The sequence below is a fragment of the Streptomyces sp. NRRL S-31 genome, assembly GCF_000718775.1.
In the GTDB taxonomy this organism is placed as follows: Bacteria; Actinomycetota; Actinomycetes; order Streptomycetales; family Streptomycetaceae; genus Streptomyces.
Window position 1 is genome coordinate 57,672 of the sequence record NZ_JOCB01000004.1, and the last position, 57,671, is coordinate 115,342.

The 57,671-nt window shown below is 73.2% G+C and carries 43 protein-coding genes, 3 tRNA genes and 1 pseudogene (1 of these 47 only partly in view); 20 read left to right on the forward strand and 27 right to left on the reverse strand.

Annotated features, from left to right (window positions below):
* Positions 1–200: the beginning of an ABC transporter substrate-binding protein gene (locus IF37_RS0103105; protein ID WP_030735657.1), read on the reverse strand. 1,423 nt of this gene lie to the left of the window's left edge; 200 of the gene's 1,623 nt are visible here — the first part of the coding sequence; the start codon lies at positions 198–200; its stop codon lies off the left edge, out of view.
* 185 nt (positions 201–385) lie between these two features.
* Between IF37_RS0103105 and recO the strand changes: the two genes are divergently transcribed.
* Complete coding sequence (recO, locus tag IF37_RS0103110) at positions 386–1,132, forward strand: DNA repair protein RecO (protein WP_030735659.1); 747 nt, start codon at positions 386–388, stop codon at positions 1,130–1,132.
* Positions 1,133–1,159: 27 nt separating this feature from the next.
* On the forward strand, positions 1,160–2,008 hold the full coding sequence (locus IF37_RS0103115) for an isoprenyl transferase (RefSeq protein WP_030735661.1): 849 nt from the start codon (positions 1,160–1,162) through the stop codon (positions 2,006–2,008).
* A gap of 272 nt (positions 2,009–2,280) precedes the next feature.
* On the opposite strand, the gene IF37_RS0103120 is transcribed toward IF37_RS0103115, so the two are convergent.
* The 4 genes from IF37_RS0103120 to IF37_RS0103135 all read right to left on the reverse strand — a co-directional run bounded on the left by IF37_RS0103120 (position 2,281) and on the right by IF37_RS0103135 (position 5,435).
* A complete protein-coding gene (locus tag IF37_RS0103120; protein WP_030735663.1) occupies positions 2,281–2,700 on the reverse strand; it encodes a Fur family transcriptional regulator in 420 nt (139 codons plus the stop codon).
* Positions 2,701–2,764: 64 nt separating this feature from the next.
* Positions 2,765–3,667: a metal ABC transporter permease gene (locus tag IF37_RS0103125; RefSeq protein ID WP_030735665.1), complete on the reverse strand. Its 903-nt coding sequence runs from the start codon at positions 3,665–3,667 to the stop codon at positions 2,765–2,767.
* Positions 3,667–4,437, reverse strand: a complete 771-nt coding sequence (locus IF37_RS0103130; protein ID WP_030735668.1) for a metal ABC transporter ATP-binding protein — start codon at positions 4,435–4,437, stop codon at positions 3,667–3,669. Before IF37_RS0103130 ends, IF37_RS0103125 begins: the two co-directional genes overlap by 1 nt.
* Before the next feature lie 17 nt (positions 4,438–4,454).
* Positions 4,455–5,435, reverse strand: a complete 981-nt coding sequence (locus IF37_RS0103135) for a metal ABC transporter substrate-binding protein (RefSeq protein WP_030735675.1) — start codon at positions 5,433–5,435, stop codon at positions 4,455–4,457.
* Between the two features lie 160 nt (positions 5,436–5,595).
* Between IF37_RS0103135 and IF37_RS0103140 the strand changes: the two genes are divergently transcribed.
* The gene (locus IF37_RS0103140; RefSeq protein ID WP_030735678.1) at positions 5,596–6,978 is read left to right on the forward strand and encodes a glycine--tRNA ligase; all 1,383 of its coding nucleotides are present in this window, start codon (positions 5,596–5,598) and stop codon (positions 6,976–6,978) included.
* 64 nt (positions 6,979–7,042) lie between these two features.
* Here the strand turns inward: IF37_RS0103140 and IF37_RS0103145 are convergent, their stop codons facing one another.
* Positions 7,043–8,095 (reverse strand): chitinase, encoded by a 1,053-nt coding sequence (locus IF37_RS0103145; protein ID WP_030735681.1) that lies wholly within the window; start codon positions 8,093–8,095, stop codon positions 7,043–7,045.
* 177 nt (positions 8,096–8,272) lie between these two features.
* On the opposite strand from IF37_RS0103145, the gene IF37_RS0103150 reads away from it, so the two are divergent.
* Together IF37_RS0103150 and IF37_RS0103155 are read left to right on the forward strand one after the other, a co-directional pair.
* Complete coding sequence (locus IF37_RS0103150) at positions 8,273–9,283, forward strand: aldo/keto reductase (protein ID WP_030735683.1); 1,011 nt, start codon at positions 8,273–8,275, stop codon at positions 9,281–9,283.
* 25 nt (positions 9,284–9,308) lie between these two features.
* Positions 9,309–9,899: a TetR family transcriptional regulator gene (locus tag IF37_RS0103155; RefSeq protein ID WP_030735686.1), complete on the forward strand. Its 591-nt coding sequence runs from the start codon at positions 9,309–9,311 to the stop codon at positions 9,897–9,899.
* Here the strand turns inward: IF37_RS0103155 and IF37_RS0103160 are convergent.
* Both IF37_RS0103160 and IF37_RS0103165 read right to left on the reverse strand, forming a co-directional pair.
* Positions 9,886–10,338 (reverse strand): hypothetical protein, encoded by a 453-nt coding sequence (locus tag IF37_RS0103160; RefSeq protein WP_030735689.1) that lies wholly within the window; start codon positions 10,336–10,338, stop codon positions 9,886–9,888. The two genes, IF37_RS0103155 and IF37_RS0103160, sit on opposite strands and share 14 nt — an antisense overlap.
* 753 nt (positions 10,339–11,091) lie before the next feature.
* Entirely contained in the window at positions 11,092–12,546 is a 1,455-nt protein-coding gene (locus tag IF37_RS0103165) for an MFS transporter (RefSeq protein WP_030735692.1), read from the reverse strand.
* 171 nt (positions 12,547–12,717) lie between these two features.
* Between IF37_RS0103165 and dusB the strand changes: the two genes are divergently transcribed.
* The gene (gene dusB / locus IF37_RS0103170) at positions 12,718–13,851 is read left to right on the forward strand and encodes a tRNA dihydrouridine synthase DusB (RefSeq protein WP_030735695.1); all 1,134 of its coding nucleotides are present in this window, start codon (positions 12,718–12,720) and stop codon (positions 13,849–13,851) included.
* On the opposite strand, the gene IF37_RS0103175 is transcribed toward dusB, so the two are convergent.
* The 3 genes from IF37_RS0103175 to IF37_RS0103190 all read right to left on the reverse strand — a co-directional run bounded on the left by IF37_RS0103175 (position 13,852) and on the right by IF37_RS0103190 (position 19,124).
* Positions 13,852–15,420, reverse strand: coding sequence for a hypothetical protein (locus IF37_RS0103175; protein ID WP_052844958.1), 1,569 nt, complete (start codon positions 15,418–15,420; stop codon positions 13,852–13,854).
* A gap of 303 nt (positions 15,421–15,723) precedes the next feature.
* The gene (locus tag IF37_RS0103185; protein ID WP_030735700.1) at positions 15,724–17,658 is read right to left on the reverse strand and encodes a glycogen debranching N-terminal domain-containing protein; all 1,935 of its coding nucleotides are present in this window, start codon (positions 17,656–17,658) and stop codon (positions 15,724–15,726) included.
* Positions 17,655–19,124 (reverse strand): hypothetical protein, encoded by a 1,470-nt coding sequence (locus IF37_RS0103190; protein ID WP_030735703.1) that lies wholly within the window; start codon positions 19,122–19,124, stop codon positions 17,655–17,657. Before IF37_RS0103190 ends, IF37_RS0103185 begins: the two co-directional genes overlap by 4 nt.
* Before the next feature lie 120 nt (positions 19,125–19,244).
* On the opposite strand from IF37_RS0103190, the gene IF37_RS0103195 reads away from it, so the two are divergent.
* Positions 19,245–20,465, forward strand: a complete 1,221-nt coding sequence (locus tag IF37_RS0103195; protein ID WP_030735707.1) for an ROK family protein — start codon at positions 19,245–19,247, stop codon at positions 20,463–20,465.
* A gap of 524 nt (positions 20,466–20,989) precedes the next feature.
* Positions 20,990–23,710, forward strand: a complete 2,721-nt coding sequence (gene ppdK / locus IF37_RS0103200) for a pyruvate, phosphate dikinase (RefSeq protein WP_030735710.1) — start codon at positions 20,990–20,992, stop codon at positions 23,708–23,710.
* Between the two features lie 165 nt (positions 23,711–23,875).
* Here ppdK and IF37_RS38980 read toward each other — a convergent pair whose 3' ends face one another.
* Positions 23,876–24,427, reverse strand: coding sequence for a DUF4232 domain-containing protein (locus tag IF37_RS38980; RefSeq protein WP_052844953.1), 552 nt, complete (start codon positions 24,425–24,427; stop codon positions 23,876–23,878).
* A 232-nt stretch (positions 24,428–24,659) separates the two neighbouring features.
* Between IF37_RS38980 and IF37_RS0103210 the strand changes: the two genes are divergently transcribed.
* The 3 genes from IF37_RS0103210 to IF37_RS0103220 are packed head-to-tail and all read left to right on the forward strand — an operon-like array spanning position 24,660 to position 27,647.
* A complete protein-coding gene (locus tag IF37_RS0103210) occupies positions 24,660–25,922 on the forward strand; it encodes an ABC transporter substrate-binding protein (protein WP_030735716.1) in 1,263 nt (420 codons plus the stop codon).
* Positions 25,919–26,821 (forward strand): carbohydrate ABC transporter permease, encoded by a 903-nt coding sequence (locus tag IF37_RS0103215; RefSeq protein WP_030735719.1) that lies wholly within the window; start codon positions 25,919–25,921, stop codon positions 26,819–26,821. Before IF37_RS0103210 ends, IF37_RS0103215 begins: the two co-directional genes overlap by 4 nt.
* A complete protein-coding gene (locus tag IF37_RS0103220; RefSeq protein ID WP_030735722.1) occupies positions 26,814–27,647 on the forward strand; it encodes a carbohydrate ABC transporter permease in 834 nt (277 codons plus the stop codon). Before IF37_RS0103215 ends, IF37_RS0103220 begins: the two co-directional genes overlap by 8 nt.
* Before the next feature lie 63 nt (positions 27,648–27,710).
* On the opposite strand, the gene nirD is transcribed toward IF37_RS0103220, so the two are convergent.
* The 11 genes from nirD to IF37_RS0103275 form a co-directional block, all read right to left on the reverse strand.
* Positions 27,711–28,070: a nitrite reductase small subunit NirD gene (gene nirD / locus IF37_RS0103225; RefSeq protein ID WP_030735725.1), complete on the reverse strand. Its 360-nt coding sequence runs from the start codon at positions 28,068–28,070 to the stop codon at positions 27,711–27,713.
* Positions 28,070–30,676, reverse strand: a complete 2,607-nt coding sequence (gene nirB, locus IF37_RS0103230) for a nitrite reductase large subunit NirB (protein ID WP_030735736.1) — start codon at positions 30,674–30,676, stop codon at positions 28,070–28,072. Before nirB ends, nirD begins: the two co-directional genes overlap by 1 nt.
* Positions 30,673–31,890: an NAD(P)/FAD-dependent oxidoreductase gene (locus IF37_RS0103235; RefSeq protein WP_030735739.1), complete on the reverse strand. Its 1,218-nt coding sequence runs from the start codon at positions 31,888–31,890 to the stop codon at positions 30,673–30,675. Before IF37_RS0103235 ends, nirB begins: the two co-directional genes overlap by 4 nt.
* 123 nt (positions 31,891–32,013) lie before the next feature.
* On the reverse strand, positions 32,014–32,466 hold the full coding sequence (locus IF37_RS0103240) for an iron chaperone (protein WP_030735743.1): 453 nt from the start codon (positions 32,464–32,466) through the stop codon (positions 32,014–32,016).
* Positions 32,467–32,638: 172 nt separating this feature from the next.
* Entirely contained in the window at positions 32,639–33,214 is a 576-nt protein-coding gene (locus IF37_RS0103245) for a class F sortase (RefSeq protein WP_253915629.1), read from the reverse strand.
* 275 nt (positions 33,215–33,489) lie between these two features.
* Positions 33,490–34,035 (reverse strand): hypothetical protein, encoded by a 546-nt coding sequence (locus tag IF37_RS0103250; protein ID WP_030735748.1) that lies wholly within the window; start codon positions 34,033–34,035, stop codon positions 33,490–33,492.
* A gap of 312 nt (positions 34,036–34,347) precedes the next feature.
* Positions 34,348–35,997: a M4 family metallopeptidase gene (locus IF37_RS0103255; protein ID WP_030735751.1), complete on the reverse strand. Its 1,650-nt coding sequence runs from the start codon at positions 35,995–35,997 to the stop codon at positions 34,348–34,350.
* 171 nt (positions 35,998–36,168) lie between these two features.
* Positions 36,169–36,999, reverse strand: a complete 831-nt coding sequence (locus IF37_RS0103260; protein WP_030735754.1) for an arylamine N-acetyltransferase — start codon at positions 36,997–36,999, stop codon at positions 36,169–36,171.
* Between the two features lie 10 nt (positions 37,000–37,009).
* Positions 37,010–39,193 carry a molybdopterin oxidoreductase family protein gene (locus tag IF37_RS0103265; RefSeq protein WP_052844954.1) on the reverse strand — a complete coding sequence of 728 codons (2,184 nt, stop codon included), beginning with the start codon at positions 39,191–39,193 and terminating at the stop codon, positions 37,010–37,012.
* Between the two features lie 150 nt (positions 39,194–39,343).
* Entirely contained in the window at positions 39,344–40,810 is a 1,467-nt protein-coding gene (locus tag IF37_RS0103270; RefSeq protein WP_030735758.1) for a hypothetical protein, read from the reverse strand.
* A gap of 2 nt (positions 40,811–40,812) precedes the next feature.
* Positions 40,813–41,493, reverse strand: a complete 681-nt coding sequence (locus tag IF37_RS0103275) for a vancomycin high temperature exclusion protein (protein ID WP_030735760.1) — start codon at positions 41,491–41,493, stop codon at positions 40,813–40,815.
* A gap of 152 nt (positions 41,494–41,645) precedes the next feature.
* Between IF37_RS0103275 and IF37_RS0103280 the strand changes: the two genes are divergently transcribed.
* The 5 genes and pseudogenes from IF37_RS0103280 (at position 41,646) to IF37_RS0103300 (ending at position 48,631) form a co-directional block, all read left to right on the forward strand.
* The gene (locus IF37_RS0103280) at positions 41,646–42,434 is read left to right on the forward strand and encodes a sirohydrochlorin chelatase (protein ID WP_052844955.1); all 789 of its coding nucleotides are present in this window, start codon (positions 41,646–41,648) and stop codon (positions 42,432–42,434) included.
* A 185-nt stretch (positions 42,435–42,619) separates the two neighbouring features.
* Positions 42,620–43,915 (forward strand): deoxyguanosinetriphosphate triphosphohydrolase, encoded by a 1,296-nt coding sequence (locus IF37_RS0103285; RefSeq protein WP_030735764.1) that lies wholly within the window; start codon positions 42,620–42,622, stop codon positions 43,913–43,915.
* Positions 43,916–44,018: 103 nt separating this feature from the next.
* Positions 44,019–45,284 carry an NAD(P)/FAD-dependent oxidoreductase gene (locus IF37_RS0103290; protein ID WP_030735766.1) on the forward strand — a complete coding sequence of 422 codons (1,266 nt, stop codon included), beginning with the start codon at positions 44,019–44,021 and terminating at the stop codon, positions 45,282–45,284.
* Positions 45,285–45,331: 47 nt separating this feature from the next.
* Positions 45,332–47,242 carry a DNA primase gene (gene dnaG, locus IF37_RS0103295; protein WP_030735768.1) on the forward strand — a complete coding sequence of 637 codons (1,911 nt, stop codon included), beginning with the start codon at positions 45,332–45,334 and terminating at the stop codon, positions 47,240–47,242.
* 109 nt (positions 47,243–47,351) lie between these two features.
* Positions 47,352–48,631 (forward strand): annotated as a pseudogene (locus IF37_RS0103300) (RNA polymerase sigma factor).
* 33 nt (positions 48,632–48,664) lie between these two features.
* Here the strand turns inward: IF37_RS0103300 and IF37_RS0103305 are convergent.
* The 4 genes from IF37_RS0103305 to IF37_RS0103320 form a co-directional block, all read right to left on the reverse strand.
* Complete coding sequence (locus tag IF37_RS0103305) at positions 48,665–50,590, reverse strand: ABC transporter ATP-binding protein (protein WP_030735772.1); 1,926 nt, start codon at positions 50,588–50,590, stop codon at positions 48,665–48,667.
* Positions 50,590–52,323 (reverse strand): ABC transporter ATP-binding protein, encoded by a 1,734-nt coding sequence (locus tag IF37_RS0103310; RefSeq protein ID WP_030735773.1) that lies wholly within the window; start codon positions 52,321–52,323, stop codon positions 50,590–50,592. The genes IF37_RS0103305 and IF37_RS0103310 overlap by 1 nt, the downstream gene beginning before the upstream one ends.
* Before the next feature lie 153 nt (positions 52,324–52,476).
* On the reverse strand, positions 52,477–53,916 hold the full coding sequence (locus tag IF37_RS0103315; RefSeq protein WP_030735776.1) for an FGGY-family carbohydrate kinase: 1,440 nt from the start codon (positions 53,914–53,916) through the stop codon (positions 52,477–52,479).
* 96 nt (positions 53,917–54,012) lie between these two features.
* Complete coding sequence (locus IF37_RS0103320) at positions 54,013–54,318, reverse strand: hypothetical protein (protein WP_030735778.1); 306 nt, start codon at positions 54,316–54,318, stop codon at positions 54,013–54,015.
* Between the two features lie 159 nt (positions 54,319–54,477).
* On the opposite strand from IF37_RS0103320, the gene IF37_RS0103325 reads away from it, so the two are divergent.
* From IF37_RS0103325 to IF37_RS0103340, 4 genes are all read left to right on the forward strand, one after another.
* A tRNA-Asn gene (locus IF37_RS0103325) sits at positions 54,478–54,550 on the forward strand.
* Positions 54,551–54,556: 6 nt separating this feature from the next.
* Positions 54,557–54,629: transfer RNA gene (locus tag IF37_RS0103330), tRNA-Asn, on the forward strand.
* 174 nt (positions 54,630–54,803) lie between these two features.
* Positions 54,804–54,877: transfer RNA gene (locus tag IF37_RS0103335), tRNA-Ile, on the forward strand.
* 518 nt (positions 54,878–55,395) lie between these two features.
* Positions 55,396–57,666, forward strand: a complete 2,271-nt coding sequence (locus IF37_RS0103340; protein WP_030735781.1) for a HAMP domain-containing protein — start codon at positions 55,396–55,398, stop codon at positions 57,664–57,666.
* Positions 57,667–57,671: the final 5 nt, after the last annotated feature.

Sequence of the window (57,671 nt, forward strand, 5' to 3'; positions counted from 1 at the left end):
TCCCAGCTGCCGTCGTTGCCGTAACCGATGACGGCGGTCAGCGTCCGGTCCTTGCCGCCGCCCCCGCCGCCGGTGTCGTTGGTCGACTCCGGGCCGGCGGAACAGCCCGCCAGCAGCGCGCCCGCAACCAGCGCCCCGGCGCCCGTCAGGAACGACCGGCGGCGCGGTGCCGGTCCGTCGGGGATCACGTCGTCGCGCACGGGTCCTCCAGCAAGTCGAAGAGGGGAGGGGTGGCAGGGGGTGGGAGATACGACGTCCTACGTCCTACGTCCGATCGGTAGCGCGACCATAGGAGGGGCCGTGGGGGCGGTCAAGACGGCGCACACGAATGGCCCAGCCCCCGGCGGCGGGCCGGACCGCTCACCCCATGGGCGAGAATGGGGACATGAGTCTGTTCCGCGACGACGGCATCGTGCTGCGCACCCAGAAGCTGGGCGAGGCGGACCGGATCATCACCCTGCTCACGCGCGGTCACGGGCGGGTGCGCGCCGTGGCCCGGGGGGTGCGGCGGACCAAGTCCAAGTTCGGGGCCCGGCTGGAGCCCTTCTCCCACGTGGACGTGCAGTTCTTCGCGCGGGGGAGCGAACTGGTCGGGCGCGGGCTGCCGCTGTGCACGCAGAGCGAGACGATCGCTCCCTACGGCGGCGGGATCGTCACCGACTACGCCCGGTACACCGCCGGGACCGCCATGCTGGAGACCGCCGAGCGGTTCACCGACCACGAGGGGGAGCCCGCCGTCCAGCAGTACCTGCTGCTGGTGGGCGCGCTGCGGACGCTCGCCCGGGGCGAGCACGCGCCGCACCTGGTGCTGGACGCCTTTCTGCTGCGGTCCCTCGCCGTGAACGGGTACGCGCCCAGCTTCGGCGACTGCGCGAGGTGCGGGATGCCCGGACCGAACCGGTTCTTCTCGGTCGCCTCCGGCGGCTCCGTCTGCGTCGACTGCAGGGTCCCCGGCAGCGTCGTGCCGTCCCCGCAGACCCTGGTGCTGCTGGGGGCGCTGCTTACGGGAGACTGGGAGACGGCGGACGCGTGCGAGGCGCGCCACGTCCGCGAGGGGAGCGGGCTGGTCTCCGCATATCTGCACTGGCACCTGGAGCGCGGGCTGCGCTCCCTGCGGTACGTAGAGAAGTAGTTCACGGGTCGAGGAGACGAGAAGGACATGGTCGTACGCGGGATCCTGGGGCGCCGGCGGCGCGAGTACAAGGCACCGGAACCGCACCCCTCCGGTGCCCGCGCACCCAAGCTTCCCGGTGAGCTGGTGCCGGACCACGTCGCGATCGTCATGGACGGCAACGGACGGTGGGCCAAGGAGCGGGGGCTGCCGCGCACGGAGGGGCACAAGGTCGGCGCCGAGCGGGTGCTGGACGTGCTCCAGGGCTCGATCGAGATCGGCGTGCGCAACATCTCCCTGTACGCCTTCTCCACCGAGAACTGGAAGCGGTCCCCCGAAGAGGTCCGCTTCCTGATGAACTTCAACCGGGACTTCATCCGCAAGACCCGCGACGAGCTGGACGCCCTGGGCATCCGGGTGCGCTGGGTGGGCCGGATGCCCAAGCTGTGGAAGTCGGTCGCCCAGGAGCTTCAGGTCGCCCAGGAGCAGACCAAGGACAACGACCTGCTCACCCTGTACTTCTGCATGAACTACGGCGGGCGCGCGGAGATCGCCGACGCGGCGCGGGCGCTCGCGGAGGACGTACGGGCGGGCCGGCTCGACCCGTCCAAGGTCACCGAGAAGACCATCCAGAAGTACCTGTACTACCCGGACATGCCGGACGTCGACCTGTTCCTGCGCCCCAGCGGCGAGCAGCGCACCTCCAACTACCTGCTGTGGCAGAGCGCGTACGCCGAGATGGTCTTCCAGGACGTGCTCTGGCCCGACTTCGACCGGCGTGACCTGTGGCGGGCCTGCCTGGAGTTCGCCTCCCGGGACCGGCGCTTCGGCGGAGCCGTGCCGAACGAGGACCTGATCGCCATGGAGGCCGCGATGAAGGGCGATTCCACCTCCTAGCCACCGGGTATGCACACGGGCCGCCGAGGACGCGGGACTCATGAGACGTCTCACCCCCGCCCCCGCCCTCGGCGCCCTGCTGATCGCCGCGCTGCCCGCGCACGCCGCGGTGGGCGGCCCCGCCCACCGCGAGAGCTACGGCACCAAGGCCCCCTACGCCGCCGTCCGGCAGGACCCGCACGGCTACCGGAAGGCCCCGGCCGGTTTCGTGCCGGTCTTCACCGAGAACGTGTCCCGGCTGGAGCGCTGCTTCGGGCGGAGCCGAGCCGTGCCTACGGCGTCCGGCCGGCGGCGCAGTCCGCGCAGGTGCCGAAGATCTCCACCGTGTGGGCCACGTTGACGTACCCGTGCTCCGCGGCGATCGCCTCCGCCCACTTCTCCACCGCCGGGCCCTCCACCTCCACCGCCTTGCCGCAGGCACGGCAGACCAGGTGGTGGTGGTGCTCGCCGCTCGAGCAGCGGCGGTACACCGACTCGCCGTCGGAGGTCCGCAGCACGTCGACCTCGCCGGCCTCGGCGAGGGACTGGAGGGTGCGGTAGACCGTGGTCAGACCGACCGAGTCGCCCTTGTGCTTGAGCATGTCGTGCAGTTCCTGAGCGCTGCGGAACTCGTCGACCTCGCCCAGGGCCGCCGCCACGGCTGCCCGCTGGCGGGTCGAGCGGCCCCTCACGGGCGGTCCAGCGGTCGTCACCGTCATGCCTCCTTCGATGCCTCGCCTCTGCCCGGGCCATTGTGCCAGCCCGGGCCGTCGGCGGTCAGACGCCGATCTCGTCCCCGGCGTCCCGCGAGGCCGGAATCACGCAGTCCGCCGGGTCTCCGGCGGGGTGTGCGGCGGCCGCCGCACGGGCGCGCCGCCGGGCCAGCGGGGTGGCCAGCGCGGTGAGCGCGACGAACGCGGCGATGGTCAGCAGGACGATCGTCGCGCCGGGCGGCACGTCCTGGTAGTACGACGTCACCGTGCCGCTGACCGTCACGGCCACACCGATCGCGACGGCGAGCGCGAAGGTGACGGTGAAGCTGCGGGTGAGCTGCTGCGCCGCCGCCACGGGCACCACCATCAGCGCGGACACCAGCAGCAGTCCGACGACCCGCATGGCGACCGTCACGGTCACGGCCGCGGTGACCGCCGTCAGCAGGTTCAGGGCGCGCACCGGCAGGCCCGTGACCCGGGCGAACTCCTCGTCCTGGCTGACCGCGAACAACTGCCGGCGCAGGCCCAGCGTGACCAGCAGGACGAAGGCGGCCAGCACGCAGATCGCGGTCACGTCGGAGGAGGAGACCGTCGACAACGAGCCGAACAGGTACGACGTCAGGTTGGCGTTGGAGCCGCCCGGCGCGAGGTTGATCAGCATCACGCCGCCGGCCATGCCGCCGTAGAACAGCATGGCGAGGGCGATGTCGCCGCGCGTCCTGCCGTACCAGCGGATCAGCTCCATCAGGACGGCGCCGAGCACCGAGACGGCGGTCGCCATCCACACGGGGGACGTGGACAGCAGGAAGCCGAGGCCGACGCCCGTCATGGCGACGTGTCCGATGCCGTCGCCCATCAGGGCCTGGCGGCGCTGCACCAGGTAGATGCCGACCGCGGGCGCGGTGATGCCGACCAGCACGGCGGCCAGCAGCGCGCGCTGCATGAAGGCGTAGTCCAGGAATTCCATCAGCTCAGCAGTCCCGTGCGGATCGGTTCGGCGCCCGCGGGTGCGTGCGGGTGCACGTGGTCATGGCCGGGCAGGGCGTGCTGGCCGACCGCCCGCGGGGGCGGGCCGTCGTGCTGGACGCAGCCGTCGCGCAGGACGACCGCCCGGTCGATCAGGGGCTCCAGCGGGCCCAGTTCGTGCAGCACCAGCAGGACCGTCGTGCCGGCCTCGACCTGCTGCCGCAGCGTCCGGGCCAGCACCTCCTGGCTGGCCAGGTCGACGCCCGCCATCGGCTCGTCCATGATCAGCAGTTCGGGCCGGGCGACCAGCGCGCGGGCGATCAGCACCCGCTGGTGCTGGCCGCCGGAGAGGGCGGTCACCGAGTCCTTGGCGCGGTCCGCCATGCCGACCAGTTCCAGGGCGTGGCGGACGGCCTCCCGGTCGGTCCGGCGGAAGACGCCGAAGCGGGTGCGGGACAGCCGGCCGGAGGAGACGATCTCGGCGACCGTCGCCGGGACGCCGCCCGCGGCCGTGGTGCGCTGCGGTACGTAGCCCACGCGCGCCCAGTCGCGGAAGGACCGGCGCGGGACGCCGAACAGGTCGACCGTGCCGCCGCTGACCGGCACCTGGCCGACGATCGCGCGGATCGCCGTGGACTTCCCGGAGCCGTTGGCGCCGAGCAGCGCGACGACCTCGCCGCGGCCGACGGTGAGGTCGATGCCGCGCAGCACGGGCCGCGCGCCGAGTTCGGCGGTGACGCCGCGCAGGGCTATGACGGGCTCGTTGCTCATCTCGTCTCCCGTGCCGGTCACTTGGCCCCCAGCGCTCGCTGGAGGGCCTTGAGGTTGGCCCGCTGGACGGCGAAGTAGTCCGTGCCGCGGGACCGGTCCGTGATGCCCTCGATCGGGTCGAGGACGTCGGTCTTCAGGCCGGCGTCGGCCGCGATGGTCTTCGCGGTCTTGTCGCTGACCAGGGTCTCGTAGAAGACGGTGGTGACGCCGTCGGCCGCGGCCATCGACTCCAGGTCCCTGACCCGGGCGGCGCTCGGCTCCGACTCGGGGTCGAGGCCGCTCACGGCCTCCTCGGTCAGGCCGTAGCGCTCGGCGAGGTAGCCGAAGGCGGCGTGCGTGGTGATGAAGACCTTGCCCCGCGTGTGCGCGAGGCCCTGCCGGAACTCGTGGCCGAGGGCGTCCAGCCGCCCGACCAGGTCCGCGGTGTTCTCGCGGTAGTCGGCCGCGTGCGCGGGGTCGGCCTTCTCGAACGCCTTGCCGACACCCTCGGCGACCTGGGCGTACCGCACCGGGTCGAGCCAGATGTGGGGGTCCTTGCCGGCCTTCTCCCCGTGGTCCTCGTCGTCGTGCTCGGCCGCGTGGCCGCCGACCTCGGTGCCGTGGTCCTCCAGCGTGGTGAGGGCGGCGGCGTCGATCTTGGTCTTGACCGGGGACTGGGCCACCGCGTCGTCGACCGAGGGCTGGAGGCCCTTCAGGTACAGGACCGCGTCGGACTCCTCCAGCGAGGCGATCTGCCGGGGGCTGATCTCCAGGTCGTGCGGCTCCTGGCCGGGGGAGGTGAGCGTGGTGACGTGGACGTGCTCCCCGCCGATCCGCTCGGCGAGGAAGGCCATCGGGTAGAACGACGCGACGACGTCGAACTTGTCGGTGCCCGCTGCGACGGTCGTGCCGTCGGAGCAGCCGGACAGGGTGCCGATCCCGAGCGCGGTGACCGCGGCGACCGCGGCGGCGGATATGAGGCGGGGCGCGCCGGGCCGGGTGCGTCGTCGTACGTTCATGACAGTCATTTTCAACAAACATGGAAACCGTTGTCAACAACGCTCGTCAGGCGGTCTGAACAGGGGCCGATTTGGCCGAGGGGGAGCCTGCGCCGGTAACCTGAATCATTCGCTGGAAGCATCTCGCTTCAACGCCCGTCGTCGTAATGAAGAGAGCACCGTGGCCGCCGACAAGATCGACACCATCGTCAGCCTGAGCAAGCGCCGTGGCTTCGTTTTCCCGTGCAGTGAGATCTACGGCGGACAGCGTGCCGCCTGGGACTACGGACCCCTGGGTGTCGAGCTCAAGGAGAACATCAAGCGTCAGTGGTGGCGCTACATGGTGACGTCGCGCGAGGACGTCGTCGGTATCGACTCGTCCGTCATCCTGGCCCCCGAGGTCTGGGTGGCCTCCGGCCACGTCGCCACCTTCACGGACCCGCTGACCGAGTGCACCGCGTGTCACAAGCGGTTCCGCGCGGACCACCTGGAAGAGGCCTACGAGGAGAAGAAGGGGCACGCCCCGGCCAACGGCCTCGCGGACATCAACTGCCCGAACTGCGGCAACAAGGGCCAGTTCACCGAGCCCAAGCAGTTCTCGGGCCTCCTCTCCACCCACCTCGGCCCGACCCAGGACTCCGGCTCCGTCGCCTACCTGCGCCCCGAGACCGCCCAGGGCATCTTCACCAACTTCGCCCAGGTGCAGACCACCTCGCGCCGCAAGCCGCCGTTCGGCATCGCCCAGATGGGCAAGTCGTTCCGCAACGAGATCACGCCGGGCAACTTCATCTTCCGCACCCGCGAGTTCGAGCAGATGGAGATGGAGTTCTTCGTCAAGCCGGGCGAGGACGAGCAGTGGCAGGAGTACTGGATGGAGCAGCGCTGGGCCTGGTACACGGGCCTGGGTCTCCGTGAGGAGAACATGCGCTGGTACGAGCACCCGAAGGAGAAGCTCTCCCACTACTCCAAGCGCACCGCCGACATCGAGTACCGCTTCCGGTTCGGCGGCAGCGAGTGGGGCGAGCTGGAGGGTGTCGCCAACCGCACCGACTACGACCTCGGCGCCCACTCCAAGGCCTCCGGCCAGGACCTCTCCTACTTCGACCAGGAGGCCGGGGAGCGCTGGACGCCGTACGTCATCGAGCCGGCGGCGGGTGTCGGCCGCACCATGCTGGCCTTCCTGCTCGACGCCTACGTCGAGGACGAGGCGCCGAACGCCAAGGGCAAGATGGAGAAGCGCACCGTGCTGCGCCTCGACCACCGCCTGGCCCCGGTGAAGGTGGCGGTGCTCCCGCTGTCCCGCAACCCGGAGCTGTCCCCGAAGGCCAAGGGTCTCGCGCAGGCGCTGCGGCAGAACTGGAACATCGAGTTCGACGACGCCGGCGCCATCGGCCGCCGCTACCGCCGTCAGGACGAGATCGGTACGCCGTACTGCGTGACCGTCGACTTCGACACCCTCGAGGACAACGCCGTCACCGTGCGCGAGCGTGACTCGATGAAGCAGGAGCGGGTGTCGCTCGACCAGATCGAGGGCTACCTGGCCCAGCGCCTCCTGGGCGCCTAGCCGTCACGCCGGATGCCGGGCGGTCCCCCGCGGGACCGCCCGGCATCCGTGTGTCCGGGGGCGCTCAGCGGCCCTGGAGCGCCTTGACGTTGTCGCCGAACGTCCAGTTCTTCGAGCCGTCCCAGTTGACGGACCAGGTCATCAGGCCCTTGAGCGACGTGCCGTAGTGGCTCCACGCCTGCGAGACCTGGGACGGGGACAGGTAGCCGCCGCCCGCTCCGGGCTGGGCCGGCAGACCCGGGACCTGCTTGTCGTAGGGCACCTTCACGGTCGTGCCCTGCACCACCAGCCCCTTGTTCAGGCAGTCGGTCTGCGCGGTGAAGCCCTGCACGGTCCCGGCCGAGTAGGAGTCGCCGGAGCAGCCGTACATGCTGCCGTTGTAGTACTGCATGTTCAGCCACCACAGACGGCCGTTGTCGGCGTACTTCTTGATGATCGGCAGATAGGCGCCCCAGATCGAGCCGTAGGTGACGCTGCCGCCGGTCACGTACGCGGTCTCCGGGGCCATCGTCAGTCCGAAGCCCGCCGGCATCTGGGCGAGGACGCCGTCGATGATGCGGATCAGGTTGGCCTGCGACGTGGACAGCTGGTTGATGTTCCCACTGCCGACCAGGCCGGTCTCGATGTCGATGTCGATGCCGTCGAAGTTGTACTTCTTCAGGATCGGCACGATCGTCGCCACGAACCGGTCGGCGACGGCCGTCGAGGACAGGTCGATACCGGCCGCCGCGCCCCCGATGGAGAGCAGGATCGTCTGCCCGGACGCCTTGGCCTGACACATCTCGGCGGGTGTGGACACCTTCACGCCGGCGTCCATGCCGTCCTCCCACAGCGCCGTGCCGTCGGAGCGGATGACCGGGAAGGCCGCGTTGATCACGTTGTAACCGTGGGCGGCGATACGGGAGTCGGTGATGGGGGTCCAGCCGAAGGGCGGGTGGACGCCGTTGGCGTTGCCGTCCCAGTTCTCCCAGTAGCCCTGGAGCACCTTGCCCGCCGGACGTGACTTCACCGCGCAGGTGTCGGCGGCGGAGGCGGCGGGCGCGGTGGCGATCACCAGCGGGGCGAGGACGGCGCCGGTGAGGGCGGCGGTGAGCAGGCGCAGCGTGCGACGGAGCATGGGGCCTCCCGGTGGGGGACCGGCGCGGTGCCGGGTGGGTGCCGTGGGATGTCGTAGGCATGACAGTGCTCTGGTCCAGACCTCTCGTCAATAGGTCTGGACCAATCCGGCCGCGTGCTCAACAAAAATGGAATGACAGATATTGAAATCTGTCAGCTGTCATGTCAAGGTGAGGGCATGACGACGCGAACCCGAAACCTCGGCACCACCGGCCCCCGGGTCTTCGCCCTCGGCCTCGGCTGCATGGGCATGTCCGGCATGTACGGCGACGCGGACCGCTCCGAGTCGATCGCCACCGTCCACGCGGCCCTCGAGGCCGGCGTGACGCTGCTCGACACCGGCGACTTCTACGGCATGGGCCACAACGAACTGCTGGTCGGCGAGGCGCTGCGCACCGCCCCGCCCGCCCTGCGCGAGAACGCGGTGGTCAGCGTGAAGTTCGGCGCCCTGCGCGACCCCGACGGCGGCTGGTCCGGCTTCGACGGCCGCCCGGCCGCGGTGAAGAACTTCGCCGCGTACTCCCTCCAGCGCCTCGGCGTCGACCACATCGACGTCTACCGGCCCTCCCGCCTCGACCCGGACGTGCCGATCGAGGAGACCGTCGGCGCGATCGCCGAGCTGGTGGAGAAGGGGTACGTCCGGCACATCGGGCTGAGCGAGGTCGGCGTGGACACCATCCGGCGGGCCGCCGCCACCGCCCCGATCGCCGACCTCCAGATCGAGTACGCGCTCATCTCCCGCGGCCCCGAGCGGGAGATCCTGCCCACCCTGCGCGAACTCGGCATCGCCGTCACCGCCTACGGCGTGCTCTCGCGCGGACTGATCTCCGGCCACCTCACCGCCGACCAGGAGTTCGCCGCGACCGACTTCCGCGCCTTCTCGCCCCGCTTCCAGGGCGAGAACCTCCGGCACAACCTCACGCTCGTCGACTCGCTGCGCGAGATCGCCGGACGGAAGGGCGTCACGGTCGCCCAGCTCGCCATCGCCTGGGTGCTCTCCCGCGGCGAGGACATCGTGCCGCTGGTCGGCTCCCGCACCCGGGAACGGCTCGGCGAGGCCCTGGGCGCCCTGGACGTGACCCTGGACGCGGCCGACCTCGCGGCCATCGAGGCCGCCGTGCCGGCGGACGCGGCGGCCGGCGAGCGGTACGCCCCCGCCCAGATGGCCATGCTCGACAGCGAGAGCTGATCCCGGTGCCGGGTACCGTCTAGGCATGCCACCGAGCAGCGAGACCCTGACCGCCGAGCGCATCCTCGAAGCCACCGAGGAGGTGCTGCGCCGCCACGGTCCGGCCAAGGCCACCGTGGTCGACGTGGCCCGCGCGCTCGGCGTCAGCCACGGCAGCGTCTACCGGCACTTCCGCACCAAGGCGGCGCTGCGCGAGGCGGTCACCAAACGCTGGCTGGACCGGACCTCGCAGCGGCTCGCCGGGATCGTCGCCGAGGACCGCGACCCGGCGCAGCGGCTGCGGGACTGGCTCGCCGCCCTCTTCGCCGCCAAGCGGCACAAGGCGGGCGACGACCCCGAGCTGTTCGCGACCTACACCGTGCTCGTCGACGAGCTGGGGGATGTGGTCCGCGAGCACATAGCCGATCTCACCGGCCAGCTGACCGGGATCATCGCGGCGGGGGCCGGGTCGGGCACCTTCCAGGTGTCCGACCCGGCCCTGGCCGCACGGGCCGTCTTCCAGGCCACCGGCCGCTTCCACGACCCCTGCTACGCCCGGGACTGGGTGCTTCCCGGCATCGAGGAGGAGTTCACGGCCGTCGTGGACCTACTGGTGCGCGGGCTCAGTGCACCGTGACGGTGACGGTGGGCGAATAGACCTTCCCGGACTTGGTCACGCTCGCGACCCGCAGGTGCTCGGTGCCCTTGGTGTCCAACTTGGCCAGCAGGGCGTAGGAGTTGCCCGTCTTGACCTTGGCGGTCGCCTTGAGCGCCTTCCACTTGCCGTCCTTCTCGTGCTGGAGCACCAGCGGACTGCCCACCTTCAGGCCCTTGGTGCGTCCGGTGAACTTCACCGTCTCACCGGCCTTCACCGTGGACTTGTCGGCGTGGACGCTGATCGAGTGCATGCCCGAGGGGCTCGGGCTCGGGCTCATGCTCGTGTTCTTGTCCGTGGGGCTGGGGCTGGGGCTCGCGTCTGCCGCGAAGGCTCCGGCCGTCCCGCCGCAGAGCAGCGCCGCGCAGAGGGCGCCGGTACCGAGAGCACGGCCGTGGCGATGGCGGAGTACGGAGGTCATGTTTCGCTCCTGTCGCTCGATGGACGTCTCCCAGGCTGACCCGGGTCCGCCGGGGCGGCCACTCGAGACGGGCCGGAACTCCGTCTCCGCCCCGGCGAAATGGCAGGTCACAGCGGTTTTCCGGCGATTTCGAACCCGGCCCCGGGACCCCTGGCGGGACCCCGTGACCCACCGGAGACCCCGCCCCGGCGGCGCGGACCGGCCGTCGCCCGGGCGGACGGAGCACCACCGCGCCGGTGCCGTCGACCCGCCCGCGCCGACCGCAACGCCCCGACCCTGGTCCGGCGGAAGGAGGGGGCGTCCGATCTCCCGTCGGCCGGCAGCGAACTGACTGACTGTCACCTGACGCACCGGATACGGCGAGGGGGTACGGCGAGGTCACCCGACGGTCGGTCGGCGCGCTGTCGGGCGGTGGTGTCGGAAGGGTGGTGACCGGCGCGTCGCGCTCGGCCGGGTGCGCCTCGGGGGGCGGGTGCGGGGCGTCGGCGTCCGGGGCGGTGGTGCGGGGGGTGTGCGGGGCGCTCGCGTGCCGGGCGCGGGTGCCGTCCGCCGTTCGCCTCGCCGTCGGCGGCTGTCCCCGGGGCGCGTTCCGCGTCCGGCCGTCGGTCGGTGTGGTGTCGGGCGGGGGGTGACCGGCGGGCTGTGCATGGCCGGGTGCGGGGCGTCGGCGTCCGGGGCGGTGGTGCGGGGCCGTCTGCCGGATGCCGTGCCGGGCGCGGGTGCCGGCCGGCGGCGGTCCGGGCCCGGGGGTGTTCAGGCGCGTTCGGAGACGGGTTCGACGGCCTGCCGCGCCTCGGCCGCCGCCAGGCTCTCGGCGGTCCGCGCGGCCGTGCGGCGGGCCCAGTGACCGCTGGAGAGCAGGCCCAGGACCAGGACGGCCAGGCCGCAGCCGGTGAGGATCCACCAGCCGGGGCGGGCCGCCGAGACGAACGTCTGCCGGTACGGCGACGAGCCGATGCCGGAGGCCAGGACGGCCCCGACCACCGCGACACCGAGCGTCTGGCCCAGCTGCCGGCTGGTGGAGGCGACGGCGGCGGCGACGCCCGCCTGGGCGCGGGGCATGCCCGACACCGCCGTGTTGGTGATCGGCGCGTTCACGAAGCCGAAGCCGATGCCGAACAGGACGTAGCCGATGACGAGGGTGGCGTTCGCCGTCTCCGCCTCGAACACGGCGAACAGCACACCGCTCGCGGTCATCGCCGCACCGGCCACCAGCAGCGGGAGCCGGGGACCGCGGCTGCCGACCAGGCGGCCGGACAGCGGCGCGCACAGGAAGGTCGGCACGGCCATCGGGAGCATCCACAGGCCCGCGTGCAGGGCGTCGAGCCCGCGCACGTTCTGGAGGTACAGCGTGGACAGGAACAGGAAGCCGCCGAGGGCCGCGAACGCGCTGATCGCGATCACGGTCGCCCCGCTGAACGGGGCTGAGCGGAAGAAACGCAGGTCGATCAGGGGCTCCGCGCGCCGGGGCTCGTACCACAGCAGGGCCAGCAGGGCGGCCACCGCGAGCACGGCGAACGGCACCACCGGAGAGGCGCCCGACTCCGGCGCCTCGATGATCGCGTACGTCAGCGAGCCGAACAGGGCGATCACCAGCAGCTGGCCGACCGGGTCGGGACGGCGGGCCCTGGGCGCGCGGGACTCGGGGACGAAACGGAAGGTGAGCAGGAGGGCGGCGAGCCCGACCGGGAGGTTGACCCAGAAGATCGCGCGCCAGCTCACCGACTGCACCAGCAACCCGCCGACCAGCGGGCCGGCCGCCATGGAGATGCCGACCACCGCGCCCCACACACCGATCGCGCGGGCGCGTTCCCGGGCGTCGGTGAAGGTGTTGGTGATGATCGACATGGCGACCGGGTTGAGCATCGAGCCGCCGACCGCCTGGACCATCCGGAACACGATCAGCAGTTCCAGGCTGGGGGCGAGGGAGCAGAGCACGGAGCCGGCGGTGAAGATGACCAGGCCCGTCAAGAAGACGCGCTTGCGCCCGATCCGGTCGGCGGTGGAGCCCGCGAGCATCAAGAGCGAGGCCAGCACGAGCGTGTAGGCGTCGATCGTCCATTGCAGGCCGGAGGTGGTGGCGTGCAGGTCGCGCTGCATGGAGGGCAGCGCCACGTTCAGCGCGGTGTTGTCGAGGCTCACGATCAGCAGGCTCATGCAGCAGATCGCGAGCACGAGCACGCGTCGGCGAGGGCTCAGCTCTGGCATGCCTCCCATCGTACGCCGATATCAATAGTGCGGTTAACTAATGACTCATACACGATCCATGGGACGGGCACCGCCCCACCCGCACGGCCGCCGCCCGGGCCGCCGCGCGGGTGAGGGACAATGGTTGCTCGCCCGTGTCCTGTGCCGTCCATCCGCTCCGGAGCCCTGACGATGACCCACCCGCTCTCCATCGGCCCGCACGCCGTGACGCCGCCCGTCGTGCTCGCACCCATGGCGGGGATCACCAACGCGCCCTTCCGCACCCTGTGCCGGGAGTTCAGCGGCGGCAAGGGACTGTTCGTCAGCGAGATGATCACGACCCGGGCGCTGGTCGAGCGCAACGAGAAGACCATGCAGCTGATCAAGTTCGACGCGAGCGAGCGCCCGCGCTCGATCCAGCTGTACGGCGTCGACCCGGCGACCGTCGGCAAGGCCGTCCGCATGATCGCGGAGGAGGGGCTGGCCGACCACATCGACCTGAACTTCGGCTGCCCGGTGCCGAAGGTGACGCGCAAGGGCGGCGGGTCCGCCCTGCCGTACAAGCGGAACCTGCTGCGGGCGATCCTGCGCGAGGCGGTCTCCGGCGCCGGTGACCTGCCGGTGACCATGAAGATGCGCAAGGGCATCGACGACGACCACATCACCTTCCTCGACGCCGGCCGCATCGCCGTCGAGGAGGGCGTCACGGCCATCGCGCTGCACGGCCGCACCGCCGCCCAGCACTACGGCGGCACCGCCGACTGGGACGCCATCGCCCGGCTGAAGGAGCACGTCCCGGAGATCCCCGTGCTCGGCAACGGCGACATCTGGTCGGCCGGGGACGCGCTGCGGATGGTGCGGGAGACCGGCTGCGACGGCGTGGTCGTGGGCCGTGGCTGCCTCGGGCGGCCGTGGCTGTTCGCGGACCTGGTGGCGGCCTTCGAGGGGCGGGCGCAGGACATCGCGCGGCCCTCGCTGCGCCAGGTGGCCGACGTCATGGTCCGGCACGCCACCCTGCTCGGGGAGTGGATCGGCGACGAGTCCAAGGGCGTCGTCGACTTCCGCAAGCACGTCGCCTGGTACCTGAAGGGCTTCGCGGTCGGCTCCGAGATGCGCAAGCGGCTCGCGATCACCTCCTCCCTCCAGGAGCTGCGGGCCGGCCTGGACGAGCTGGACCTGGACCAGCCGTGGCCGGCCGGCGCGGAGGGCCCGCGCGGCCGTACGTCCGGCAACAACCGGGTGGTGCTGCCGGACGGCTGGCTGAAGGACCCGTACGACTGCGCGGGCGTCGGCGAGGACGCGGAGCTGGACACCTCCGGCGGCTGATCAGCCCTTCCTGGGGTGCGGGGTCGAGCCGTACGCCGTCAGGAAGCGGTCCCGGAAGGAACTCATCTTCCACACCGGCGCGTCGTGGGCGGGGCGCAGTCCGTCCGTCCAGCCCCAGTCGGCGATCCTGTCGAGGACCTCGGGGTCCCTGGCGACGACCGACACCGGCACGTCACGGCTGGCGTGGTCGCCGCTGACCCGGGCGATCGGCTGGTGGTCGCCGAGGAAGACCAGCACGGTGTCCTTGCCGCCGTAGCGCTCCAGCCACTGGGTCAGCGCGGTCACCGAGTACTGGATCGACTTGCCGTACTCCTCGCGGGACCTGGTGGTGTCGGCGATGACGTCGGCCGGCTTGTCGCCCGCCGCCTCCATGTCCTTGAAGACCGAGCCGTCACCGAGCCGGTCCCAGTCCACCATCCTCGGGACGGGTGCCCAGGGCTGGTGGCTGGAGGTCAGGATGAGCAGCGACATCCGCGACCTGCCGTCGGCCGGCCGCTTGCCGTGCACCCGCTCCTGGTACTGCTGGAGCGCGTACTGGTCGGGCATGGTGGACCAGCTGAACCTGGGCCCCCGGTAGCCGAGCCGGAAGGCGTCGTAGACCGTGTCGAGGCCGTACCACTTCTGCTCCGGCCACTCCTTCCGCACGCCCGGCATGACCCCGACCGTGTCGAACGCGCCGGTCTTCTCGAACGCGTCCGTCAGGCTCATGTGGTCGCTCGCCATGACGGTGCGGTAGCGCTGCTGGTTGCTGATCCACAGGCCGGACATGGTGGTGGAGTGGCCGAGCCAGCTGCTGCCGCCGTAGGTCGCCGAGGTCAGCCAGCCGCTCCTGGCGTGGAAACCGGCCTCGGCCAGCGCCTTGGTGCGGGCGTCGAGCGTCCGGTCCACGCCCGGCGCCGTGATCGGCTCCTCGATCGCGCTGCGGCCGTAGCTCTCGATGAACGTGAAGACCACGTCCTTGCCGCGCAGATCGGGCACCAGCTGTCCGGCCGGGGTGTTCCCGAACGCGTCGACCCGGGCCACCTCCCGGAACTCCGCCTCGTCCTTGAGGGTGTCCGAGACCCGGCGGGCCTGGTCCTCCAGCGCGGTCGCGGTGCTGTCGGAGGCGAGCGGCAGGCCCCCCGCCCGGAGGCCGAGGGAGGCACAGGTGATCCAGACGACCCCGGCCACCAGAGTGCCGCGGGCCGCGGTGCCGGGGTGCCGGGCGAGCAGGTCGCTCAGCCGGACCACGGCCAGCGCCGGCAGCACGAGGAGCAGCAGGACCGCGGCGAGCACCCCGGCGACGGCGGCGAGGGTGGCCGTACGGCCGAGGGAGTCCTCCAGATACGACTCCGCGTCGCCGAGCAGACCCCAGTCGAGGACCACGTCGAACTCGCGGCCGAGGTACTGGCCGAAGCCCATGTCGAGCGCGTTCAGCACCGCCACGGCCCCGAGCAGCACCCCGGACACCGCCGCCACCGCCACCCGCGGGCGCCGCGCCAGGGCGGGCAGCACCGCGGCCCCGACGACGGCCTCCGCGGGGATGCGCAGAAACGCCGCGGGGCCGAGGTGTTCGACGGAGTCGGGCATCACGAGCGCCGCGACGACGAGCGCGGCGGCGAGCACGGTGACGGCGGCGGACAGCGCCCGGGCGGCGGCGGGGTGCCGCTCCCCGAGGCGCCGCCGCCACGCCCGCCGGACGGCCCGGGGCCGCCGCGGGGAGCGGGGAAGGGGGGTGGCGGTCTTGTCGGGGGCTGTTGCTTCGTCGGCCGGCCGGAGCGCGCTCATGCCCTCCGGTACGGCTCGGCGGCGGGCGGTGTTCACCCGCCTCGGCAAACACCCGGTCGACACGGCCGGCGGCACGCCGCACGGGGCCGCCGGGTGACGCGCCCCTCAGGCGCCCCCGACGGCCGTCAGCAGGGCGAGCGGCGCCGCGGCGGACCGGGCCAGCCGGCCGCCGGCGTGCGGACAGGGCACCGGCGCGGTGTCCGGAGCGCGCCGGTACCCGGCCAGCACCTCCGGCAGGCGCCGCCCGGTCGGCGCCGCCGCGTCGATCAGCGCGTGCGCCACCGTGCGCGCCTCGTCGTGCAGCCCGTACCGGGCGAGCCCCAGCGCGATCAGCGCGTTGTCGTGCGGCCAGACCGAACCGCGGTGGTAGGAGAGCGGGTGGTACGCGGGCTGCCCGGAGGCCACCGTGCGGACGCCCCAGCCGGAGAAGAAGTCCGGCTCCAGCAGCCGCCGGCCCACCGCCTCGCCGTACTCCTTGTCCAGCAGCCCCGACCACAGCAGATGCCCGGCGTCGGACGCCAGCGCGTCTATCTGGCGGCCCTGACCGTCCAGCGCCAGCGCGGGGAAGGACCGTTCCCGCATCCAGAAGTCCCGCTGGAACCGGTCGCGGAGATCGGCCGCGGCCTGTTCCAGCAGCGCGGCGTACGTCTCGTCGGCCCACACCGCGCGGGCCACCCCCGCCGTGCGGCGCAGCGCGTCGTACGCGTAGCCCTGGGCGCCCGCCGCCATCACCGCGCCGGTGGGCCGGGTGCCGTCGGCGCAGCAGATCGCGCCGGGGGAGTCCTTCCAGTTCTGGTTGGCGAGGCCGCCCTCGTCGGCGCGGTAGACGAGGTAGCCGCGCGAGGTCAGCCCGCCGTGGTCGAGCATCCAGCCGACGGCGGCGCGGGCGTGCGGCTCCAGACGGCGGGCGAGGGCCGTGTCCCCGGTCTGCTCGACGTACGCGCCGAGCAGGACCAGGAAGAGCGGGGTGGCGTCGACCGAGCCGTAGTAGCGGCGGAACGGCACCTGGCCGAAGTGGGCCAGCTCCCCGTGCCGCACCTCGTGCACGATCTTGCCGGGCTGGGCGACCCGGGAGACGCCGGTGCCGGTCGCCTGGGCGGCGGCCAGCGCGAGGAGCGTGGCGGCGGCCGGCCGGGGGCGGTAGGGCAGGGTGAACAGCGAGGTCAGAAGCGCGTCGCGGCCCAACAGGGTGAGGAACCAGGGGGCGCCGGCCGCCGGGACGCGCAGCTCCTCGCCGTCCGGCCCGGAGGCCGGCACCTGGAGCGCCGCCAGGTCGGACAGGCCCCGCACGCAGGTCGCGGCCAGCTCCGGCCAGCCGGTCGGGAAGGCGACCGACTCCGTGAACTCCTCCTCGCGTATCCGCAGTTGCCGGTGGACGGCGGCCGGGTCGCGGGGCACGCGCAGGGTGCGCCGGTCGCCGTGCGGGCGGGCGATCACCCGCAGCAGCAGTTCGGTCGTGCCGTACGGCTCCAGGTCGAGGGTCCACACCAGGCGGCGGGCGCCGGTGCCCGTCTCCTCCACGGCGTCCGGCGCCGGGTCGGCCGTGACCGTCGTGCAGGACCGCCACTCGGCCCGCCGGTAGACGAACTCGATGCCGTCGGAGAGCACGTGGCGGGAGCGTACGGCGCCGGCCTTGACATAGGTGCGGTGGTCGGAGCGGAGCTCGAACTGGTCGGTGAAGTCGGCGTCGACGGTGAGCGCCAGCCGGATGGTGCTGGGCTCCGGGCGGTTGCCGGTCACCCGCACCGACTCCACGAACGAGCTGTCCCCGACGGCCTGTTCACGGAAGACGGTGTGGGCCGGGGGGTCCTGCCGGCCGCCGCGCGGGACCAGCACGCAGCGGGCCGCGTCCCCGTCCGCGACCGGGGTGAGCACCTCGGGCACCGCGCCGTCGACGGTGAGCTGCCAGCGGCTGAGGTGCCGGGCGTCCCGGACGAACAATCCGTCCGGGGAGCCGCCGCGCACCCCGCTGATGTCGCCGCGGTCGCCGACGGCGGCGAAGGTGGCGCCGTGCACGAGCAGATGATGCCGGTCCGTCATCCCCGGTCCCCTCCTTTGTCACTCTGGTCGAACGTGCCGGTGCTCAGGGCGGACACGCCCTCGCGCGGGCTCTTGTCCAGCTTTTGACGTTCGGGCGGCGCGGGCCGCCGGTGGCAGAGGTCGAGCGCGAGCGCCGCCGTCCAGCCGAAGCCGCTCGCGCCGCACGGCTCGCCGGTGTACGGGTCGACGTACTCGGCGAAGTCCGTGGCGTCGGCCAGCTCCACGACGGCCGCGCGCAGGGCGTCGGCCATGGCCGTCTCGCCGTGCGCCCGCAGCCCGCGCTCCAGCAGCCAGTTCGTGTTGAACCAGGCCGGGCCGCGCCAGTACCGGTGCGGGTCGAAGGACTCCGCGAGCAGGTCGTGGCTGGGCACCAGCCGGGTGCGGTCGCCGAGCGAGAAGTGCGGCCCGGTGACCGTCCGGACGAGCGCGGCGGCGATGGGGCGCGGGAGCCCGGGCAGCAGCAGCGGCACCAGCCCCGAGACACCGCGCTCGGGGACGAGGGTGTCGCCGCCCCGCAGGTCCCGGCAGAGGAACAGGCCGGCCGCCGGGTCCCACAGCCGCTCCACCAGGGCCGCCGTCAGCCGCGCGGCCCGGTCCCGGCGGGCGGCGCCGGGCGCGCCCAGCTCCTCGGCGATCCGCGCGAGGGCGTGCTCGGAGGCGATGAGCAGGGCGTTGAACGCCGGGTCCTCCACGGCGAACTCCCCGCCCCCGTCGGCGTACCCGCGCTCGCGGTAGTCGGCGGCCAGCCGCACGTACCGCCCGTAGTCCAGGTCCGTCGGCCGGTCCCCGGGGGCGCCGTGGTCGAGGTCGGCGCGGCGGAAGGAGCGGGCCGGCGCCGGGGTGATCCGGGCCAGCGGGGCGTCCCAGCAGGGGCTGTTGTCCATGCCCTGCTCCCACGGGTGGACCACGGAGACCAGGCCGCCGCCGCCCAGGTCGCGCCGGTGCAGCAGATAACGGTGCCAGGCGGCGAGCCGCGGGTACACCCGGGCCAGGAAGCCGCGCCCCCGGGACAGCGCCGGGTCGGCGCGGTGCACCAGCCAGGCCGCCAGCGCGTGCACCGGTGGCTGCACGATGCCGGAGGTCTGTACGGTGCGCGGGGCGCCCGCCGCGCGCCCCGCGGTGGTGGAGCGCCAGAAGTCGGGGCTCGGGAAGTACGCGTCGAGCGGTACGGAGGGGTTGAAGACGATGTGCGGGACGCGTCCGTCGGCCCACTGGGCGGCGAACAGCGTCTCCAGCTCCGTCTGGGCGCGCGCCGGTGAGACGTGCCGCAGCCCGATGGCGATGAACGCGGAGTCCCAGGACCACTGGTGCGGATACAGGTTCCGGGAGGGGACCGTCGAGGCGCCCGTCCAGTTCGCCGCCAGTACCCGGGCCGCCCTGAGGTGCGGGGACGGCGGTCCGGCCGGTGGACGGTCCGCGCTCCGGTGGGCGGGGTGACGGTAGTTGAGCTGGACGGTGCGATCCACTCGGGGCTCCCCGGAGACGTCCGGCCGCCCGGGTTCGGCTGCGGCCACCGTAGAGTTACGTCTATTTAACACGCAGAACTCAATATGTAAGGCGAGTTCGGGAAACACAAGAGGGTGGGCATGACCGGACGTCCGGCAAGGACCGGCAGGAGCGGGAGCCAGGCGGGCGCCGGCGATCTGCTCGAACTCGTGCGCCACGGACGGGCCGTGACCCGGGGCGCGCTCCAGCAGGCGACCGGACTGTCCCGGGCCACCGTGGGCCAGCGCCTGGACCGGCTGTTCCGGGCGGGCTGGCTGCGCGAGGGAGCCGGCGGCCCGGTCGACTCGCCGCTCGGCGGACGCCCGTCCATCACCCTGGAGTTCGACGACTCCCACGCGGTGGTCCTCGCCGCCGACCTGGACACCCGGCACGCCCGCGCGGCCGTCCTCTCACTGACCGGCGAGATCCTCGCCGAGCGCGCCGGCACCCTGGTGGTGGAGGACGGTCCGGACGCCGTGCTCGGCGAACTGGGCCGCTGGTTGGCCGAGTTGCCGGCCGAGGCCGGGCACCGGGCGGAGGAGGTCTGCGGGATCGGGCTCGCGGTGCCGGGCCCGGTGGACAGCGAGACCGGCCGGGTGGTCCAGCCGCCGATCATGCCGGGCTGGGACGGCTACGACATCCGGGGCCGGCTGTCCCGCGCCTTCACCGAGCACACCGGCGCCCCCGCGGTGCCGGTCCTGGTCGACAACGACGCCAATCTGATGGCCTACGGCGAGCAGCGCTCGGGACATCCCGGCTGCCCGGCGTTCGTCCTGGTCAAGGTCTCCACCGGCATAGGCGCCGGAGTGGTCGTCGACGGCTCGATCTACCGGGGCGCCGACGGCGGCGCGGGCGACATCGGGCACATCCGGGTCGACGCCGACGCGCTGTGCCGGTGCGGCTCGTACGGCTGTCTCGCGGCGGTCGCCAGCGGTGGTGCCGTGGCCCGGCGACTGGCCGCGTCCGGGGTGCCGGCCGCCTCCGGCTCGGATGTGCGGGACCTGCTGGCCGCCGGGCACCCGGAGGCCGCCGCGCTGGCCCGGGAGGCCGGGCGCCGGGTCGGGGACGTGCTGGCGACGGTGGTGACCCTGCTCAACCCGGGCGTGCTGATGATCGCGGGCGACCTGGCCGGGACGGCCTTCCTGACCGGTGTGCGCGAGCTGCTCTACCAGCGGGCGCTGCCCCGCTCCACGGCCCATCTGGACGTCGTCACCTCCCGGCTCGGGGAGCGCGCCGGGCTGATCGGGGCCGGGGCGCTGGTGGTGGAGCACCTGTACGCGCCGGAGCGGGTGGAGGAGCGGCTCGCGGCGCTGGGCGTGTGAGGCGGGGGCGTGTGAGGCGCGGGCGCGGGAGATGCGGGGCCTCTGAGGCGTGAGGCGCGCAAGGGGCCGGCGTGGGCTGCCGGGCGCCTGGGGCGGAGGTGCGTGACAGGCGTGTTTCCGGGCCGGGACGCGTCCACGGGCGGGTCCGCATGGTGAAACGGAGCGGTCTGTGACAGCGTGATTCTCGCCACCCTTGATAAGGGTTGCGCTCAGATGAGCGTATTAGACGACACTGCACTTCTCCAAGGGGTGGCACCGAGTGCCACCCCTTGATCGTTCATCGATCGAAATCAATCGTGTTCAGGTTCGCTCAGATGAGCGTTGAAACCGCCCCTATGCACAGCGCCGCATTCAAGAAGTGAAAACATAACGGTCCGCGCGCTTGCCAAGCCTTGACTTTCGATCCGCTGGCGGACGGGTGGTTACAGGCGCATGACGCGCAAGTGGACGTACCCAGGGACCTTCGATCTGGGTATGTTCCTGGCCGTCAGGGCAGCCACCGTGGCCTCAAGGAGTCGAGACCCGTGTCGGAAAACAAAGAACCCCATGTAGCGAAGTTCGTTTACGACTTCACCGAGGGCAACAAGGACCTCAAGGACCTCCTCGGCGGCAAGGGTGCCAATCTCGCCGAGATGACCAACCTGGGTCTGCCGGTCCCTCCCGGCTTCACCATCACCACGGAGGCCTGCAAGGTCTACCTGGAGAGCGGTGCGGAGCCCGCGGCACTGCGTGACGAGGTGAGCGCGCACCTCGACGCCCTCGAGGCGAAGATGGGCAAGAAGCTCGGCCAGGCCGACGACCCGCTGCTCGTCTCCGTCCGCTCCGGCGCCAAGTTCTCCATGCCCGGCATGATGGACACCGTCCTGAACATCGGCCTGTCGGACAAGTCCGTGCAGGGTCTGGCCCAGCAGGCCGGCGACGAGCGGTTCGCCTGGGACTCCTACCGCCGCCTCATCCAGATGTTCGGCAAGACCGTCCTCGGCGTCGACGGCGACCTCTTCGAGGAGGCCCTCGACAAGGCCAAGGAGGCCAAGAAGGTCGCGGTCGACACCGAGCTGGACGCGGCCGACCTGAAGAAGCTGGTCGCGAGGTTCAAGAAGATCGTCAAGGCGGAGGCCGGCCGGGACTTCCCGCAGGACCCGCGCGAGCAGATGGACCTCGCCATCAAGGCGGTCTTCGACTCCTGGAACGGCGACCGGGCCAAGCTCTACCGCCGCCAGGAGCGCATCCCGCACGACCTGGGCACGGCCGTCAACGTCTGCTCGATGGTCTTCGGCAACCTGGGTCCCGACTCGGGCACCGGCGTGGCGTTCACCCGCGACCCCGCCAGCGGCCACCAGGGCGTCTACGGCGACTACCTCCAGAATGCGCAGGGCGAGGACGTGGTGGCGGGCATCCGCAACACCGTCCCGCTCGCGGAGCTGGAGCAGATCGACAAGAAGTCGTACGACCAGCTGATGCAGATCATGGAGACGCTGGAGAACCACTACAAGGACCTGTGCGACATCGAGTTCACGATCGAGCGCGGCCAGCTGTGGATGCTCCAGACCCGGGTCGGCAAGCGCACGGCGGGCGCCGCCTTCCGCATCGCGACCCAGCTGGTCGACCAGGGCCTCATCGACGAGACCGAGGCGCTGCAACGGGTCACCGGCGCCCAGCTGGCCCAGCTGATGTTCCCGCGCTTCGACGACGAGGCCAAGGTCGAGCAGGTCGCCCGGGGCATCGCGGCCTCGCCGGGCGCGGCGGTCGGCAAGGCGGTCTTCGACTCGTACACCGCGGTGAAGTGGTCCCGCTCCGGCGAGAAGGTCATCCTGGTCCGCCGGGAGACGAACCCGGACGACCTGGACGGCATGATCGCGGCGGAGGGCATCCTGACCAGCCGCGGCGGCAAGACGTCCCACGCGGCCGTCGTCGCCCGCGGCATGGGCAAGACCTGTGTCTGCGGCGCGGAGGAGCTGGAGGTCGACACCAAGCGCCGCCGTATGACGGTCCCCGGCGGACACGTCGTCGAGGAAGGCGACCTGATCTCCATCGACGGCTCCACGGGCAAGGTCTACCTGGGCGAGGTCCCGGTGGTCCCGTCCCCGGTCGTGGAGTACTTCGAGGGCCGGATGCACCCGGGCGCCGACGACGCCGACGAGCTGGTCGAGGCGGTCCACCGGATGATGGCCTTCGCCGACCGCAAGCGCCGTCTGCGCGTCCGGGCCAACGCCGACAACGCCGAGGACGCCCTGCGGGCCCGCCGCTTCGGCGCCCAGGGCATCGGCCTGTGCCGCACCGAGCACATGTTCCTCGGCGAGCGTCGCGAGATGGTCGAGAAGCTGATCCTCGCCGACACCGAGGAGGAGCGCGAGGCGGCCCTGCGCGAGCTGCTGCCGCTCCAGAAGAAGGACTTCGTCGAGCTGTTCGAGGCGATGGACGGCCTGCCGGTCACCATCCGCCTCCTCGACCCGCCGCTGCACGAGTTCCTGCCCGACATCACGGAACTCTCGGTCCGCGTGGCGCTGGCGGAGTCCCGTCAGGAGCCGCACGAGAACGAGCTGCGCCTGCTCCAGGCGGTGCACCGGCTGCACGAGCAGAACCCGATGCTGGGCCTGCGCGGCGTGCGCCTCGGCCTGGTCATCCCCGGCCTGTTCACCATGCAGGTCCGCGCGATCGCCGAGGCGGCGGCCGAGCGCAAGTCGGCCAAGGGCGACCCGCGCGCCGAGATCATGATCCCGCTGGTCGGCACGGTCCAGGAGCTGGAGATCGTCCGCGAGGAGGCCGACCAGGTCATCGCGGAGGTCGAGGCGGCCACCGGTACGCGGCTCAAGCTGGCCATCGGCACGATGATCGAGCTGCCGCGCGCCGCCCTCACGGCCGGGCAGATCGCCGAGGCGGCGGAGTTCTTCTCCTTCGGCACGAACGACCTGACCCAGACCGTCTGGGGCTTCAGCCGCGACGACGTGGAGGCCTCGTTCTTCACGGCGTACCTGGAGAAGGGGATCTTCGGCGTGTCGCCCTTCGAGACGATCGACAAGGACGGCGTCGGCTCCCTGGTGAAGGCGGCGGCGGAAGCCGGCCGGCGCACCCGCCCCGACCTGAAGCTGGGCGTCTGCGGCGAGCACGGCGGTGACCCGGAGTCGGTCCACTTCTTCCACGAGGTCGGCCTGGACTACGTCTCCTGCTCCCCGTTCCGCATCCCGGTCGCCCGCCTGGAGGCCGGCCGCGCGGCGACCCAGTCGGCGGGCAGCGACCACCGCTGACCCCCCGTCCCCGGAGCCGCCGCAGGTCCCCGACCCTCACCGATCGGCGGCGGCCCCGGTGCACGAGAGGGGCGGCATCCCTGTGCGGGGGGTGCCGCCCCTTCGTCGTGCCGGTGTGCCGCTGCCGCCGCACGCGCGGCCGGCCGTGGTCCGGCGCGTGGTCGTTCAGAGGGCGCCCTGGGTGTTCACCGGGCCGACCTGGAAGGTGTTCGAGCAGGTCTTCCAGGGAGCCGGGACCAGGGCGGCGGTGCGGGAGGCCGGGGGATAGACCCGGAGGTAGGAGCCGGTGCGCAGGCAGGGGCCGCCCACCGGGCCGTTGGTGGTGCGCAGGACCGCCGAGGCGGAGTGGGCGGGGGCCAGGGTGACGCTGGTGTAGCTCCGGCCGCTGCGGGTGGCGGCGGCACCGATCCGGTGGTGGCCGCCGTCCAGGACGCTGACACCGGGGTAGCCGCGCAGGGCACAGCCGGTCGTACTGGTGTTGGTGAACCGGACCGGCCAGTACAGCGACCCGGCGGCACCCTCCTTGGTGCCCATGGACAGGTACAGGTCGCTCACCGCGCAGGTCCGTATGGCGGCCGGGGTGCGGGCCGCCGCCGGGGTCGCGCTCCACGCGGCCGAGGTGGCCGTCGCGCCGACGACGGCCGCGGCCAGCACGGCCGCCGGACCGCGCCCGCGGACGGTGCGGAGGAACGTCGGGGCATTCGGATTCGGAGACATGGCACATCCCCCTCCATCGGGCGAATGGGTGGATGAAGGTCACTGGGTTGGATGCGTCGCGGAGCGGAAAAGTTGTGCGCCTCCGCCCGGGACTTCGCAACCGGCCGGGTTCCCGGGAAAGCCCGGTGTACGACCGCCGTTTCCGACACACGGCCGCAACGCCCCTTTCGTAATCGCCGCGCATGGTTGATCGTTGGGCCGTGCATCGGTGACGGACGTCAGGGGGCACATGATGGGCAGTCTCAGTCGCAGGACGCTGCTGGCGGCGGGCGCGGGGTCACTCACCGCCTGCGGATCGAACACCGGGCGCGGCGGCGGGAGTTCCGGACCACGGCTGTCGCACTGGTACCACCAGTACGGCGAGGCCGGCACCGAGCGGGCCGTCCAGCGGTACGCCGCCGCCTTCGGCAAGGCGCACGTCACGGTCCAGTGGCGGCCGGGCAACTACGACCAGCAGACCGCCGCCGCGCTGCTCACCGACTCCGGACCCGATGTCTTCGAGGTCAACGGGCCCACCCTGGACCAGATCCAGGGCGGTCAGGTCGCCGACCTCACCGGTCTGCTGGCGGGCGTGCGGGACGACTTCAACCCGGCCGTGCTCGCGCCGAAGACGCACGACGGGCGGGTCTGGGCCATCCCGCAGGTCATCGACACGCAACTGCTCTACTACCGCAAGAGCCTGCTGGCGGACGCGGGTGTCGAGCCGCCCACCACCCTCGACGCCCTGGTCGACGCCGCGCGCGCACTGACCGACAGCCGGACCAAGGGGCTCTTCCTCGGCAACGACGGGGGAGCGGGCGTACTCGGCGGGACCCCCCTGTACGCGGCGGGGCTCCGGCTCGTCACCGACGACGGCGAGGTGGGCTTCGACGACCCCGAGGCCGCCCGCACCCTCGGCAAGCTGCACCGGCTGTACGCCGACAAGTCCCTGCTGCTCGGCGCGCCCGCCGACTGGTCGGACCCGTCCGCCTTCCTCCAGGGGCTGACCGCGATGCAGTGGTCCGGGCTGTGGGCGCTGCCCCGGGTGACGGAGGAACTCGGCGACGACTTCGGGGTGCTGCCGTTCCCGCGCGACGGCGGCCACGGCCGGCCCTCCGTGCCCGTCGGCGCCTACGGTGCCGCCGTCAGCACCCGCAGCGCGCACCGGGCGGTGGCCGAGGAGTACGTGAAGTGGCTGTGGGTCGAACACACCGACTACCAGCAGGACTTCGCGCTGTCCTACGGCTTCCACATCCCCGCCCGGCGCTCCCTCGCCGAGAAGGCGGCCCGGCTGCGGAAGGGACCGGCCGCCGACGTCGTCCGGTTCACCACCGACCATGGCTACGCCCAGCCGCTGCTGTGGACCCCGGCCGCGCAGACCGCCTACCAGGACGCGCTCAGCCGGATCATCAGGCACGGCGCGAGCCCGGAGGGCGAACTGCGGTCCGTCGTACGGAAGGTGTCGGCCGAACTCGCCCGCGTGCGGAACGCGGGGAAACCGAAGAAGACGTCGTGAGGCGGCACGGGACCCTGTGGTTCTGGGTGTTCGTCGGGCCGTTCGCGCTCGGGCTGGCGCTGTTCACCCTCGTCCCGCTGGGGTGGAGCGTGGCGCTCAGCTTCTTCGACGCGCACAACACCGTCACCCCCACGGACTTCGTGGGGCTGGACAACTACACCGCGATGCTGCGCGACGACGCCTTCGTGGACAGCCTGCGGACCTTCCTGCTCTTCACCGCCTTCATCGTGCCGGCCACCTATGTGTTCGCCCTCTCCCTCGCCCTGATGGTCAACCGGGTCCGCCGGGCCCGGGCCTTCTTCCGGTCCGTGTTCTTCCTGCCGGCCGCGTGCAGCTATGTGGTGGCCGCGCTCATCTGGAAGATGTCGGTGTTCAGCGGGGTCCGGTTCGGGCTGGCGAACACGGTGCTGGGCTGGTTCGGCGCCGACCCCGTCGCCTGGCTGTCCACGCCCGACCCGCCCTGGTACTGGCTGGTCATCGTGACCGTACGACTGTGGCTCCAGGCCGGGTTCTACATGATCCTGTTCCTCGCCGGGCTGCAACGGATCGACCCGGCGCTGTACGAGGCGGCGGCCGTGGACGGGGCCCGGCCCGGCTGGACGGTGCTGCGGCACATCACCCTGCCCCAGCTGCGGGGCACCTCGGTGGCGGTGCTGCTGCTGCTCGTCGTGGGCGCCTTCCAGGCCTTCGACGAGTTCTACAACCTGCTGTCCGACGCCCGGGGCTACCCGCCGTACGCCCGGCCGCCGCTGGTCTATCTCTACTACACCGCGCTCGGACAGGGGCAGAACCTGGGACTCGGCAGCGCGGGGGCGGTGATCCTCGCGCTGGTCGTCACGGTCGTCACGGTGGGACAGGCGCGCTGGCTGCGGCTGGGAAGGACGGACGGCGATGGATGACGCCCTGGTGCGGGCCGGACGGGCGCTGCGGCTGGTGCTGCTGGTCGCGCTGGCCCTGCTCTTCCTGATCCCCTTCTACCTGCTCGTACGCAACGGGCTCGCCAGTGAGCGGGACATCACCTCGCCCGAGTGGACCTTCTTCCCCGGCGAGGTGCGGTGGGGGAACGTCCGGGAGGTGTTCGAGGACCCGGCCGTGCCGTTCGCCCGCTCCCTGCTCAACTCCGCGCTGATCGCCGTCGTGACCACGCTGGGCACCCTGGTCCTGGCCTCCCTCGCCGGGTACGGCCTGGCCCGCATCCCCTACCGGCACGCGAACAAGGTCTTCTACGGCATCCTGGGCACCCTGCTGGTCCCGGCGGCCGTCACCTTCGTCCCGAGCTTCGTGCTGGTGTCGTCGCTCGGCTGGGTCTCCACGCTGCGCGGCCTGATCGTCCCGACCCTGTTCCCGGCGTTCGCCTGCTTCGTCTTCCGGCAGTACTTCCTCGGCTTCCCGCGGGAGCTGGAGGACGCGGCTCAGGTGGACGGGCTCGGGTACTGGCGGACGTACTGGCTGGTCGTCGTACCGGGCGCCCGGCCGGTGTTCGCGGCCGTGGGCACGATCGTGTTCCTCGGCGCGTGGAACTCCTTCCTGTGGCCGCTGGTGATCGGACAGGACCAGGGCGCCTGGACGGTGCAGGTGGCCCTGTCCTCCTTCACCACCGCCCAGGTCGTGCGGCTGCACGAGCTGTTCGTCGCGGCGGCCGTGTCGATCCTGCCGCTGCTGCTGGTGTTCCTGTGCTTCCAGCGGTGGATCGTGGCCGGGGTGGAGCGGTCCGGTATCGACTGACCCGGCGCGGAGCCGGACCGGTCCGTGGCGCCGGTGCCGGGTGCGGTCCGGGAATACGGCCGGTCAGCAGACTGGGAGGGTGCGCACCTCGTACACCGCGATCCGCACCGACGGGTCGTCCAGGCACCGCCCGTCCGCCAGGTCGAAGCGCTGCTTCAGCAGCGGGGACGCCACGAACGGGCGGCCCCCGTGGGTGCCGGTCAGCCCCCGGGAGAGGACGGCGGCGCCGGTGAACGGGTCCCGGTTGTCGACGGCGTACAGCCGGCCCGCGCGGTCGCGGAAGAGGGCCGCCTGCCGGCCGTCGGGCAGCAGGGCGGCCACCCCGCGGCCCGGGACGAGTGCGCTCGGGTCGCACACCGTGAACCAGCCGTCCGCCAGCCTGAGCTGGATCACCGTGTGGGTCGTCGTGACTGCCGTGGTCATCACCGGGCACTTCCTTCCAGAACGTCGTCGGCGGGCCGCAGGCCGATGCCCAGCAGCGGCAGGTCGGGCTTGATCTGATCGCGCTCGGGGACGAAGGAGACCACCGGGTCCGGGGTGTCCGGGGCGTTCACGAAGGAGACGAACCGGGCCAGCCTCTCGGGGTCCCCGACGGTCTCCGCCCACTCGTCGCGGTAGTGGGCGACATGCGCCCGCATCAGCTCCTCCAGCTCGTCGCAGATGCCGAGCGAGTCGTGCACCACCACGTCCCGCACGTGCTCCAGCCCGCCGGGGACGCGCTCCAGCCAGGCGCTGGTGCGCTCCAGACGGTCGGCCGTACGGATGTAGAACATCAGGAACCGGTCGATCAGCCGGACCAGTTCGGCGTCGGAGAGGTCCTGGGCCAGCAGGTCGGCGTGGCGCGGGGCGGCACCGCCGTTGCCGCCGACGTACAGGTTCCAGCCGTTCGCGGTGGCGATCACCCCGAAGTCCTTCGACCGGGCCTCCGCGCACTCGCGCTGGCAGCCGGAGACCGCCGACTTCAGCTTGTGCGGGGACCTCAGGCCCCGGTAGCGCAGCTCCAGGTCGATCGCCATCCGGACCGAGTCCTGCACGCCGTAGCGGCACCAGGTGGAGCCGACGCAGGACTTCACCGTGCGCAGCGCCTTGCCGTAGGCGTGGCCCGATTCGAAACCGGCGTCCACCAGGCGGGTCCAGATCAACGGCAGCTGCTCCACCCGGGCGCCGAACAGGTCGATCCGCTGACCGCCGGTGATCTTCGTGTAGAGGCCGAAGTCCCGGGCGATCTCCCCGATCACGATCAGCTTCTCGGGCGTGATCTCCCCGCCGGGGATGCGCGGCACCACCGAGTACGAGCCGTTCCGCTGGAGGTTGGCGAGGAAGTGGTCGTTGGTGTCCTGGAGCGCGGCCTGCTCGCCGTCCAGGACGTAGCCGCTCGCGCCGATCGAGGGGGCGAGCGAGGCGATGACGGAGCCGACGGCCGGCTTGCACACCTCGCAGCCGTCACCGCCCCGGGCGTCCGGGCGGCCGTAGCGGTCCAGCAGCTCCCGGTACGACGTGAGGCGCAGGGCCCGGACGATCTCGTACAGCTCCTCGCGGGTCTGCGCGAAGCAGCCGCACAGGCCCTTGTCGACCTCGACGCCGGACGCCTCCAGCTCGGCGCCGACCAACTGGCCCAGCACCTTCACGCAACTGCCGCAGCCGGTCCCGGCCCTGGTGCACTTCCTCACCTCGGGCACGGTCACGCAGGCGTGCTCGGTGACCGCGGCGCGGATCGTGCCCTTGGTGACGTTGTGGCAGGAGCAGACCACCGCGTCGTCCGGCAGCGCGGCCGGGCCGAGCCGGTCCCCGGCGCCGGCCGCGGCGGGCAGGACGAGCGATTCCGGGGCGATCGGGGGCACCGAGCCGGTGAGCGCGCGCAGAGTGCCGTACGCCTCCGCGTCCCCGACCAGGATGCCGCCGAGCAGCGTGCCGTCCCGGCCGATGACCAGCTTCTTGTACAGGCCGGCCCGGGAGTCGGCGTAGACGACGTCCAGGCAGTCCTCCGTGGTGCCGTGGGCGTCGCCGAAGGAGGCGACGTCCACGCCGAGCAGCTTCAGCTTGGTGGACAGGTCCGCGCCGGTGAAGGACGCCTCGTCGGCCGCGATGGTCGCGGCGGCCGTCGCGGCCTGCTCGTAACCCGGCGCCACCAGTCCGTACACCCGGCCGTCGGCCGCCAGCGCGCACTCGCCGATCGCGAACACGCGCGGGTCGCAGACGCTCCGGCACTGCTCGTCGACCGCGATGCCGCCGCGCTCGCCGACCGTGAGGCCCGCGTCGCGGGCCAGCTGGTCGCGGGGGCGGACACCGGCGCTGAACACCACCAGATCGGTGACGAGTTCGGAGCCGTCGGACAGCCTCATGCCGGTGACGGCGCCGGCGGCGTCCGTCAGGATCTCCTGGGTGCCCACACCGGTGTGGACCGTCAGGCCCATCCCCTCCACGGTCCGCAGCAGGGCCGCGCCGCCGCCCTCGTCCACCTGCACCGGCATCAGACGCGGCGCGAACTCCACAATGTGGGAGACGAGTCCGAGCCCCTTCAGCGCGCCCGCCGCCTCCAGGCCGAGCAGCCCGCCGCCGACGACGGCGCCGGTGGTGGCCCGCGTCCTCGCGTACTCCTCGATCGCCAGCAGGTCCTCGATGGTCCGGTAGACGAAGCAGCCGGTGGCGTCCTTGTTCGGCACCGGCGGCACGAACGGCGCCGAGCCGGTGGCCAGGACGAGGACGTCGTAGTCCACGGCCAGGCCCGAGCGGGCGGTCACCCGCCGCGCCGCGCGGTCGATCGTCTCCGCCGGGTCGCCGAGGTGCAGCTCGATGCCGTGGTCCGCGAGGAACCGGGCGTCGGTCAGGGAGAGGTCCTCGGGCGTCCGGCCGGAGAAGTACGAGGTGAGCTGCACCCGGTCGTAGGCCGGGCGGGGCTCCTCGCACAGCACGACCACGCGGTGCGTGGCGGTCAGGCCGCGCTCGGCGAGCGCCTCGAGGAAGCGCTGGCCGACCATGCCATGGCCGACGAGCACGATCGTGGGGGTGGCCCCCGGGGTGGCGGTCATACAGGGCCTCCATCGTGGGTGAGCAGGTGGAGCAGGGGGCCGTCGCCGGGGAGCGGCTCCGCCTGCTCCCAGGCGCGGGCCAGCGCGCCGACGGTGCCGAGCGCGCCGACGAGGACCCCGCCCACCAGGCGGTCGTCGCGGACGACGGCCTTGCGGTAGGTGCCCCGGGTGGCGTCGGCGAGCCGCACGACGTCGTCACCGGGGCGGGGCTCGGTCTCGCCGAACGCGGCGAGGTCGAAGGGGGAGCCGGGACCGGTGAGGGTCAGCCGGGTCAGGGAACGGGTGCCGCGGTAGCGGGCGCCGGTGTCGCCGGCGAGCAGCTCGGCGAGCGTGTCGGCCTGGTCGAGGGCGGGTGCGGCCAGCCCGTAGACGGTGCCGTCGTGCCGGGCGCAGTCGCCGACGGCGTGGATGTGCGGGTCCGAGGTGCGCAGTTCGTCGTCGACGAGGACGCCCCGGCGGACGGCGAGGCCCGCCCGCTCGGCCAGCCCGGTGCGCGGCCGCACCCCGCAGGCGAGGACCACGAGGTCGGCGTCGAGGACGTAGCCGTCGGCCAGCTCCACCGCGCGGACCGTGTCACCGGCGCGGCGCACGTCCCGCACCCGGCACTCGGTGTGCACCTCGACGCCCAGCCCGGTGAGGTGCCGCAGCACCAGCCGGGAGGCGTCCGGGTCGAGCTGGCGCTCCATGAGCCGCTCGGCCTGCTGGGCGAGCACCACCCGGGCGCCGCGGGCGGCCAGCGCGCGGGCCGCGGAGACGCCGAGCAGCCCGCCGCCGACGACGACCGCGCGCACCCCCGGCCGCACCGCCTTCGCCAGGCCCAGGCAGTCGTCCATGGTGCGGAAGGCGTGGACGCCCCCGGGCAGCCGGCGGCCGGCGGTGAACAGCCCGCGCAGCGGGGGCAGCACCGGGTTGGAGCCGGTGGCCAGGACCAGCGTGCCGTACCCGAGTGACGTGCCGTCCGCGCAGGTGACGGTCCGGGCGGCCCGGTCGATGCCGGTGACCCGGGCGCGCAGCAGGCCGGCGGGCGACGGGAGGGCGATCACCTCCGGGGCGTACCGGCCGGCCAGCACCTCGGCCAGCAGCACGCGGTTGTACGGCGCGTGTTCCTCCTCACCGACGAGCAGCGCGCGCACGCCCAGCTCGCCGAGCCGCCGGGCGAGCCGTACGCCCGCGAGTCCGGCGCCGATCACCACCACACGCGTGTCCGAGGTCATGCCCCGAGCGTGCGGCCCGGACGTTACCCGGTGGCATCACCTCTGTTTCCCGGGCGGAACGCTGCCCTCAGCGGGCGGCGGCCCCGGGTGTGAGGGGCGCGCCTCACCTCACCGTCCGTCGCCTCACCGCACCGCCCGCGCGACGAGCGCGGCGATCCGCGCCTCCACCTCGTCGGTCACCTCGGTCAGGGCGAAGGCCGTCGCCCACATCGAACCCTCGTCCAGCCCCGCCGCGTCGTTGAAGCCGAGCGTCGCGTAGCGCGCCTTGAACTTCGCCGCGCTCTGGAAGAAGCAGACGACCTTGCCGTCCCGCGCGTAGGCGGGCATGCCGTACCAGAGCTTCGGCGCGAGCACGGGGGCGGTGGCCGTGACGACGGCGTGCACGCGCTCGGCCATGATCCGGTCCGAGTCCCCCATCTCGGCGATCTTCGCGAGCACCTCCTGCTCCGCCTGCGCCGCCTTCTCCGCGCGCGAGCCGCGGCGCGAGGCCGTCCTCAGCTCCCGCGCGTGCTCCTTCATCGCGGCCCGCTCCTCGGCCGTGAACCCCTCGTGCGCGTTGCTGTCGCTGCCGGCCATGGCAGATCCCCCCAGAGTGTCCCGGTGTACGACGACGTGGAGGGGACCTTATCCCGGCCCACTGACAACGGGCCGGGAGGCGCGGGGCGGTCACCGGGCCCGCAGCGGCTCCACCGGGCCGGTGGTGTCCTCCGCGCCATGGCCGCCGTCCGGGCCGGCACCGCACCGAGCGTCAGTGGCTGCCCGTCAGATGGGCGAACACCACCACGTTGCCCTGGTAGCCGGTGGTCCGGGAGTAGCCCCCGCCACAGGTGATGACGCGCAGCTCGGGGCGGGGGGCCGCGCCGTACACCTTGTCGTCGGGGAAGTCGCGGGCCGAGTACACCTCCACCGCGTCCACGGTGAACAGGGCCACGCCGCCGTCCCGGCGGTCCACCTCGATCCGGGCGCCGCGTCTGAGGGCGCCGAGGTCGTAGAAGACGGCGGGGCCGTCGGCGGTGTCGACATGGCCGGCGACGACGGCGGTGCCCGTCTCCCCCGGGGTGGTGCCGGCCTCGTACCAGCCGGCCAGGTTCTTCTCCCCGGCGGGCGGCGCGTCCAGGCTCCCGGAGGGGGTGAGGGCCAGCCCGGTCAGGGGCGCGTCCACGTGGATGGCGGGGATGCGGACGCGGACCGGCGGGGACGGCGGGAGGGCGGGCGCCGCGAGCCGCGCGCCGCCGGGGTCGGGACGGCCCTCGGCGGCGGCCGGCTGCGGTGGTGTGTGCGGGCCGGTGCCGCCCAGCAGCCACAGGCCCGAGCCGAGGGCCACGACGGTGACGGCGGCTATGGCGGTGTCGCCGAGCCGGGCCCCCCGGCCGCGCGCGGCCCGCCGGGCGCCCCGGGCACCCCTCGCACCCCGGGCACTCCTGCCACTCCTGCCACTTCTGCCACTTCTGGCACTCTCGGCACTCCTGCGCATGGCGAACCCCTTCCGGAGGCGGGGCCTCCCTTCAGGAACCCCCTCCCCCTCCGGGCCGCGAGGGGCGTCGGACCCGGAGGGGGCGGGATGTGCGGTACCGGCGGACGGACAGCGGAGGGTGTCCGTCAGATCCCGTCGCCTCTCGCCCGGCGATGCAGGAGCCAGGTACCGCCCGCGGCGGCGACGGCCAGCGCCGCCACACCCGCCGCGGTCTGCACGGGGTCGGGGCCCAGTCCGCCGCCGACCCCCGTCTTCACACTGCCCCGCGGCTGCACCTGTCCGTGCGCCGCGGCCAGGGCCACCACCAGGTCGCCCGTCACCTGCCGGTCCCCCTCGGCGCACCGGGCGACGATCTCGTACGTCCCCGGCTGCGCGCTCGGCGGCACCCGGAACCGGCCGATCACCTCGCCCTCGTGGGTGCTGGGCGCCAGCGGGAAGGTGCCCGCGCCGACCGCGCCCGCGTCCCCGGTCCCGGCGCCGGGGTCCCCGCACACGGCCGTGTTCACCGTGACCTGCCCGCCGGGGGTGACGGTGGACGGGTACACGTCCAGGCTGCCGCTCCCGGCGGCCCGGGGGTGGGCCGCCGGGCGGGTGGCGTCCACGGCGTGGGCGGGTGCCGCGGCGGCCACGGCGAGCGCGGTACCGGCCAGGAGACGGGCAGTGCGTCGCATGGTGCTCCCCAGAGCTTGTCCGACTCGTCCAGGGGCGCGCCCCTGCCCTTTCGAGGAAAGTGGCTCCGCGGCCGGTCCGCTTCCTGAGGGAGCGTCAGGAATGCGGTGAACGGGTGTCGGACCCGCCACCCGAACGGGCTAGCCCGTCCCGCGTTCCGGCAGGTCACGGGCGGGGGCGCGGGCACCGGGAGACAGTGGTGCGAAGAGCACACGAATGGCGCGGCGGGCGGCGGTGAACGGGTGACGGAGGGTCAGCGCACCCGGGGGCCGGTGCCCGCACGGACACCGGCCCCCGACGCGTTCACCGCGGACTCAGGCGACGTTGACCGCGCTCCAGGCCGCCGCCACGGCGTTGTACTCCGCGCTGCCGGCGCCGTAGAGGTCCCGCGCCGCACTGAGGGTCGCCGTCCGGGCGCCCTTGTAGTTCGTCGAGGACGTCATGTAGACCGTCAGCGCCCGGTACCAGATCTTGCCGACCTTGTCCCGGCCGATGCCGGTGACGGTGGCGCCGTTGGAGGTCGGCGAGTCGTAGCCGACGCCGTTGATGGTCTTGGCGCCGCTGCCCTCGGCGAGCAGGTAGGCGAAGTGGTTGGCGACGCCGGAGGAGTAGTGGACGTCGAGGTTGCCGACCGACGAGCTCCAGTAGTCCGCCGAGCTGCCGTCCTTGGACGGCTTGTCCATGAAGCGCAGGGCCGCCTTGCCGAAGCCGGGCTTCACGATCTCCTCGCCGATCAGGTAGTCACCGGTGTCGGAGGAGTTGTTCGCGTACCACTCGACCATCGTGCCGAGGATGTCGGAGGTGGCCTCGTTCAGCCCGCCGGACTCCCCGGAGTAGGTCAGCGCGGCCGTCTTGGACGTCACGCCGTGGGACATCTCGTGCCCGGCCACGTCGAGGGCGACCAGCGGTCCGAAGGTGGTGCCGTCGCCGTCGCCGTACGTCATGCAGAAGCAGCTGTCGTCCCAGAAGGCGTTGTTGTAGTTGCTGCCGTAGTGGACGCGGTTGTACGAGCCCTTGCCGTCCCCGGCGATGCCGTTGCGGCCGTGGATGTTCTTGTAGTAGTCCCAGGTCTCGTCGGTGCCGTACTGGGCGTCGACGGCGGCCGAGGCGCGGTCGGCGGTGGTACCCGTGCCCCAGTGGTTGTCGGCGTCCGTGAACAGGGTCGCGGGGGCCCGGCTGAAGCAGATGCCGAAGATGCACAGGTCGGTCTTGTTCTCCGCGTCCCCGGTGTAGGTGTTGCCCCGGGTCGGGTCCTTGAGCTGGTACGACGACCCGGACTGGGTGGTCTCCAGGGCGACGGTGCCGCTGTAGAGCGACGAGCCGTCGCCGGCGGCGGTCTCGATGCTGTCCCAGGCGTCGATCCGCGCGCCGGTGCGCGCGTCGCTCAGCACGGTCCGGGCGACGGGGTTGCCGAGCGAGTCCAGGCCGACGGCGTTGGTGCGCCAGGCCAGTTTCGGGCTGCCGTGCAGGGCGTCGACCACCAACTCCGGCTTGGCCTTGGCCTGCTTCAGCCGCGTGCCGGGGTGGGCCGCGCGCAGGGCGCTCACCGCGCGGCCGGCCGCCTTGGGGCCGGAGACCGCGGGGGTGACGGTGGGCACCGAGATGTGCTGCCGGGTGGCGCGGTCGGCGCCGCGGTAGGCGCCGCCGCGGGCCAGGTGGACGACGAAGTCGCCGCCGAGGACCGGCAGTCCGCGGTAGGTGCGGTCGTAGCGGACGTGCTGGGTGCCGTCCCGGTCCACGATCACGTCCCGGACGCCGGTGGCCTGCGGGGCGGTGAGGTCCAGGCTCGCCGCGTGGGCCAGGAGGGCCGAGGCCGCGTGCTCGATCGCGGTGGCCCGGGTGGGTCTGCCGTCGGCGTGGGCGGCGGGGGAGAGGCTGACGGCCAGCAGGGCCGCGGTGGCGACGGCGACACCGGCGGTGGCTGTGCGACGGGTTCCTCGGACGTGCTGCCGTATCCGGCTCATCTGTCTCCTCGGGAAGGCGCCAGGCAGGCGTGGGGGTGGCGCTGATGTCACCGAGATTTAAGTGGCCATGACATGTCATGTCCATAGGCTGTTCAAGGAGATGTGCGGGGGAACCGGTGTGGCCGGCCGCACCGGACCGGCACCGGCGGCGCCCGGGTCCCCGCCGCCGGCTCAGCCCAGCAGGGCCGTCCCCCCGGGCACCTCGACACCGAACTCCTCCGCCACCACGCGCCGCGCCTCGGCCTCGTCCGTCAGCGTCCGCCGGGTCACCGTGCCGTCGGCGAGCGTCTCGGTCAGCAGGCCGCCGTCCAGCGAGAGATGACGGCCGGCGAAGGTCCGCTGGAGGTAGGCGCGACGGGTGAACGGGGACCGCGGGCTGGTCCCGACGTACCAGTTGAACACCTCGAAGTCCACGGCGGCGAACGGCTCTTGGGTGAACGCGTACTGGCCGGCCCACCGGCCGGTCCCCGGGTCGTACGTCTGCAACTCGCACAGCTCCAGCGGTCCGTCGTGCGGCAGCCGTACCAGCCGGTGCCGGCGTCCGGCGCCCTCGGACTCGGTGCCGGTCACCAGCGGCACCGGCAGCAGCAGCGCCCCGGGCGCGCCGAACCCGACGTCCGCCAGGTACGGCCGCGGCTCGCCCGCCACCTCCACCCGGAGCATGGCGTGCGTACGCGGCCGGCTCTCCGGCGACCCGGCGCCCACCACCACCCGGCCGGCCAGCGGGGTCACCCGGAAGCCGAGCGCCTCCAGCGCCAGCCGGAGCAGGGTGTTGTGCTCGTAGCAGTAGCCGCCGCGCCGGCCGTGCACCATCTTGGCCATCAGGTCGGCGGTCGCCAGGGAGGGGGCCGAGCCCCGCACCGCGTCCAGGTTCTCGAACGGCATCGACAGCGCGTGCGCGAGATGCACCTCCCACAGGGTGGCCAGGTCGGCCCGCGGCTCGCCCCGCCGGCCGATGCGGTCGAGATAGGCGCCGAGGTCGAAGTGAGCGGTGTCGGACATGCGTCCGAACCTACGCGAGCCGGCCCGCGCCCGCCGGGTCCCGGGGACCGAGACCTCCCGGGCCCAGTACCTCCAGCCGTACCGCGCACGACTTGAACTCCGGCATCCGGGACGTCGGGTCCAGCGCCGGGTTGGTGAGCGTGTTGGCGCGGCCCTCGCCCGGCCAGTGGAAGGGCATGAAGACGGTGTCCGGACGGATCGCCCCGGTGATCCGCGCCGGCGCCACCGCCCGGCCGCGCCGGGAGACCACCGCCACCCGATCGCCGTCGGCCGCCCCCAGCCGGGCCGCGAGCCGGGGATGCAGCTCCACGAACGGACCCGGCGCCGCCGCGTTCAGCTCCGCCACGCGCCGGGTCTGCGCCCCCGACTGGTACTGGGACACCACCCGGCCGGTGGTCAGCAGCAGCGGGTAGTCGGTGTCCGGCTCCTCGGCGGTCGCCCGGTGCGTGACGGGCACGAACCGGGCCCGGCCGTCGGCGGTGGCGAACCGGTCCAGGAAGAGACGGGGCGTGCCCTCGCCCGCGCCCGCCGCCCGCGGCCGTTCCCCCCGCCCGTCCGCGGCCCCCTCCCCGGCACCCTCCCCGGCCGGGTCCTCCGGGCACGGCCAGAAGACGCCGTCCCCCTCGGCCAGCCGGCGGTAGGTGATGCCGGAGTAGTCGGCCGGACCGCCCGCGCTGGCCCGGCGCAGTTCCTCGAAGACCTCCTCCGGGTCGGCCGGGAAGCCCGTCCGCACACCGAGCCGGCGGGCCAGCCCGCGCAGGACGTGCAGGTCGCTGCGGACGCCGGGCGGCGGGTCGACCGCCCGGCGGCGCAGCAGCACGCGCCCCTCCAGGCTGGTCGTGGTGCCCGTCTCCTCCGCCCACTGGGTCACCGGCAGCACCACGTCCGCCAGCCGCGCCGTCTCGGACAGCACGACATCGGCCACGGCCAGGAAGTCCAGCGACCGCAGCCGCTCCTCGACGTGGGCGGCGCGGGGAGCGGACACCACCGGGTTGGAGCCCATCAGCAGCAGCGCCCGCACATCGGTGCCGAGCGCGTCGAGCAGCTCGTACGCGCTGCGCCCGGGGCCGGGCAGGCTGTCCGGGGGCACGCCCCACACCCCGGCCACGTGCCGCCGCGCCGCCGGGTCGTCCAGCCTGCGGTAGCCGGGCAGCTGGTCGGCCTTCTGGCCGTGCTCGCGCCCGCCCTGCCCGTTGCCCTGCCCGGTCAGACAGCCGTATCCGGACAGCGGACGGCCCGCGCGGCCGGTGGCGAGGCAGAGGTTGATCCACGCGCTCACCGTGTCCGTGCCCTTGGACTGCTGTTCCGGCCCGCGCGCGGTGAGCACCATCGCGGCCCGGGGCGCGCAGAACATCCGTACGGCAGCGCGCAGTTCGGGCACGGACACGCCCGTGATCCGCTCCACCTGCTCCGGCCAGTGCGCCATCGCCGCCGCCCGGGCCTCCGTCCAGCCGGTCGTCCGCTCCCGGATGTACTCCTCGTCCGTCCGCCCCTCGGCCACCACCAGGTGCAGCAGACCGAGGGCCAGGGCGAGATCGGTGCCGGGGCGGGGCGCCAGGTGCAGGTCGGCCTGCTCGGCGGTGCGGGTGCGGCGCGGGTCCACGACGATCAGCGTGCCGCCGTTCTCCCGCAGCTCGGAGAAGTAGCGCAGGAACGGCGGCATGGTCTCGGCCGGATTCGACCCGACCAGGATCACGCACCCGGTCCGCGGGATGTCCTCCAGCGGGAACGGCAGTCCCCGGTCGAGCCCGAACGCCCTGGTGCCCGCCGCCGCGGCCGACGACATGCAGAACCTGCCGTTGTAGTCGATCTGCGAGGTGCCCAGCACCACCCGCGCGAACTTCCCCAGCGCGTACGCCTTCTCGTTGGTCAGCCCGCCGCCGCCGAACACCCCGAGCGCGTCGGGGCCGTACCGCCGCCGCACCGCCCCGAGCCGCGCGGCGATCCGGTCCAGCGCCTCGTCCCAGCCCGCCTCCACCAGCCGCCCGCCCTCCCGGACCAGCGGCGCGGTCAGCCGTACCGCCGGTGACAGCACCCGGGCCGCGGTGCGGCCCTTGCCGCACAGCGCGCCCCGGTTGACCGGGAAGTCCGGGCGCTCGGCGACCTCGACACCCCCCTGGGGCAGGGGCACGACGTTCATCCCGCACTGCAAGGCGCAGTACGGGCAGTGGGTGGGCGTCGGGGTCTTCTCCATGCCGCCAGCCTGCGCCGGGCGTGTTACGGCGCCCGACCGCGTCCGGTTACACGCCCGGCACGGCCGCCTCCCCGCCGGCCCGGCGGCGGCGTGAGGCCGGCCGAGGCGCCAAGGCCGCGGACCGTCCGGAGCCGTCCGGGGGAGGGGCTCCTACTGCCGGTTCAGGGAGCGGGTGACGCCCGCCGCGATCGTGGTGGCCAGCACCCAGCCGGTCGCGATCAGCAGGTACGACAGCCACTGGTACCAGCCGCGCGGCGCGAACGCGCTCCCCTGGCCGAAGTCGACGACCGGCAGCAGCAGGTCGAGGGCGTAGACGAACGGGTTGAACACCGGCGCCTCGGCGGGCTTGAGCGCGGGCGGACGGTGCAGGGCGAAGGCGAGCGTGCCGGTGCACAGCAGCAACAGCAGCCAGCCCGCGGCCCGCAGCGGGCGGAACCCGTAGCCGACGGCCGCGTCCTGGAGCCAGCCCCACAGCCGGGCGTACGGCGGCAGGGTACGGCGGTGGCGGCGGAGCCTGGCAAGCTGGACGGTGCGCGCGGCGGCGTCGTCCCCGACCGTGCGGTAGGCGGTGGCCAACTGCTCGTAGGGCTGCGGGAGGTAGCCGTCCTGCTCGCGCTCCAGCAGCGGCAGACGCCGCTCGGCCGGGAGGTGCGGGGTGAGCACCCGGTAGCCGAGCCCGTCGATCCGGACCCGGTCCGGCCACACCTCGGGCGGCACGTGCAGCAGGTCGAGCTGGGCGCGGCGCAGATTGACCGTCCCCTCGACGGGCGCGGCGTCGCGCAGCCACAGCTCGCCGATCACCGCGCTGCTGGCGCGCAGGGCCGTCCCGCCCGGGTCGGACAGCCGGGCGTGGGCGAGGTTCAGCTGGCGGGGGACGCGGGCACCGGCCAGGTTCACCCGGCCCCGGGTGCGCAGCCGCATGGCGTGCACGTCGGTGCCGACCACCAGGACCTCGGCGTGCAGCACCGTCCGGCCCGGAGCGGTCAGCTCCGCGTCGTCGAGGTTCACCTGCCCCCGGACCACCGCCCCGTTCAGGTGGACCCGCCCGTGCGCGACCAGGCCCGGGGCCCACACATCCGTGCCCACCTCGGCGTGGTTGAGCTGGAGCACGGCCTCCCCGGGGTCCTCGCCGGGCTCGCCGAGCCGCGCGCCGTCGGCGAAGAACGCCGCCGACAGCTTCGCCCCCTGGAGCCGCACCGGCCCCGTGAACCGGCAGCCGGTCACGCGCACCACCCCTTCGGCGCGCAGGTTCCCGGCCGTCAGCCCCGGCAGCACCGAGCCGCTGAGGACCAGGGCGCCGATCCGCGCCCCGTACAGGTCGGGCGCCTCCGCGAAGTGGCACGAGCGCAGCCGGACGGGGTGGCCTACCGCGCCGTACTTGAGGTCCAGCCGCCCGGTGATCCGCGCGCCCGTCACCTTCAGACCGGCCGTCCGGCCGTCCCGCACCGGTCCGTCCAGCAGCAGGTCCCGCAGCACCTCGGCGCGGAGCGTGCGCTCCGGGCCCCACGAGGCGCCCCGCGCGGGGTCGTCGTCGCCCTGCCGGAAGTCCACCCCCTCGCCGAGCGGGAACGCCTCCCGCACCCGGCGCTCGGCGGGCGTCAGCTCCATCGGCTCCATGCTCAGTCCCGCGCTCGCGCCAGGGCCTCGCCCACCCCGGGCTCCCTCGGCCCGAGGAACCGGGGGTCGGGCCGGAACACCGCGTCCAGCGCCGCCTTGCCCGCCGCGAACACCTCGCGGGCGCCGCCGTAGTACCAGGTCACGTCGTGCACGGCGTCGACGCCGACGCCGTACGAGTCCACCCCCGCGGCCTCGCACAGCGCCACCGCCCGCCGGATGTGGAAGCCCTGGCTGATCAGCACCGCCCGGTCCACGCCGAAGATCTTCCGGGCCCGGACGCAGGAGTCCCAGGTGTCGAACCCGGCGTAGTCGCCGACGATGCGCGCGTCCGGCACGCCGTGCTCGGTGAGGTAGGCGCGCATGGCGTCGGGCTCGTCGTAGTCCTCGCGGCTGTTGTCCCCGGTGACCAGCACGACCTCGATCCGCCCGGCCCGGTACAGCTCGGCCGCCGCGTCCAGCCGGTGCGCCAGGTACGGCGACGGCTCCCCGTGCCACAGCCCCGCCCCGAACACCACCGCCACCTCGGCGCGCGGCACGTCCGCCACCGTCCGCAGCCGGTCCGCCGTGGACACGTACAGCCACGTCACCGGTGTCAGCGCCAGCACGCACCCGGCCATCACGGCCTGCACCAGCCGCCGCTGCCCGGTACGCGTGCGCGGCAGCCGTGGTCGACGCGCCTTCATCCGCCCCCCAGAGATCGCTTCCGGTCAAGGAGGACGCGGCCGGCCCCGATCCGGTTCGCCTCACAGCCCGCGCCCGCCCGCGGTGACCGGACGGAAAAGGCCCGTGACCACGCGGCAACGGGGGTGCAATCCGCGGCGGTCAGTATCGTGCCATGACGGCCTCGATCCCACCCGGCCCCGGCGGCGGGCCCGCCTTCCCACCCGGCCGCCCGGCACCGCCCGCCCTGGTCCTGGTCGCCCACGGCAGCCGCGACCCCCGGGCGCTCACCACCGTACGGGCCCTGGCGGCACGGGTACGGCGGCTGCGCCCGGGCCTCGCCGTGCGCCTCGGCCACATCGAGCTGAACGAGCCGCTGCTCCCCGCCACCCTGGCCGCCCTCGGCGACACGCCCGCCGTCCTGGTCCCGCTCCTCCTCGCCCGCGGCCACCACGTCAAGCGGGACATACCCGAGCTGGCCGCCGCCGCCCGCGTCCGCGCGCGCGTGGCCGCGCCGCTCGGACCGCACCCGCTGCTCGCCGAGGCCCTGCACGCCCGGCTGCTCGAGGCGGGCTGGCCTGCCGCCCTGGGGGACACCGGGCGCCGGTCGACCGCCGTGGTCCTCGCCGCGGCCGGCTCCCGCGACCCGGACTCGGCCGCCGACACCCGCCGCACGGCCCGCCTGCTGGCCGACCGCCTGGGCGTCCCCGTCGTCCCCGCGTACGCCTCGGCCGCGTCCCCGGCCGTCCCCACGGCCCTGCGCGCCCTGGCGGCCCGCGGCCGGCACCGGGTGGCCGTCGCGTCCTGCTTCACGGCGCCGGGCCGTTTCGCGGCCCAGTGCGCGGCCGGTTCCCCGTGGCTCGCGTCGGCACCACTGGGAGCGCACGAGGCGATGGCACGCCTGGTCCTCCACCGCTACGAACAGACACAACGGGCACGAGAGCCCCAACTGGCCTCGGCCTGAAGGACACCCGACACCCCGCCCCGGCACTGCGCCCCGACTCCGGCAGGAGGCCCGGCAGCACTCCGCACCCCGCAGCGCACCCAACCTCCTCAGCCACCCCGTGGGGCACCCGGCCACCCCGCAGACACCCCCGCCCAGCCCCCGCAGGGCGCCCGTATGTCAGGGGTGCCCCGTACTGTCGAGTCATGGAAGGCACCGCAGGTACCCGCACCGCACGTTCCCCCTCCTCGGCGTACGACCAGGCGTCGGCCGAACGCTGGGCCCCCGAACCCGACAAGCGCCCGGGCCGTACGGCCTTCCAGCGGGACCGTGCCCGCGTCCTCCACTCCGCCGCCCTGCGCCGGCTGGCCGGCAAGACCCAGGTCGTCACCCCGGGGACCCGCGGCTCCGCCTGGGACGCCAGCCCCAGGACCCGCCTGACCCACTCCCTGGAGTGCGCCCAGGTCGGCCGTGAGCTGGGCGCGGCCCTCGGCTGCGACCCCGACCTGGTGGAGGCGGCCTGCCTCTCCCACGACCTCGGCCACCCGCCCTTCGGTCACAACGGCGAGAGCGCGCTGAACGAGTTCGCCGACGACTGCGGCGGCTTCGAGGGCAACGCCCAGTCCCTGCGGCTCCTCACCCGCATCGAGCCCAAGCGCTTCACCGGGGGCCGCTCCGTCGGCCTCAACCTCACCCGCGCCACCCTCGACGCCGCCACCAAGTACCCCTGGCCGCGCGGCGCCCACCCCACCGACCCGGCGTCCCCGAAGTTCGGCGTGTACGAGGACGACCGCCCGGTGTTCGACTGGGTCCGGGCCCACGCCCCCGCCACCCGCACCTGCTTCGAGGCGCAGGTCATGGACTGGTCGGACGACGTGGCGTACTCGGTGCACGACGTCGAGGACGGCCTGCACGCCGGTCACATCGACCCCGGCTCCCTGCGCTCCGGGCCGGAGCGGCGGGCGGTGTTCGAGGTGGCCGTCGGCCGCTACGTCCCCGCTGACACCGACCCCGCCGAGCTGGCCGAGGCCCTCGACCGGCTCCAGGACGAGGAGTGGTGGCCGCACGGCTACGACGGCTCGGCCGTCGCCCAGGCCCGGCTGAAGGACGCCACCAGCCAGCTCATCGGGCGGTTCTGCCTGGCCGCCGAGGCCGCCACCCGCACGGCGTACGGCACCGGGCGGCTCACCCGCTACGGCGCCCGGCTGGTCGTCCCGCGCGCCACCCGCCTGGAGTGCGCGGTGCTCAAGGCCGTCGCGGACCGGTACGTGATGCAGCGCGCCGAGCAGGAGCGGCTCCGCGCCGACCAGCGGGTGATCGTCGCGGAGCTGGCCGAGGCGCTGACCGCCCGCGCGCCCGACGGCCTGGACCCCCAGTTCCGGGCGCTGTTCGACGCGGCGGGTGACGACCGGTCCCGCAAGCGGGTGATCATCGACCAGATCGCCTCCCTCACCGACGCCTCCGCCCTGTCGCTGCACGGGAGACTGACGGGGCATATGTGAGGGGTACGTGACCCGCCTGGCCTGATCGGGTCACACCCTCTTCCCGCAGCACGCCGCGTGCGGGACGCTCGCATGTGGCGGCACCCTTACGAGGAGGCATCAAGTGGTCGACGCGGATCAGACATTCGTCATCGTCGGAGGCGGACTCGCCGGTGCGAAGGCGGCCGAGACGCTCCGGACGGAGGGCTTCAGCGGCCGGGTGATACTGATCTGCGACGAACGCGACCACCCCTACGAGCGCCCGCCGCTGTCCAAGGGCTATCTGCTCGGCAAGGAGGAGCGCGACAGCGTCTTCGTGCACGAGCCCGCCTGGTACGCGCGCAACGACGTCGAACTCCACCTCGGCCAGACCGTGGACCGCGTCGACCGCGCGGCGAAGACGGTCCGCTTCGGTGACGACGGCACCCTCGTCCGCTACGACAAGCTGCTGCTGGTCACCGGGGCCGAGCCGCGCCGCCTGGACATCCCCGGCACCGACCTCGCGGGCGTCCACCACCTGCGCCGCCTCGCGCACGCCGAGCGCCTCAAGGGCGTCCTCCAGCACCTCGGCCGGGACAACGGGCACCTGGTGATCGCCGGTGCCGGCTGGATCGGCCTGGAGGTCGCGGCGGCGGCCCGCGAGTACGGCGCGGAGGTCACGGTGATCGAACCGTCGCCGACCCCGCTGCACGGCGTCCTCGGCCCCGAGCTGGGCAACGTCTTCGCCGAGCTGCACCGCGAACGCGGCGTCCGCTTCCGCTTCGGCGTCCGGCTCACCGAGATCGTCGGCCAGGACGGCATGGTCCTCGCGGCCCGCACGGACGACGGCGAGGAGCACCCGGCGCACGACGTGCTGGCGGCCATCGGAGCGGCCCCGCGGACCGCGCTCGCGGAGGCGGCGGGGCTGGAGATCGCCGACCGGGCGCACGGCGGCGGCATCGTCGTCGACGAGCGGCTGCGCACGTCCGACCCCGACGTCTACGCGGCCGGCGACGTGGCGTCCTTCCCGCTTCCCCTGTTCGACACCCGGCTGCGGGTGGAGCACTGGGCGAACGCCCTGAACGGCGGCCCGGCCGCGGCCCGCTCGATGCTGGGCCGGGAGGTGGTCCACGACCGCGTGCCGTACTTCTTCACCGACCAGTACGACCTGGGCATGGAGTACAGCGGCTGGGCGCCGCCCGGGTCGTACGACGAGGTGGTGATCCGGGGCGACGCCGGAAAGCGCGAGTTCATCGCGTTCTGGGTGCGGGAGGGCCGCGTGCTGGCCGGGATGAACGTGAACGTGTGGGATGTCACAGAGCGCATCCAGAATCTGATCCGTTCCCGGGCCCGGGTGAACGTCGAGGCGCTCTCCGACCCGCGCGTACCCCTGGACGACCTCACCTCCTGACCTCCGCGCGCACCGGCACTGTCACCGCGTCCCCGTAGAATTCACCCGTGGCAGGACGGATCAACGACGAGGACGTGAAGGCGGTACGGGACGCGGTCCCGATCGACGCCGTGGTCTCCGAGTACCTCCAGCTGCGCAACGCGGGCGGCGGCAACCTCAAGGGACTCTGCCCGTTCCACGACGAGAAGTCGCCGTCCTTCCAGGTCAGCCCGAGCAAGGGACTCTTCCACTGCTTCGGCTGCCAGGAGGGCGGCGACACCATCACCTTCGTGATGAAGGTGGACCACCTCTCCTTCTCCGAGGCGGTGGAGCGGCTGGCCGCCCAGGCCGGCATCACCCTGCGGTACGAGGAGGGCGGGTACAACCCGGCCCACCAGCGCGGCGAGCGCATCCGCCTGGTCGAGGCACACAAGGCCGCCGCGCAGTGGTACGCCGAGCAGCTCGCCACCAGCCCCGAGGCCGAGACCGGCCGGATCTTCCTCGCCGAGCGCGGCTTCGACCAGGCCGCCGCCGTCCACTTCGGCGTCGGCTACAGCCCGCAGGGCTGGGACCACCTCACCCGCTACCTGCGCGGCAAGGGCTTCACCGACAAGGAGCTGCTGCTGTCGGGGCTGTCCCAGGAGGGCCGCCGGGGGCCCATCGACCGCTTCCGGGGGCGGCTGATGTGGCCGATCCGGGACATCGGCGGCGAGGTCGTCGGCTTCGGCGCCCGCAAGCTGTACGAGGCGGACACCGGGCCGAAGTACCTCAACACCCCCGAGACGGCGATCTACCGCAAGAGCCAGGTGCTGTACGGCATCGACCTGGCGAAGAAGGAGATCGCCAAGTCCAGCCGGGCGGTCGTGGTCGAGGGCTACACCGACGTCATGGCCTGCCACCTGGCCGGCGTCACCACGGCCATCGCGACCTGCGGCACGGCCTTCGGCGGCGAGCACATCAAGATCCTGCGCCGGCTCCTCATGGACAACGGCTCGGCGCGGGTGATCTTCACCTTCGACGGTGACGCGGCCGGGCAGAAGGCCGCGCTGCGCGCCTTCGAGGACGACCAGAAGTTCGCCGCCGAGACGTACATCGCGGTCGCGCCCGACGGCATGGACCCGTGCGACCTGCGCCTGGCCAAGGGCGACGAGGCGGTCGCCGACCTGGCCGAGCCCCGCACCCCGCTCTTCGAGTTCGCGCTCCGCCAGATCGTGAGCCGGTACGACCTGGACACCCCGGCCGGCCGGGCCGCCGCCCTGGACGAGGCCGCCCCGGTCGTCGCCAAGATCAAGAACAGCGGTGCCCAGCACGAGGTCGCCGTGGAGCTGGCCGGCCTGCTCGGCATCCTCGACACCCAGTTCGTGGTCCGCCGGGTCGCCCAGCTGGCCCGCTGGGCCCGCGAGGGCGGCAAGGGGGGCCCGCAGACGCAGGGGCGGTCCCGTCCGGCCGAGCGGCAGTGGGCCGAGGCACCGCGCCCCACGACCTCCGGCCCGGCCCTGACCCTGCGCAACCCGGTCTTCGCCGCCGAACGCGAACTGCTCAAGCTCGCCCTCCAGCGCCCCGAGCTGGTCTCCCCGGCCTTCGACGCCTACGGCCTGGACGAGTTCACGGCCCCGCCGTACACGGCCGTGCGCCAGGCGGTCGCGGAGGCGGGCGGCGCGGAGTACGGCGTCGAGGACCCGCAGGAGTACCTGGTCCGGGTCCGCGAGGCCGCGCCGGACGACACGGTCCGCGCGATGGTCACCGAGCTGGCCGTCGAGCCGATCCTGCGCCGCACGGTGGACGAGACGTACGCCGGCACGGTCCTGGTCCAGATCCGCCGCCGCGCCGTGGAGCGCCGCATCCGCGACATCCAGTCCCAGCTGACCCGCCTCGCCGCCGACGGCGACCCGGCCCGGCTGGCCGCCGTGCAGAACGAGGTCTGGGTCCTCCAGCAGTACGACCAGGCGTTGCGGGAGCGGGGCGCGGAGGCGCTCTGACGGCGCCCGTCACCGCGGCGATTGCCGGCCGCATAGTCCGGCGGGCCGGGTAACCACCCGGTCACCGACCGGACGCAAAAAGTCACCGCACGCCCCTCGTGGCGGTGTTGTGTCGTACCCCACACTGGGGGCGGTGCCCGAGTCCGCGGAGCGCAGGCCGTCGACTCTCCGCTCCCGCATACCGCTGCCGCACGCCTTCAGCAGCGAACTCCCTGGAGGTCGCCCCCCGTGCAGACCCAGACCGTCGCCGAGACCGCCACCAGCACCAGAGCCACCAGCACCGCCGGCACCACCACGAGCACCACCGGCACCGCCGCGGAGGAGCCCGACGCGCGGACCGACGTCCTCGCGGCCGTACCCCCGCAGGACCGCGCCCACCAGCATCCGGACACGGAACCGCCCGCCGAGGCGCTCGCGGAGGAACCGGACGAACCCGCGGAGGCCGAGGTCCCGGCCGCCGCCCGGCCCGAGACCGGTGGCCCCTCGGCCGACCTGTTCCGCCAGTACCTGCGCGAGATCGGCCGCATCCCGCTGCTCACCGCCGCCGAGGAGGTGGAACTCGCCCGCCGGGTGGAGGCCGGCCTCTTCGCGGAGGAGAAGCTGGGCAGCACCCCCGACCTGGACAGCCGGCTGGCGCACGACCTGGACCGGCTCGTCGTACTGGGCCGGATGGCCAAGCGGCGGCTCATCGAGGCGAACCTGCGGCTGGTGGTCTCCGTCGCCAAACGGTACGTCGGCCGCGGGCTGACCATGCTCGACCTCGTCCAGGAGGGCAACCTCGGACTCATCCGGGCCGTGGAGAAGTTCGACTACGCCCGTGGCTACAAGTTCTCCACCTACGCCACGTGGTGGATCCGCCAGGCCATGTCCCGCGCCCTGGCCGACCAGGCCCGCACCATCCGCGTCCCGGTCCACGTGGTGGAACTGATCAACCGGGTGGTCCGCGTCCAGCGGCGGATGCTCCAGGAACGCGGCTGCGAACCGACCGCGGAGGAGGTCGCCGCCCACCTCGACCTGGCACCCGAGCGGGTCGGCGAGGTGCTGCGCCTCGCCCAGGAACCGGTGTCGCTGCACGCGCCGGTCGGCGAGGAGGACGACGTCGCCCTCGGCGACCTCATCGAGGACGGGGACGCGGCGAGTCCCGTGGAGTCCGCCGCCTTCCTGTTGCTGCGCGAGCACCTGGAAGCGGTGCTGTCCACCCTCGGGGAGCGCGAGCGGAAGGTCGTCCAGCTCCGGTACGGGCTGGCCGACGGGCGCCCGCGCACCCTGGAGGAGATAGGGCGCATCTTCGGCGTGACCCGTGAACGCATCCGGCAGATCGAGTCGAAGACCCTCAACAAGCTGCGGGACCACGCCTTCGCGGACCAGCTGAGGGGCTATCTGGACTGAGGGGGACCGCCGCGCGCGGCGGCCCCCCACCCCCTAGTCCACCTCGGCCACGGCCTGCGCGAACTGGGCCTCGTACAGCCGGGCGTAGGCCCCGCCGGCCGCCAACAGCTCCGCGTGCGCGCCCTGTTCGACGATCGAGCCGTTCTCCATCACCAGGATCGTGTCCGCGTCCCGGATGGTCGACAGGCGGTGCGCGATCACGAACGACGTGCGGCCGGAGGCCAGTTTGGCCATCGCCTTCTGGATGAGCACCTCGGTGCGGGTGTCGACGGAGCTGGTCGCCTCGTCCAGCACCAGGATCACCGGGTCGGACAGGAACGCCCGCGCGATGGTGATGAGCTGCTTCTCACCGGCGCTGACCCCCGTGCCCTCGTCGTCGATCACGGTGTCGTACCCGTCGGGCAGCGTCCGGATGAACCGGTCGGCGTGCGCCGCCCGCGCGGCCTCCTCGATCTCCCCCCGGGTGACCTCTCTCGACGCGCCGTACGCGATGTTGTCGGCGATGCTGCCGCCGAACAGCCAGGTGTCCTGGAGCACCATGCCGATCCCGGCGCGCAGGTCGTCCCGGGACATCCTCCGGATGTCGACACCGTCGAGCGTGATCCGGCCCCCTGACACGTCGTAGAACCGCATCAGCAGGTTGACCAGCGTGGTCTTGCCCGCGCCGGTCGGGCCGACGATCGCCACCGTGTGCCCCGGTTCGACCGTGAGCGAGAGGTCCTCGATCAGCGGCTTCTCCGGCTCGTAGCGGAACGACACGTGCTCCAGCCGCACCCGCCCGCGCACCCGCTCCGGCCGCTCGCCCGGCACCGGATCCGCCTCCTGCTCCTCCGCGTCCAGGAGTTCGAAGATCCGCTCGGCCGAGGCGACACCGGACTGCACCAGGTTCGCCATCGACGCGACCTGCGTCAGCGGCATCGAGAACTGCCGCGAGTACTGGATGAACGCCTGGACGTCACCGATGGAGAGCGAGCCGGAAGCGACCCGCAGCCCGCCGACGACCGCCACCAGCACGTAGTTCAGGTTCGACACGAACATCATCAGCGGCTGCATGACACCGCTGTTGAACTGCGCCCTGAACCCGGCCTCGTACAGCGCGTCGTTCTGCTCGGCGAACTGCCGCGCCGACTCCTCCTGGCGGCCGAACACCTTCACCAGGGTGTGCCCGGTGTACATCTCCTCGATGTGCGCGTTCAGCTTGCCGGTGGTGCGCCACTGCTGCACGAAGTGCGGCTGCGACCGCTTGCCGACCCGGGTGGCGACCACGAACGACAGCGGTACGGTCACCAGCGCGACCAGCGCCAGCAGCCAGGACACCCAGAACATCATCACGAGCACGCCGACGATGGTCAGCACCGAGTTGATCAGCTGGCCCATCGACTGCTGGAGCGTCTGCCCGATGTTGTCGATGTCGTTCGTCGCCCGGGACAGCACCTCACCGCGCTGGCGCTTGTCGAAGTACGACAGCGGCAGCCGCGACAGCTTGCCCTGCACGTCCTCCCGCAGCCGGTACATCGTGCGGTTCACGGCCCGGTTCACCAGCCGGGTCGCGATCGCCATCAGCAGGCCCGCCACCAGGAAGGTGCCGAGCGCGAGCAGCAGGACGTCCCCGACGGCGCCGAAGTCGATCCCCTTGCCGGGGGTGAAGTCGGTGCCCTTCAGCATGTCCGCGACGCGGCCCTCGCCGCGTTCGCGCATGGAGGCGAGCACCTGCTCCTTGGTGGCGCCCTCCGGCATCCGCCGGCCGATGATGCCGGCGAACACCAGGTCGGTGGCCTTGCCGAGGATCTTCGGCCCGATCACGCTCAGGCCCACGCTGACGACCACGCACAGCAGCAGGCCGTAGATCGTGAGCCGTTCCGGTCGGAACCGGGCGACGAGCCGCTTGCCCGACCCCTTGAAGTCCATCGAGCGCTGGTCGGGTCCCCCGGCCATCATGCGTCCCATGGGACCGGCCATCAGGCGGCCTCCGCTTCCGTCAGCTGGGAGAGCACGATCTCCCGGTAGGTCTCGTTGGTCGCCATCAGTTCCGCGTGCCGGCCGGAGCCGACCACCCGGCCCTCGTCCAGCACGATGATCCGGTCGGCGTCCCGGATGGTCGCCACCCGCTGGGCGACGATGACGACGGTCGCCTCGGCGGTCTCCCGGCCCAGTGCGGCGCGCAGGGCCGCGTCGGTGGCGTAGTCGAGCGCCGAGAAGGAGTCGTCGAAGAGGTAGATCTCCGGGCGCTGCACCAGCGTGCGGGCGATGGCGAGCCGCTGCCGCTGGCCGCCGGAGACATTGGTGCCGCCCTGCGCGATCGGCGCGTCCAGGCCGCCCTCCAGCTTGCTCACGAAGTCCTTGGCCTGCGCCACCTCCAGCGCGTGCCACAGCTCCTCGTCGGTCGCGTCCGGGTTGCCGTAGCGCAGGTTGGTGGCGACCGTGCCGGCGAACAGGTACGGCTTCTGCGGCACCAGCCCGACGGTCCGCGCGAGCAGCGCCGGGCCGACCTCCCGTACGTCGACCCCGTCCACCAGGACCTCGCCGTCGGTGGCGTCGAAGAGCCGCGGGACGAGCCCGAGCAGGGTCGACTTGCCGCTGCCGGTGGAGCCGATCACGGCGGTCGTCTCGCCCGGCCGGGCCACCAGGTCGACGGACTTCAGCACGGGCTCCTCGGCACCCGGATAGCGGAAGCCCGCTCCCCGGATCTCCAGGTGCCCGTGCGCGCGCAGCTCGGTGACGGGGGCCACCGGCGGCACGACGCTGGAGTCGGTGCCCAGGACCTCCTGGATGCGCTCGGCACAGACCTCGGCGCGCGGCACCATCATGAACATGAAGGTGGCCATCATCACGGACATGACGATCTGCATCAGATAGGCGAGGAACGCGGTCAGGTCGCCGATGGCCATCCGGCCGCTGTCGATCCGGTGCGCGCCGAACCACACCACCGCGATGGACGACAGGTTCACCACGGTCATGACGATCGGGAACATCAGGGCGAGCAACCGGCCGGTGGCCAGCTGCATCTCGGTCAGCTCGGCGTTGGCCTTCCCGAACCGGCCCTGCTCGTAGGTGTCCCGGACGAAGGCGCGGATGACGCGGTTGCCGGTGATCTGCTCGCGCAGCACCCGGTTCACCGTGTCCAGCCGGACCTGCATCGACCGGAACAGCGGGCGCAGCCGGCGCACGATGAGCGTCACACAGACGCCGAGCACCGGGACCACCGCGACCAGTACCCCGGACAGCGGTACGTCCAGGCCGAGGGCCAGCACGATCCCGCCCACGCACATGATGGGCGCCGACACCATCAGGGTGAACGTCAGCAGGACCAGCATCTGGACCTGCTGCACGTCGTTCGTCGTACGGGTGATGAGCGAGGGCGCCCCGAAGTGACCCACCTCACGCGCGGAGAAGGACTGCACCCGGTCGAAGACGGCACCGCGCACGTCCCGGCCGAGCGCGGAGGCGGTGCGGGCGCCGTAGTACACGGCACCGATGTTGCACACGACCTGAGCCAGCGAGATGCCGATCATCAGGGCGCCGAAGGACAGGATGTAACCCGTGTCACCCTTCACGACGCCCTCGTCGATGATGTCCGCGTTCAGGGTGGGCAGGTAGAGGGTGGCGCAGGTCTGGAGGAACTGGAGCACCACCAGGAGGGTGATGGGTTTCTTGTAGGGCCTGAGATAGGTCCGTAGAAGTCGTATGAGCACGCTACGTCTCTCGGAGTCGGCGACAGGGGCCTGGTCGGCTGCCCCTGGCCCCTATCGTCGGACACTCCACCCGCGTTACCCCAACCGATTAACCCGGCGGGGCGCGCGCCTGCGCCCTTGCTGATGCGCGGTGTTACGCCCCACCGTGTCCGCTCACGAGTGGAACGCCCCCGGGTGGGTCTGCTCCCGCACCGCGGTGAACTGCTGCCGCACCGCCTGCCCGACGGCCAGGTCCTCGCCCGGCTCCAGCACCTGCGCCGCCGCGCCCTGCCAGGCCGGCGGGGTGCGCGGATCGACGGTGCCCTGCGACACCCCGAGCGCCCAGGCCGCCTGCCGGGCCGCGCCGATCGCCGCGTAGTCCGCCGGCTGGGGTACGACGACCTGCGCGCCGAACAGCGACGGCGCCGCGACCTGTACGGCGGGCAGCTCGGCGGCCGGGCCGAGCAGGAAGATCCGCCGCACCTCCACGCCCCGCCCGCGCAGCACGTCCAGCGCGTCCGCGAGTCCGCACAGCATGCCCTCGAACGCCGCCCGCGCCAGGTGCTCGGGCTTCATCGACTCGCGCCGCAGCCCCGAGAGCGTGCCCGCGGTGTGCGGCAGGTTGGGCGTCCGCTCGCCCTCCAGGTACGGCAGCAGCACCAGCCCGTGCGACCCCGGCGTGGACTTCATCGCCAGCTCCGACAGGCTCTCCAGGTCCGGCAGGCCGAGGAGTTCGGCGGTGCCGCGCAGGGCGCGCACGGCGTTCAGGGTGGTGACGACCGGCAGGTGCATGCCGGTGGCGTCGGCGAGGGAGGTGATCATCCCGGACTGGTCGGCGAGCGCCTCGGGGTGCACGGCCATCACGGACCCGGAGGCCCCGAGCGAGACGACCGCGTCCCCCAGGCCGATGCCGAGCCCGAACGCGGCGGCCATGGTCTCCCCGGTGCCGGCGGAGATCAGCAGCCCCTCCGGGGTCGTACCGGCCGCGTCCGCCGGGCCGATCACCTCCGGCAGCACCGCCTGGTGGCCGAGCGCCAGCTCGACCAGGTCGGGCCGGTAACCGCCGGTGGCCGCCGACCAGTACCCGGTGCCGGAGGCCCCGCCGCGGTCGGTGGTCCGCCGCACGGGCCGTCCGAGCAGCTGCCACACCAGCCAGTCGTGGGCCTGGAGGAGCACGGCGGTCCGCTGCGCGTTCTCCGGCTCGTTCTTGGCGAGCCAGCGCAGCTTGGTGACCGGCTGGGCCGCCTGCGGCACACAGCCGACCGCCTGCGCCCAGGCCCCTCGGCCGCCGAGCGCGTCCACCAGGTCGGCCGCCGCCACCTGGGCGCGCTTGTCACCGCCGGCCATGGCCGGGCGCACGGTGTTGCCCTGGGCGTCCAGCGCGATCAGCGCGTTCTGTTGCGCGGAGACACCGATGGCCTGCACGCCCTCCAGCAGACCGCCCCCCGCCGCCTCGCCCAGGGACAGCAGCCAGGCCTGCGGGTCGATGTCACTGGGCCGGCCCTCCACCGGGTGGGGGGCGTACCCCTGCCGTAGTACGGCACCGGTGTCCGTGTCGCAGACCACGATGCGCGTGAAGTCCGGTGAGCTGTCCAAGCCGGCGACTATCCCCATGCCGAGAATTTTGCAGCATCGCCGGACGTGCCTCGGCCGGGGGCGCCCGGTCGCCGCGCGAGCCGGGCGCCCCCGGCCGAGGCCGGAGGGGGTCCCTCAGGTGTTGCTGGTGCCCCAGTCGTCGTCGGCCGCGCCGCCCACGTTGCGCTCCCGCAGGGAGCGGACCCGCTGGGCCACGGACGCGGGGACCCGGTCGCCGACCTTGTCGCCGACCGTGTGGAGGGCCTTGCCCGCGTAGGTGCGGCCCTGCTGGGCGGCGGTCTCGGCGGTGTTGCGCACCGCCGGGTTCTGGGCGATCTGCCGGGCCGACTTCTTCAGCTGCTCGTAGCGCTCGCGTCCGGCCCTCGTGCCGAGTACGTAACCGAGGGCCAGTCCGGCGAGGAACGTGAGCCGGTAGCGCATGGCTGCCACCCTTCCCGATGCGTGAGTCTCTGGTGCGGCGCTGGCGCCGGGGGATACCGATTGGCGGAGCACCCCCCTGCTTGCGCTAATGTATGTGTCGCAGCGAGCGCCCGCCCCCTGGCGAATACCCAGGTAGGTGCGTTCGATGCAACGAGGCGATCCTCCGTAGCTCAATTGGCAGAGCAGCCGGCTGTTAACCGGCAGGTTACTGGTTCGAGTCCAGTCGGGGGAGCTTCGGTCCTCCGTAGCTCAATTGGCAGAGCAGCCGGCTGTTAACCGGCAGGTTACTGGTTCGAGTCCAGTCGGGGGAGCGCTGAACGAGGACCCCTCCGGGGTCCTTTTTCATGTGCCCGGGAACCGCCGCGCCTGCGGGGATGTCCTCGAGGTCATGAGCAGCACGGCGGCCGACCATCCGAAGCAGGAGATCGTATGAGCGGCTATGCTGCGGCAGACGGCGCGCACACATGTACGCGACACGCCGCTATGGGGCGGTAGCTCAGCCGGTTAGAGCAGCGGACTCATAATCCGTCGGCCGTGGGTTCGAGTCCCACCCGCCCCACCGAAGGGCTTCGGCGCAGGAACGTTTTCACCTGCGGCGGAGCCGGTTCCCTTGCCACGCCGAGGGGGCCGCTCGACCGGCCCGGGACCGTTTGCCCGCCCCATCCCGCGCGCCGCGCGGACGCCGCCCGGACGGCCCTGGAGACGCCTCTCCGCCCGCCCGGCGATCACCCCGGCGGGCGGGCCCCGGCCACGACGAAGGGACCCCGCAGGCCCCCGCTCGCGGACGACCTCGTTGCGCTCCGCGCGCGCCTTTCCTGACCGGTCGACGAGCGTGCGGCTCTGCCGCTCCCCGTGCCACGGGTTGAAGGCGTCGTCCGCGTCCGTGATGAAGTCGTCCGACGGCTGCGGGACTTCGGCGAGGGCCGAGATCCGAGGTGTGATTGACCTCTGATCTTGCGCGGCTAAAGTGTGCGACGACCGTTCCGGCGCTCAGGGGCGCCTGATGCGAGAGGGTTTGCTGCCCTGCCCACCGATATACGAGCGCCGCACCGGCCTCGAACCCGCCGACGCGCCGACATGCCGCTGCTCGGCGGGGTACGCCCGCCGATCGCCTCGCTCATCGCGCTGCTGCCGGTGATCGCCGCCGTGACCGCGGTCGCCGTCGGCGGTATCCGCGCCGAGCGGGTGCCGCAGGCCGTGGTGGACGGGGAGCGGCAGATCGCCGCGGACACCGCGCTGTCGGTGGGCACCTCCATCGGCGCCGAGGCGGGCACGGTGCGCCGCACCGTCGAGGCGTACACGGCGACCGGCGAGGCGACTCCCACGACCGTGCTCAAGGCGCTGGCCTCCGCCCGGAAGCAGGCCCTCGGCAGTGCGCTGCTCGACTCGCGCACCGGCCGTCCGCTGGCGGCCGACGGCGAGCCGGTACCGCTGACCGGGGTGGACGTCACAGCGCTGGCGTCCGGTCACGGCGCGATCCCGCCGCGGCTGGTGACCTCGGGCGGCGAGCGGCGGCTGCTGTACTTCGCGAAGGTCAGGTTCGCCCCGCCGGGTGTGGACGCCAACGAGGACCAGGCCGAGGTCCGCAGCCGGAGCGAGCGGCAGTGGCTGCTGGTGGTCTCCGGTGCGCTCCCCGCCCTCACGGCCTACGGCGACGGACGCAGCGCCGAAATGCTCGACGCCGTCGGCCATGTGCTCGGCCGGGCCGCCCGCGGCACGGCGTCGCCGGCCGCGGCCGACAGCGGTCTGCCCGCGGCGGTGGCCCGCGCGGCGAAGAGGCCGGGACACCGGATCGACGCCTCCGCGAGCCTGCCCCGCACCGATCCGGGCGGCGAACGCACCGTGGTCGGCTGGGCCCAGGTCGCCGCCGCGACCGGCCGCGGCGACACCGATGGCCTCGGCCTGACGGTGCTCACCTCCCGCGCGGTGCCCACCGCCACCGCCTCCGCCGACTACACGCGCGTCGCGCTGACGGCCGCGGGGGCGCTGACCGGCCTCGCGCTGCTGCTCGGATGGGTACTGCGGCGCACCGTGCAGCGGCCGCTGCTGCGGCTGTACCTGTCCGCGGGCCGCCTGGCCCGGGGCGCGGCCGGGCGCTGGCCCGGCGCGTTCGAGGAGCTGGCGCGGCCGGTCCCGGTGGACGGCTTCGGGGAGTCGGCCCGGGTCGGGCGGGCGCTGGAGTCGCTGCGCCGGCAACTGCTCGGCGAGAGCGGCCCGCAGAGCCTCCCGGCGCCTCGCGGACCGGGCTACAGGACACTGACCGTGGCCGCCGTGCTGCTGCTCGCCGGCTGGTCGGTGCCGATGATCTTCCTGCTGAACCGGGTGGACACCGCGACCGCGGTCCCGGCCGCCGTCGTCGCCGACCAGCAGGCGCGCACCGAGATCGTGTCGAACCGGATCCGTCGGTCGCTCGACCAGTCGTACACCGACGTGGGCGAGCTGGCCGCCAGGCTCGCGGGGAAGAGCCGTGCCGCCCGGACCGAGGTGCTGCGGCGCGCTCTCGCCGACCGCGGGACGTACCGCTCGCTGTACCTCCTGAACAGCTCCGGCGACATCACGCTGCGGGTGGGTGACACACCGCTGCGCACCAGCGTCCACGTGCCCGGCGGCAGCGGGATCGCCACCGTCAACACTTCGGGACGCATCCCGGCGATCGTCGCCTACGCCCGGGTCCCGGCCGGCGCCGGCCGGGCCGCGCCGGCCGGGGCGGTCCTCTTCGGCGAGGTCGACGTGAACGTGCTCAACTCCCTGCTGGCCAGGCCGAAACTGGGCAGCGTCTGGATGACGGACGGCGACGACAAGGTGCTGGCGGCGAGCGTCGGCTACCGCGCCTTCCAGGCGCTGCCCGACACCGGCCTGACCGGCCTGGCCCGCGCCACCCGCGGTGCCCCGGGCACCGTGGGCAGCGCGAACTCGGCGGTGCTCGCCTCGTCCGCCGGCCCGTCCGTCGACGCCGCCGCGCCGGTGGCGCAGAGCGGACCGGCGGCCCGCCTCGGCTGGCACGTGGTGACCGCGGAGCCGGCGGCGGCACTCCGGCTCCCCGCGACACAGGCCCGGCAACGCACCATGGCCGTCGGTATCCTCGGCCTCACGGTGGGAGCGGCCTGCCTGGGCTGGCTGTACGTCGTGGTGATCCGGCCGCTGCGCGCGGTCGCCCTGGCCGCCGAGCGGCTTGCCGGCGGCGACCGCCGCACGGTGCTGTACCCGGTCTTCCACGACGAGGTCGGCTCGGTCGCACGCAGCCTGGAACTGATCCGCCAGGCCCTGGCGCAACGCGGCCGGGCGGGCGGATACGGCCGCGCCGTGATCCCCTCCCAGTCGCGGTACGAGAACAGAACCCCGTGGTGAAAAGG

Bases quoted from the DNA above. Each gene is read 5' to 3' on its own strand.
- recO (WP_030735659.1), top strand. From the start codon at position 386: ATGAGTCTGTTCCGCGACGACGGCATCGTGCTGCGCACCCAGAAGCTG.
- IF37_RS0103115 (WP_030735661.1), top strand. From the start codon at position 1,160: ATGGTCGTACGCGGGATCCTGGGGCGCCGGCGGCGCGAGTACAAGGCA.
- IF37_RS0103125 (WP_030735665.1), bottom strand. From the start codon at position 3,667: ATGGAATTCCTGGACTACGCCTTCATGCAGCGCGCGCTGCTGGCCGCC.
- IF37_RS0103130 (WP_030735668.1), bottom strand. From the start codon at position 4,437: ATGAGCAACGAGCCCGTCATAGCCCTGCGCGGCGTCACCGCCGAACTC.
- IF37_RS0103135 (WP_030735675.1), bottom strand. From the start codon at position 5,435: ATGAACGTACGACGACGCACCCGGCCCGGCGCGCCCCGCCTCATATCC.
- IF37_RS0103145 (WP_030735681.1), bottom strand. From the start codon at position 8,095: ATGCTCCGTCGCACGCTGCGCCTGCTCACCGCCGCCCTCACCGGCGCC.
- IF37_RS0103150 (WP_030735683.1), top strand. From the start codon at position 8,273: ATGACGACGCGAACCCGAAACCTCGGCACCACCGGCCCCCGGGTCTTC.
- IF37_RS0103155 (WP_030735686.1), top strand. From the start codon at position 9,309: ATGCCACCGAGCAGCGAGACCCTGACCGCCGAGCGCATCCTCGAAGCC.
- IF37_RS0103160 (WP_030735689.1), bottom strand. From the start codon at position 10,338: ATGACCTCCGTACTCCGCCATCGCCACGGCCGTGCTCTCGGTACCGGC.
- IF37_RS0103165 (WP_030735692.1), bottom strand. From the start codon at position 12,546: ATGCCAGAGCTGAGCCCTCGCCGACGCGTGCTCGTGCTCGCGATCTGC.
- dusB (WP_030735695.1), top strand. From the start codon at position 12,718: ATGACCCACCCGCTCTCCATCGGCCCGCACGCCGTGACGCCGCCCGTC.
- IF37_RS0103175 (WP_052844958.1), bottom strand. From the start codon at position 15,420: ATGCCCGACTCCGTCGAACACCTCGGCCCCGCGGCGTTTCTGCGCATC.
- IF37_RS0103185 (WP_030735700.1), bottom strand. From the start codon at position 17,658: ATGACGGACCGGCATCATCTGCTCGTGCACGGCGCCACCTTCGCCGCC.
- IF37_RS0103195 (WP_030735707.1), top strand. From the start codon at position 19,245: ATGACCGGACGTCCGGCAAGGACCGGCAGGAGCGGGAGCCAGGCGGGC.
- IF37_RS38980 (WP_052844953.1), bottom strand. From the start codon at position 24,427: ATGTCTCCGAATCCGAATGCCCCGACGTTCCTCCGCACCGTCCGCGGG.
- IF37_RS0103210 (WP_030735716.1), top strand. From the start codon at position 24,660: ATGGGCAGTCTCAGTCGCAGGACGCTGCTGGCGGCGGGCGCGGGGTCA.
- IF37_RS0103220 (WP_030735722.1), top strand. From the start codon at position 26,814: ATGGATGACGCCCTGGTGCGGGCCGGACGGGCGCTGCGGCTGGTGCTG.
- nirD (WP_030735725.1), bottom strand. From the start codon at position 28,070: ATGACCACGGCAGTCACGACGACCCACACGGTGATCCAGCTCAGGCTG.
- nirB (WP_030735736.1), bottom strand. From the start codon at position 30,676: ATGACCGCCACCCCGGGGGCCACCCCCACGATCGTGCTCGTCGGCCAT.
- IF37_RS0103235 (WP_030735739.1), bottom strand. From the start codon at position 31,890: ATGACCTCGGACACGCGTGTGGTGGTGATCGGCGCCGGACTCGCGGGC.
- IF37_RS0103240 (WP_030735743.1), bottom strand. From the start codon at position 32,466: ATGGCCGGCAGCGACAGCAACGCGCACGAGGGGTTCACGGCCGAGGAG.
- IF37_RS0103250 (WP_030735748.1), bottom strand. From the start codon at position 34,035: ATGCGACGCACTGCCCGTCTCCTGGCCGGTACCGCGCTCGCCGTGGCC.
- IF37_RS0103255 (WP_030735751.1), bottom strand. From the start codon at position 35,997: ATGAGCCGGATACGGCAGCACGTCCGAGGAACCCGTCGCACAGCCACC.
- IF37_RS0103260 (WP_030735754.1), bottom strand. From the start codon at position 36,999: ATGTCCGACACCGCTCACTTCGACCTCGGCGCCTATCTCGACCGCATC.
- IF37_RS0103265 (WP_052844954.1), bottom strand. From the start codon at position 39,193: ATGGAGAAGACCCCGACGCCCACCCACTGCCCGTACTGCGCCTTGCAG.
- IF37_RS0103270 (WP_030735758.1), bottom strand. From the start codon at position 40,810: ATGGAGCCGATGGAGCTGACGCCCGCCGAGCGCCGGGTGCGGGAGGCG.
- IF37_RS0103275 (WP_030735760.1), bottom strand. From the start codon at position 41,493: ATGAAGGCGCGTCGACCACGGCTGCCGCGCACGCGTACCGGGCAGCGG.
- IF37_RS0103280 (WP_052844955.1), top strand. From the start codon at position 41,646: ATGACGGCCTCGATCCCACCCGGCCCCGGCGGCGGGCCCGCCTTCCCA.
- IF37_RS0103285 (WP_030735764.1), top strand. From the start codon at position 42,620: ATGGAAGGCACCGCAGGTACCCGCACCGCACGTTCCCCCTCCTCGGCG.
- IF37_RS0103305 (WP_030735772.1), bottom strand. From the start codon at position 50,590: ATGGCCGGTCCCATGGGACGCATGATGGCCGGGGGACCCGACCAGCGC.
- IF37_RS0103315 (WP_030735776.1), bottom strand. From the start codon at position 53,916: ATGGGGATAGTCGCCGGCTTGGACAGCTCACCGGACTTCACGCGCATC.
- IF37_RS0103320 (WP_030735778.1), bottom strand. From the start codon at position 54,318: ATGCGCTACCGGCTCACGTTCCTCGCCGGACTGGCCCTCGGTTACGTA.
- IF37_RS0103340 (WP_030735781.1), top strand. From the start codon at position 55,396: ATGCCGCTGCTCGGCGGGGTACGCCCGCCGATCGCCTCGCTCATCGCG.